This window comes from Vibrio sp. 10N.286.45.E10 (assembly GCF_002874195.2).
GTDB lineage: Bacteria > Pseudomonadota > Gammaproteobacteria > Enterobacterales > Vibrionaceae > Vibrio > Vibrio crassostreae.
This window is the reverse complement of record NZ_MCWD02000001.1, coordinates 2,764,440-2,822,110: the sequence shown is the minus strand read 5'-3', so window position 1 is coordinate 2,822,110 and position 57,671 is coordinate 2,764,440. Positions and strand designations below refer to the sequence as shown.

57 protein-coding genes (2 of these 57 cut by a window edge) are annotated in these 57,671 nt (G+C 45.6%); 42 read left to right on the top strand and 15 right to left on the bottom strand.

Translation table 11 applies throughout. The annotated features are described in order from the left end of the window. On the bottom strand, positions 1–758 hold the beginning of the coding sequence (ppc, locus tag BCU34_RS12710) for a phosphoenolpyruvate carboxylase (RefSeq protein WP_170960799.1). 1,879 nt of this gene lie to the left of the window's left edge; 758 of the gene's 2,637 nt are visible here — the first part of the coding sequence; its start codon is at positions 756–758; the stop codon falls past the left edge of the window. Positions 759–1,009: 251 nt separating this feature from the next. Beyond that, the gene (gene argE / locus BCU34_RS12705; RefSeq protein ID WP_048659177.1) at positions 1,010–2,146 is read right to left on the bottom strand and encodes an acetylornithine deacetylase; all 1,137 of its coding nucleotides are present in this window, start codon (positions 2,144–2,146) and stop codon (positions 1,010–1,012) included. A gap of 154 nt (positions 2,147–2,300) precedes the next feature. On the opposite strand from argE, the gene argC reads away from it, so the two are divergent. The 4 genes from argC (at position 2,301) to argH (ending at position 7,621) form a co-directional block, all read left to right on the top strand. Next, the gene (gene argC / locus BCU34_RS12700) at positions 2,301–3,305 is read left to right on the top strand and encodes an N-acetyl-gamma-glutamyl-phosphate reductase (RefSeq protein WP_102479214.1); all 1,005 of its coding nucleotides are present in this window, start codon (positions 2,301–2,303) and stop codon (positions 3,303–3,305) included. Between the two features lie 12 nt (positions 3,306–3,317). Further along, positions 3,318–4,106 carry an acetylglutamate kinase gene (argB, locus tag BCU34_RS12695; RefSeq protein ID WP_102479215.1) on the top strand — a complete coding sequence of 263 codons (789 nt, stop codon included), beginning with the start codon at positions 3,318–3,320 and terminating at the stop codon, positions 4,104–4,106. A 124-nt stretch (positions 4,107–4,230) separates the two neighbouring features. After that, on the top strand, positions 4,231–5,442 hold the full coding sequence (locus BCU34_RS12690; RefSeq protein WP_032549988.1) for an argininosuccinate synthase: 1,212 nt from the start codon (positions 4,231–4,233) through the stop codon (positions 5,440–5,442). 304 nt (positions 5,443–5,746) lie between these two features. Then, on the top strand, positions 5,747–7,621 hold the full coding sequence (gene argH, locus BCU34_RS12685) for an argininosuccinate lyase (protein ID WP_102479216.1): 1,875 nt from the start codon (positions 5,747–5,749) through the stop codon (positions 7,619–7,621). Between the two features lie 254 nt (positions 7,622–7,875). Here the strand turns inward: argH and BCU34_RS12680 are convergent, their stop codons facing one another. Then, entirely contained in the window at positions 7,876–8,124 is a 249-nt protein-coding gene (locus tag BCU34_RS12680; protein ID WP_080967687.1) for a DUF3624 domain-containing protein, read from the bottom strand. 87 nt (positions 8,125–8,211) lie between these two features. On the opposite strand from BCU34_RS12680, the gene BCU34_RS12675 reads away from it, so the two are divergent. Beyond that, positions 8,212–8,559 carry a RidA family protein gene (locus BCU34_RS12675; protein WP_004729674.1) on the top strand — a complete coding sequence of 116 codons (348 nt, stop codon included), beginning with the start codon at positions 8,212–8,214 and terminating at the stop codon, positions 8,557–8,559. Between the two features lie 240 nt (positions 8,560–8,799). Here the strand turns inward: BCU34_RS12675 and BCU34_RS12670 are convergent, their stop codons facing one another. The 3 genes from BCU34_RS12670 to BCU34_RS12660 form a co-directional block, all read right to left on the bottom strand. After that, the gene (locus BCU34_RS12670) at positions 8,800–10,266 is read right to left on the bottom strand and encodes a dihydrolipoyl dehydrogenase (protein ID WP_102479217.1); all 1,467 of its coding nucleotides are present in this window, start codon (positions 10,264–10,266) and stop codon (positions 8,800–8,802) included. A gap of 287 nt (positions 10,267–10,553) precedes the next feature. Further along, positions 10,554–11,282, bottom strand: a complete 729-nt coding sequence (locus BCU34_RS12665; RefSeq protein ID WP_048659171.1) for a glutathione peroxidase — start codon at positions 11,280–11,282, stop codon at positions 10,554–10,556. A gap of 44 nt (positions 11,283–11,326) precedes the next feature. Next, positions 11,327–11,506, bottom strand: a complete 180-nt coding sequence (locus BCU34_RS12660; protein WP_102433306.1) for a hypothetical protein — start codon at positions 11,504–11,506, stop codon at positions 11,327–11,329. Between BCU34_RS12660 and oxyR the strand changes: the two genes are divergently transcribed. Beyond that, complete coding sequence (gene oxyR / locus BCU34_RS12655; protein WP_102433305.1) at positions 11,505–12,398, top strand: DNA-binding transcriptional regulator OxyR; 894 nt, start codon at positions 11,505–11,507, stop codon at positions 12,396–12,398. The two genes, BCU34_RS12660 and oxyR, sit on opposite strands and share 2 nt — an antisense overlap. A 111-nt stretch (positions 12,399–12,509) precedes the next feature. On the opposite strand, the gene BCU34_RS12650 is transcribed toward oxyR, so the two are convergent. After that, entirely contained in the window at positions 12,510–15,071 is a 2,562-nt protein-coding gene (locus tag BCU34_RS12650) for a penicillin-binding protein 1A (RefSeq protein WP_170960850.1), read from the bottom strand. Between the two features lie 151 nt (positions 15,072–15,222). Here BCU34_RS12650 and pilM point away from each other — a divergent pair, with 151 nt between their 5' ends. The 18 genes from pilM to BCU34_RS12560 all read left to right on the top strand — a co-directional run bounded on the left by pilM (position 15,223) and on the right by BCU34_RS12560 (position 35,915). Then, complete coding sequence (gene pilM, locus BCU34_RS12645; protein ID WP_102479219.1) at positions 15,223–16,248, top strand: type IV pilus assembly protein PilM; 1,026 nt, start codon at positions 15,223–15,225, stop codon at positions 16,246–16,248. Next, on the top strand, positions 16,232–16,831 hold the full coding sequence (locus tag BCU34_RS12640) for a PilN domain-containing protein (RefSeq protein ID WP_102433302.1): 600 nt from the start codon (positions 16,232–16,234) through the stop codon (positions 16,829–16,831). Before pilM ends, BCU34_RS12640 begins: the two co-directional genes overlap by 17 nt. Then, positions 16,824–17,435: a type 4a pilus biogenesis protein PilO gene (locus BCU34_RS12635; protein ID WP_102479220.1), complete on the top strand. Its 612-nt coding sequence runs from the start codon at positions 16,824–16,826 to the stop codon at positions 17,433–17,435. The genes BCU34_RS12640 and BCU34_RS12635 overlap by 8 nt, the downstream gene beginning before the upstream one ends. Next, positions 17,422–17,940 (top strand): pilus assembly protein PilP, encoded by a 519-nt coding sequence (locus tag BCU34_RS12630; RefSeq protein ID WP_102479221.1) that lies wholly within the window; start codon positions 17,422–17,424, stop codon positions 17,938–17,940. Before BCU34_RS12635 ends, BCU34_RS12630 begins: the two co-directional genes overlap by 14 nt. A gap of 59 nt (positions 17,941–17,999) precedes the next feature. Then, positions 18,000–19,694 carry a type IV pilus secretin PilQ gene (locus tag BCU34_RS12625; RefSeq protein ID WP_102479222.1) on the top strand — a complete coding sequence of 565 codons (1,695 nt, stop codon included), beginning with the start codon at positions 18,000–18,002 and terminating at the stop codon, positions 19,692–19,694. Positions 19,695–19,870: 176 nt separating this feature from the next. Then, a complete protein-coding gene (gene aroK / locus BCU34_RS12620; RefSeq protein WP_017061125.1) occupies positions 19,871–20,389 on the top strand; it encodes a shikimate kinase AroK in 519 nt (172 codons plus the stop codon). A gap of 25 nt (positions 20,390–20,414) precedes the next feature. Next, positions 20,415–21,503, top strand: a complete 1,089-nt coding sequence (gene aroB, locus BCU34_RS12615; RefSeq protein WP_017061124.1) for a 3-dehydroquinate synthase — start codon at positions 20,415–20,417, stop codon at positions 21,501–21,503. A gap of 79 nt (positions 21,504–21,582) precedes the next feature. Next, the gene (locus tag BCU34_RS12610) at positions 21,583–23,100 is read left to right on the top strand and encodes an SPOR domain-containing protein (protein WP_102478447.1); all 1,518 of its coding nucleotides are present in this window, start codon (positions 21,583–21,585) and stop codon (positions 23,098–23,100) included. A 69-nt stretch (positions 23,101–23,169) separates the two neighbouring features. Further along, positions 23,170–24,015 (top strand): Dam family site-specific DNA-(adenine-N6)-methyltransferase, encoded by an 846-nt coding sequence (locus BCU34_RS12605; RefSeq protein WP_048659159.1) that lies wholly within the window; start codon positions 23,170–23,172, stop codon positions 24,013–24,015. 204 nt (positions 24,016–24,219) lie between these two features. Beyond that, on the top strand, positions 24,220–24,894 hold the full coding sequence (gene rpe / locus BCU34_RS12600) for a ribulose-phosphate 3-epimerase (RefSeq protein ID WP_102478448.1): 675 nt from the start codon (positions 24,220–24,222) through the stop codon (positions 24,892–24,894). Positions 24,895–24,996: 102 nt separating this feature from the next. Then, positions 24,997–25,683, top strand: coding sequence for a phosphoglycolate phosphatase (locus tag BCU34_RS12595; RefSeq protein ID WP_048659158.1), 687 nt, complete (start codon positions 24,997–24,999; stop codon positions 25,681–25,683). A 151-nt stretch (positions 25,684–25,834) separates the two neighbouring features. Further along, positions 25,835–26,851, top strand: coding sequence for a tryptophan--tRNA ligase (gene trpS / locus BCU34_RS12590; protein WP_016796005.1), 1,017 nt, complete (start codon positions 25,835–25,837; stop codon positions 26,849–26,851). 385 nt (positions 26,852–27,236) lie between these two features. Continuing rightward, positions 27,237–29,831: an ExeM/NucH family extracellular endonuclease gene (locus BCU34_RS12585; protein WP_102478449.1), complete on the top strand. Its 2,595-nt coding sequence runs from the start codon at positions 27,237–27,239 to the stop codon at positions 29,829–29,831. Positions 29,832–30,031: 200 nt separating this feature from the next. Continuing rightward, the gene (locus BCU34_RS12580) at positions 30,032–30,610 is read left to right on the top strand and encodes an aminodeoxychorismate/anthranilate synthase component II (protein ID WP_048605375.1); all 579 of its coding nucleotides are present in this window, start codon (positions 30,032–30,034) and stop codon (positions 30,608–30,610) included. Between the two features lie 464 nt (positions 30,611–31,074). Further along, positions 31,075–32,286 carry an aspartate aminotransferase family protein gene (locus BCU34_RS12575; protein ID WP_048662993.1) on the top strand — a complete coding sequence of 404 codons (1,212 nt, stop codon included), beginning with the start codon at positions 31,075–31,077 and terminating at the stop codon, positions 32,284–32,286. 107 nt (positions 32,287–32,393) lie between these two features. Next, complete coding sequence (astA, locus tag BCU34_RS12570) at positions 32,394–33,413, top strand: arginine N-succinyltransferase (RefSeq protein WP_102433297.1); 1,020 nt, start codon at positions 32,394–32,396, stop codon at positions 33,411–33,413. Between the two features lie 39 nt (positions 33,414–33,452). Beyond that, a complete protein-coding gene (gene astD, locus BCU34_RS12565; RefSeq protein ID WP_048662992.1) occupies positions 33,453–34,910 on the top strand; it encodes a succinylglutamate-semialdehyde dehydrogenase in 1,458 nt (485 codons plus the stop codon). A 213-nt stretch (positions 34,911–35,123) separates the two neighbouring features. Beyond that, positions 35,124–35,915, top strand: a complete 792-nt coding sequence (locus BCU34_RS12560; RefSeq protein ID WP_048659154.1) for a DUF1338 domain-containing protein — start codon at positions 35,124–35,126, stop codon at positions 35,913–35,915. A gap of 174 nt (positions 35,916–36,089) precedes the next feature. Here BCU34_RS12560 and crp read toward each other — a convergent pair whose 3' ends face one another. From crp to BCU34_RS12530, 6 genes are all read right to left on the bottom strand, one after another. Beyond that, positions 36,090–36,722 carry a cAMP-activated global transcriptional regulator CRP gene (gene crp, locus BCU34_RS12555; protein WP_004729651.1) on the bottom strand — a complete coding sequence of 211 codons (633 nt, stop codon included), beginning with the start codon at positions 36,720–36,722 and terminating at the stop codon, positions 36,090–36,092. A 239-nt stretch (positions 36,723–36,961) separates the two neighbouring features. Next, entirely contained in the window at positions 36,962–37,831 is an 870-nt protein-coding gene (locus tag BCU34_RS12550) for a phosphoribulokinase (protein ID WP_010435210.1), read from the bottom strand. Positions 37,832–37,908: 77 nt separating this feature from the next. Next, the gene (locus BCU34_RS12545; protein ID WP_010435208.1) at positions 37,909–38,121 is read right to left on the bottom strand and encodes a YheU family protein; all 213 of its coding nucleotides are present in this window, start codon (positions 38,119–38,121) and stop codon (positions 37,909–37,911) included. A gap of 95 nt (positions 38,122–38,216) precedes the next feature. Next, on the bottom strand, positions 38,217–39,209 hold the full coding sequence (locus BCU34_RS12540) for a hydrolase (RefSeq protein WP_102478453.1): 993 nt from the start codon (positions 39,207–39,209) through the stop codon (positions 38,217–38,219). 275 nt (positions 39,210–39,484) lie between these two features. After that, positions 39,485–39,955 (bottom strand): TIGR02444 family protein, encoded by a 471-nt coding sequence (locus BCU34_RS12535; RefSeq protein WP_102478450.1) that lies wholly within the window; start codon positions 39,953–39,955, stop codon positions 39,485–39,487. Continuing rightward, positions 39,952–41,874: an ABC transporter ATP-binding protein gene (locus BCU34_RS12530; protein WP_048659152.1), complete on the bottom strand. Its 1,923-nt coding sequence runs from the start codon at positions 41,872–41,874 to the stop codon at positions 39,952–39,954. Before BCU34_RS12530 ends, BCU34_RS12535 begins: the two co-directional genes overlap by 4 nt. A gap of 174 nt (positions 41,875–42,048) precedes the next feature. Here BCU34_RS12530 and kefG point away from each other — a divergent pair, with 174 nt between their 5' ends. The 5 genes from kefG to BCU34_RS12505 all read left to right on the top strand — a co-directional run bounded on the left by kefG (position 42,049) and on the right by BCU34_RS12505 (position 46,643). Further along, positions 42,049–42,633, top strand: a complete 585-nt coding sequence (gene kefG, locus BCU34_RS12525) for a glutathione-regulated potassium-efflux system ancillary protein KefG (RefSeq protein ID WP_048659151.1) — start codon at positions 42,049–42,051, stop codon at positions 42,631–42,633. Continuing rightward, positions 42,620–44,416, top strand: coding sequence for a glutathione-regulated potassium-efflux system protein KefB (gene kefB / locus BCU34_RS12520; RefSeq protein WP_102478451.1), 1,797 nt, complete (start codon positions 42,620–42,622; stop codon positions 44,414–44,416). Before kefG ends, kefB begins: the two co-directional genes overlap by 14 nt. 157 nt (positions 44,417–44,573) lie before the next feature. After that, positions 44,574–44,774 carry a YheV family putative zinc ribbon protein gene (locus tag BCU34_RS12515; protein ID WP_029235422.1) on the top strand — a complete coding sequence of 67 codons (201 nt, stop codon included), beginning with the start codon at positions 44,574–44,576 and terminating at the stop codon, positions 44,772–44,774. Positions 44,775–44,868: 94 nt separating this feature from the next. Continuing rightward, the gene (gene slyD, locus BCU34_RS12510; RefSeq protein WP_017061108.1) at positions 44,869–45,459 is read left to right on the top strand and encodes a peptidylprolyl isomerase; all 591 of its coding nucleotides are present in this window, start codon (positions 44,869–44,871) and stop codon (positions 45,457–45,459) included. A gap of 218 nt (positions 45,460–45,677) precedes the next feature. Further along, positions 45,678–46,643: an isoaspartyl peptidase/L-asparaginase family protein gene (locus tag BCU34_RS12505; RefSeq protein ID WP_102478452.1), complete on the top strand. Its 966-nt coding sequence runs from the start codon at positions 45,678–45,680 to the stop codon at positions 46,641–46,643. A gap of 115 nt (positions 46,644–46,758) precedes the next feature. Here BCU34_RS12505 and BCU34_RS12500 read toward each other — a convergent pair whose 3' ends face one another. Further along, positions 46,759–46,986 carry a SlyX family protein gene (locus BCU34_RS12500; protein WP_009848930.1) on the bottom strand — a complete coding sequence of 76 codons (228 nt, stop codon included), beginning with the start codon at positions 46,984–46,986 and terminating at the stop codon, positions 46,759–46,761. A gap of 5 nt (positions 46,987–46,991) precedes the next feature. After that, a complete protein-coding gene (locus BCU34_RS12495) occupies positions 46,992–47,969 on the bottom strand; it encodes a WD40 repeat domain-containing protein (RefSeq protein ID WP_102433291.1) in 978 nt (325 codons plus the stop codon). Between the two features lie 131 nt (positions 47,970–48,100). Between BCU34_RS12495 and fkpA the strand changes: the two genes are divergently transcribed. The 13 genes from fkpA to rplW form a co-directional block, all read left to right on the top strand. After that, positions 48,101–48,877, top strand: coding sequence for an FKBP-type peptidyl-prolyl cis-trans isomerase (fkpA, locus tag BCU34_RS12490; protein WP_048659147.1), 777 nt, complete (start codon positions 48,101–48,103; stop codon positions 48,875–48,877). A gap of 205 nt (positions 48,878–49,082) precedes the next feature. Further along, positions 49,083–49,808, top strand: a complete 726-nt coding sequence (locus BCU34_RS12485) for a transcriptional regulator (protein WP_004729851.1) — start codon at positions 49,083–49,085, stop codon at positions 49,806–49,808. Further along, positions 49,802–50,191, top strand: a complete 390-nt coding sequence (gene tusD, locus BCU34_RS12480; protein ID WP_017063709.1) for a sulfurtransferase complex subunit TusD — start codon at positions 49,802–49,804, stop codon at positions 50,189–50,191. Before BCU34_RS12485 ends, tusD begins: the two co-directional genes overlap by 7 nt. Next, positions 50,188–50,544 (top strand): sulfurtransferase complex subunit TusC, encoded by a 357-nt coding sequence (gene tusC / locus BCU34_RS12475; RefSeq protein ID WP_102433290.1) that lies wholly within the window; start codon positions 50,188–50,190, stop codon positions 50,542–50,544. The genes tusD and tusC overlap by 4 nt, the downstream gene beginning before the upstream one ends. 8 nt (positions 50,545–50,552) lie before the next feature. After that, the gene (gene tusB, locus BCU34_RS12470; RefSeq protein ID WP_048659145.1) at positions 50,553–50,828 is read left to right on the top strand and encodes a sulfurtransferase complex subunit TusB; all 276 of its coding nucleotides are present in this window, start codon (positions 50,553–50,555) and stop codon (positions 50,826–50,828) included. Between the two features lie 182 nt (positions 50,829–51,010). After that, a complete protein-coding gene (gene rpsL, locus BCU34_RS12465; protein ID WP_004737194.1) occupies positions 51,011–51,385 on the top strand; it encodes a 30S ribosomal protein S12 in 375 nt (124 codons plus the stop codon). Between the two features lie 106 nt (positions 51,386–51,491). Then, the gene (rpsG, locus tag BCU34_RS12460; RefSeq protein ID WP_010435163.1) at positions 51,492–51,962 is read left to right on the top strand and encodes a 30S ribosomal protein S7; all 471 of its coding nucleotides are present in this window, start codon (positions 51,492–51,494) and stop codon (positions 51,960–51,962) included. Between the two features lie 166 nt (positions 51,963–52,128). Beyond that, complete coding sequence (gene fusA / locus BCU34_RS12455; RefSeq protein WP_017061101.1) at positions 52,129–54,225, top strand: elongation factor G; 2,097 nt, start codon at positions 52,129–52,131, stop codon at positions 54,223–54,225. Between the two features lie 147 nt (positions 54,226–54,372). After that, the gene (gene tuf / locus BCU34_RS12450; RefSeq protein ID WP_010435158.1) at positions 54,373–55,557 is read left to right on the top strand and encodes an elongation factor Tu; all 1,185 of its coding nucleotides are present in this window, start codon (positions 54,373–54,375) and stop codon (positions 55,555–55,557) included. A 449-nt stretch (positions 55,558–56,006) separates the two neighbouring features. Beyond that, positions 56,007–56,318, top strand: a complete 312-nt coding sequence (gene rpsJ, locus BCU34_RS12445) for a 30S ribosomal protein S10 (RefSeq protein WP_004736761.1) — start codon at positions 56,007–56,009, stop codon at positions 56,316–56,318. A 14-nt stretch (positions 56,319–56,332) separates the two neighbouring features. After that, on the top strand, positions 56,333–56,962 hold the full coding sequence (rplC, locus tag BCU34_RS12440; protein ID WP_004736763.1) for a 50S ribosomal protein L3: 630 nt from the start codon (positions 56,333–56,335) through the stop codon (positions 56,960–56,962). 16 nt (positions 56,963–56,978) lie between these two features. Further along, positions 56,979–57,581, top strand: a complete 603-nt coding sequence (gene rplD / locus BCU34_RS12435; protein WP_004738803.1) for a 50S ribosomal protein L4 — start codon at positions 56,979–56,981, stop codon at positions 57,579–57,581. Continuing rightward, positions 57,578–57,671: the 5' portion of a 50S ribosomal protein L23 gene (rplW, locus tag BCU34_RS12430; RefSeq protein ID WP_004736765.1), read on the top strand. It continues 209 nt past the right edge of the window; the window shows 94 of its 303 coding nt (coding positions 1–94); it begins with the start codon at positions 57,578–57,580; its stop codon lies off the right edge, out of view. Before rplD ends, rplW begins: the two co-directional genes overlap by 4 nt.

Below are 57,671 nucleotides of genomic sequence, written 5' to 3'. Positions count from 1 at the left end.
CCGCCCATCCAAGATGAGAAGTGTACTGGGCGTGCATCGATCGGCAGGCCTTCACCAAGGTAGCCTTTTAGTCGGCCATCCATGTCGCGTAGAAAATCTGGTACTGCTTCCCATAGAGAGTTTTCTACAACCGCAAAGCCCCACTTAGCTTCATCAAGTGGCGTTGGGCGTTGTTGACGAATCACATCTGAGTGCCAACCTTGAGCGATAAGTTGCTCTAGGCGACGTTCGGTTTTCACGCGCTCTTTGTGTGATAGGTCGCTTAATTCTAATTTAGACAGACACTCGTTGATCTTAACCAGCTTGTTGATCATGGTGCGACGAGTGATTTCTGTTGGGTGTGCAGTCAAAACGAGTTCAATGTTCAGGTCGCGAACAGCTTGAGCCGCATCTAGCTTGCTGATGTCGTTTTGGTTTAATTTGGAAAATAGAGATTGCAGCACGTCTGGTTCGCAAACATGCTCCTCACAGTGGCGAGAGATGGTGTGGTACTGCTCTGCCATGTTGGTGAGGTTGAGAAATTGGTTAAATGCACGAGCAACAGGAGTGAGTTGTTCGTTCGGCAGGTTTTTGATTTCTTCAACTAGGCTGTCACGGTCAGCTTTGTTGCCTGCGCGGGCGGATTTGGAAAGTTTACGGATAGTTTCCACTTTCTCTAAGATAACGTCACCATGTGCATCTTGGATTGTGTTACCTAGCAAGCGTCCCAGCATGCTTACGTTACTCTTGAGAGCGGCGTATTTCTCGTTCATTGTCATCCTGCCTCGTAAAAAAATTACATCCATTGTTCCTTGTTAAGTACACAATCTAGCGAAAACTGCTGTATCTAGTCAAATAAAGCATTCTAAGTTTGCAATTATTAGGTTTAGAAATGTGGGAGAAGTGAATTTTTCAATACTGTGGAATAAAGTGAAATTTAATTACAAGAACAGGCTATGTCAGAGATAACAGAATAAAAGCCACCTTTTGGGGTAGCTTTTGTATAAAAATATCGAACGGGTAGCAATAACTAGAAACAATATTTACGGATCGATTTACTCAGAACATCAATTGTTGGGTCAATAAAATCGAAGCTTAAGAACTCATCCGGTTGGTGAGCCTGGTCGATTGACCCCGGACCTAGTACTAAGGTTGGACACAGCTCTTGAAGGAAAGGTGCCTCTGTACAGTAGTTCACGGTTTGCGATTCAATCTCGCACACTGATTCCATACCACCAATAAATGGATGATCGTGTTGGCACTCGTAACCCGGAATCGGCTCATGCAGCGGAGTAATCTCAATTCTGCCCGGCCATTTTGCTTCTACTTCCTTGAGTGCGCTGCGCAGCATGTTATCCAACCCATCTAAGCTGATGCCTGGTAAAGGACGAACGTCGTAATGTAGTTCACAACAGCCACAGATTCGGTTAGCGCTATCACCGCCGTGAATATGGCCAAGGTTTAGAGTCGGACTTGGAATAGCGAAACCCGGGTGGTGATACTCTTTGACTAACTTGTCACGCAGCTGCATCAAAGCAAACAGCACTTCATGCATGATTTCGATGGCGTTGACACCTAATGCAGGATCCGAAGAGTGACCTGATTTACCGGTTACTCGCACGGCATTGGCGACATGACCTTTATGACCACGTATAGGCACAAGGCTGGTTGGCTCACCAATGATGCAGTAATCCGGTTTAAATGGTGCATTCTCCGTGAAGTGACGTGCGCCTAGCATGGTGGTCTCTTCATCACAGGTTGCCAATACATAAAGTGGCTTCGCCTGTTTGCTCCAATCCATCTTCTTTGCCGCTTCATAAACGAAAGCGAAAAAGCCTTTCATATCGGCCGTGCCTAACCCATAGAAGCGATTGTTGTGTTCTGTTAGTGCGTGAGGATCGAAGTTCCAACGCCCTTCATCGAATGGCACTGTGTCGCTGTGTCCCGCTAATAACAAGCCACCTTCACCTGAGCCCATCTTTGCGACCATATTATGCTTGCCGGGCTCGACCTCCACGACCTCAACGCTAAAGCCTAAGTCTTTAAACCATTGAGCCATTTTTTCGATCACTTTTTCGTTGCCATGATCCCAGCTTGGATCGGTAGAACTAATAGAGTCGGTGGAAATTAGGCCTTTGTAGACCTCAAGAAAACTCGGTAATTGCATAATATCTTCACTTCTACTATTGACAGGAAAACTATAAGTCGGTAAAACACATATTAAATCATATTTAATGCATAAGAAATCAAATAAAGCCAAAAATTAAGTATGAATAGTCAAATTTTGAAATGTAACTTACCTCAGGAATGGATGTGTTGAGATGTTGAAAACCACGATCATTGGCGCAAGCGGCTACACAGGAGCAGAACTGGCTCTAATGATAAACAGACACCCTGAGCTCACGCTATCAGGTTTATATGTCTCAGCCAATAGTGTAGACGCAGGTAAACCTATTGCGGCACTGCACGGTAAGTTAGCTGGCTTGATTGATATGCCAGTACAGCCATTAACGAATCCAGAAGAACTAGCAAAGCAGTCTGATGTGATTTTCTTAGCTACCGCACACGAAGTAAGTCACGACCTAGCGCCAATTTTTCTAGAAAACGATTGCCAAGTCTTCGACCTATCGGGTGCATTCAGAGTTAAAGGCGAGAACTTCTACCAAGAGTTCTACGGTTTTGAACACCAACACGAACAGTGGTTAGACAAAGCAGCTTACGGTTTAGCTGAGTGGAATGAACAAGAAATTAAAGAAGCTCAGCTTATTGCCGTCGCGGGTTGTTACCCAACCGCGTCACAACTGGCGATTAAGCCTTTGGTTGAAGCCAAGTTACTTGATGAGAACCAATGGCCAGTGATTAACGCGACTAGCGGAGTTACTGGTGCAGGTCGCAAGGCGACTATGGTTAACAGCTTCTGCGAAGTGAGCCTGCAAGCTTATGGCGTCTTCAATCACCGTCATCAACCTGAAATGGCCGCACATTTAGGGTGTGATGTGATTTTCACTCCGCACCTCGGCAACTTTAAGCGCGGTATTTTAGCGACCATCACCATGAAACTGGCTGAAGGCGTGACAGAGCAACAGATACAAGATGCCTTTGAGCAAGCTTACCAAGGTAAACCTGCAGTGAGACTACTCGAAGAGACACTGCCAAGAATTCAAGATGTAGAACAGACGCCTTTCTGCGACTTAGGTTGGAAGGTTCAAGGTCAGCACATCATCGTTGTTTCAGCGATTGATAACTTATTAAAGGGTGCATCTAGCCAAGCGATGCAGTGTTTAAATTTACGTTATGGTTTTGCGCCATTAACTGCGTTAGTGTAAGGGAATCTAAATATGAGCCTTAATAATCAACCATTAATCATAAAGTTAGGTGGCGCTGCGCTATCTTGTGGTGAAACACTTAGCAAGTTATTTGGTGCGATCTCTGCTTACCAACAACAGGCACAGCGACCAATCGTGATTGTTCACGGCGGCGGTTACCTTGTTGATGATTTGATGAATAAGTTGAACCTCGAAACCGTTAAGAAAGAAGGGCTACGTGTTACTCCTTATGATCAGATTCCTTTGATCGCTGGTGCGCTAGCGGGCACGGCCAACAAATTGCTTCAAGGTCAGGCGATTAAAGACGGCATCAACGCCGTTGGTTTGAGCCTAGCTGATGGTGGTCTATGTAAAGTCAGCGAGCTGAACCCTGAATTAGGCGCAGTAGGTAAAGCCGCGCCGGGTAATCCTCAGGTACTGCAAGCCATCCTTGATATGGGCGCACTGCCAATCATCAGCTCGATCGGTCTGACAGACCAAGGGCAACTAATGAACGTCAATGCAGACCAAGCTGCTGTTGCTGTCGCAGGGGCATTGGATGCAGAGCTGGTACTGTTATCAGATGTGAGCGGCGTTCTTGATGGAAAAGGTCACCTTATTCCGAGCCTAAGCCAACAACAAGCGGATGAGCTGATTGAAGGCAAAGTCATCACCGACGGCATGATCGTTAAAGTACAAGCGGCACTTGAAGCAGCCAATGACCTTGGCCGTCCGATTGAAGTCGCGACCTGGCGCTACCCAGACAAGCTAGCACAACTATTTTCAGGTGAAAGCATCGGTACTCAGTTTTTACCTCAGTAACATGTTTTTATCTCAGTAGCTTCTGAACTCAGAAAGTGAAGTTAAAGAATTAATTAAGTCGAATGGATAAACCCCGAGGAGCTGACCGCCAAAGTGCAGGCCCGGGAATTTAGGAGAAACTCAAATGAGCAAGGTTAAAGTTAATAAAGTTGTTGTAGCCTATTCTGGCGGTCTAGATACTTCGGTAATCATTCCGTGGTTAAAAGAGAACTACGACTGTGAGGTTGTGGCGTTCGTGGCCGATGTTGGTCAAGGCGCAGAAGAGCTAGAAGGCATTGAAGAGAAAGCGAAAGCGTCTGGTGCGTCTGAGTGTTACATCGCAGACCTAAAAGAAGAGATGGTTGCAGACTACATCTTCCCAACGCTAAAAACCGGTGCTTACTACGAAGGTAAATACCTTCTAGGTACGTCTATGGCTCGTCCAATTATTGCTAAAGCGCAGGTTGAAGTTGCACGTAAAGTGGGTGCGGACGCACTATGTCACGGCTGTACGGGTAAAGGTAACGACCAAGTTCGTTTCGAAGGTGCATTTGCTGCACTAGCACCAGATCTACACGTAATTGCACCATGGCGTGAGTGGGATCTTGTGAGCCGTGAAGAGTGTCTAGACTACCTAGCAGAGCGCAACATCCCTTGTACTGCTTCTCTAACTAAGATCTACTCACGTGACGCGAACGCTTGGCACATCTCTACAGAGGGTGGTGTACTAGAAGATACATGGAATGCACCAAACGAAGATTGCTGGGCGTGGACAGTAGATCCAGAGCAAGCACCAAACGAATCTGAAACAGTAACGTTGAAAGTTGAAAAGGGTGAAGTGGTTGCAGTAGACGGTGAAGCAATGACGCCATACAACGCACTGGTTTACCTAAATGAAAAAGGCGCGAAGCACGGTGTTGGTCGTATCGATATCGTAGAGAACCGTCTTGTAGGTATGAAGTCTCGTGGTTGTTACGAAACTCCAGGTGGCACGATCATCATGGAAGCACTGCGTGCGGTTGAGCAGCTAGTGCTAGACAAAGCAGCATTCGAATTCCGCGAAGAGCTAGGTGTTAAGGCTTCTCACCTTGTATACGATGGTCGTTGGTTCACTCCGCTATGTAAGTCAATCCTAGCGGCAACAGAAGAGCTAGCACAAGATGTGAATGGTGAAGTGGTTGTTAAGCTATACAAAGGCCACGCAACTGTGACTCAGAAGCGTTCTGACAACAGCCTATACTCAGAAGAGTTTGCAACCTTTGGTGAAGATGAAGTTTACGACCAAAGCCATGCAGAAGGCTTCATCCGCCTTTACTCTCTATCAAGCCGTATCCGTGCTCTAAACAGCCAAAAGTAACGAATACAGTTACTTAAGATAATAGAGATTGTTCAAAGCCCACTCGCTATTGGTTTAGCGAGTGGGCTTTTTGTTGGGTGATTGAGCATCGGTTTTTACGTTTGGATGGCATATAATCGCATCAGTATACTGATGAAAAATCGTTTTCATCAGTTATTGGTGAATAAATATGTAAAAATAATGAATTTATACTTTATTTTTAATCTAATTTGCCGTAAGTTTAAACCATTAGAAAAAGACTGAATTTCTATCAGACTTATTATTTGCAAAACACAGTGAGCACTGGGCAATTAGGAGATACGCAATGGCATTATGGGGCGGGAGATTTACCCAAGCAGCAGATACACGGTTTAAAGATTTTAACGATTCACTTCGTTTTGACTACCGCTTGGCTGAGCAAGACATTGTGGGCTCTATTGCCTGGTCAAAAGCTCTACTGTCAGTCAACGTTCTAACTGCAGAAGAGCAGCAAAAGCTTGAGCTTGCGCTGAATGAGCTGAAGTTAGAGGTGATGGAAGATCCCGAGCAAATCCTACGTTCAGACGCAGAAGATATTCACAGCTGGGTTGAACAACAGCTGATCGGTAAGGTTGGTGACCTTGGTAAGAAGCTACACACTGGCCGTTCTCGTAACGACCAAGTGGCGACTGACCTGAAACTTTGGTGTCGTCAGCAAGGTAACCAACTGCTATTGGCATTGGATCGCCTACAGAGCCAAATGGTCAACGTTGCTTCTCAGCATCAAGAAACTGTGCTTCCTGGCTACACTCACTTACAACGTGCTCAGCCGGTAACTTTTGCTCACTGGTGCTTGGCTTACGTTGAAATGCTTGAGCGTGATTATTCTCGTTTGAATGATGCGATTAAGCGTCTAGATACATGTCCGCTGGGTTCTGGTGCCCTTGCCGGAACTGCTTACCCGATGGACCGTGAAGAGTTAGCTCACAACTTAGGTTTCCGTCGTGCAACGCGCAACTCTCTAGATTCAGTCTCTGACCGTGACCATGTGATGGAGCTGATGTCGATCGCTTCTATCTCTATGCTTCACCTTTCGCGTCTTGCAGAAGATATGATTTTCTACAACTCAGGTGAATCAAACTTCATCGAGTTAGCAGATACCGTGACTTCAGGTTCATCTCTGATGCCACAAAAGAAAAACCCGGATGCGTTAGAACTTATCCGTGGCAAAACTGGCCGTGTTTACGGTTCACTAGCGGCAATGATGATGACAGTAAAAGCTCTGCCTTTGGCGTACAACAAAGACATGCAAGAAGATAAAGAAGGTCTGTTCGACGCTTTAGATACTTGGAATGATTGTATGGAAATGGCAGCGCTCTGTTTTGACGGCATTAAAGTGAACGGCGAACGTACACTTGAAGCGGCGAAACAAGGCTACGCGAACTCAACTGAACTGGCTGATTACCTAGTAGCGAAAGGGATTCCTTTCCGTGAAGCTCACCATATTGTCGGTGTAACAGTAGTAGCGGCGATTGCTAAAGGCTGTGCATTAGAAGAATTAACCATCGCAGAGATGAAAGAGTTCTCTGAGGTGATTGAAGAGGATGTATATGACATCCTGACCATTGAATCGTGTCTTGAAAAACGTAGCGCGCTAGGTGGTGTATCTCCACAGCAAGTGGCTTACGCGGTTGACCAAGCTGAGAAACGTTTATCACAGCGTGACACTTCCATCGTTAAGGTTCGTCCTGCTCGTCTGACTGATATTGAAGCGTTAGAAGGCATGGTCGCTTACTGGGCGAACATGGGTGAAAATCTACCTCGTTCTCGTAATGAACTGGTGCGTGATATTGGCTCGTTTGCGGTCGCGGAACATCATGGAGAGGTGACAGGTTGTGCATCACTCTATGTGTATGACTCTGGCTTAGCAGAAATTCGCTCACTCGGTGTTGAGGCTGGCTGGCAAGGTCAAGGGCAGGGTACTGCGATTGTGCAGCACTTGGTTGAGAAAGCGAGACAAATGGCCATCAAGAAGGTATTTGTGCTGACTCGTACACCAGAGTTCTTCATGAAGCATGATTTCTTACCGACATCGAAATCTCTACTGCCTGAGAAGGTACTGAAAGATTGTGACCAGTGTCCTCGTCAACATGCGTGTGATGAAGTGGCGTTGGAAGTGAACTTGGTAGAGCAGATTATCGCTAAGGTTAATGTTGCATAAGACATTGATCTTATAGCTCCTAAAAAAAAGATCAAAAATCTGATCTTTTTTGGGAACAAACTAAGAAAAGCCCGGTCTATTAAAGTACCACTGCTTTTTCTTAGAATTTTCTAAGAAAGCCCTAGAATCGATTGGTTCTGGGGCTTTTTTCTATCCGCTGTTTGGTAAATGATAATAGCTCGATAATTACGGTGCACGATTGATGTATTGAACCTATCATCTAACCATTATTGCCTATCCAGCAAACTCCTCAGCTAACGCTTTTTGTTCCTTAAAGGCAGCACCACTAACTTCATTATCCAATGCAGCGATAACAAGCCACTGAACGCGAAAGCGGCCATCATCAAGGCGATGGCATTGATGGTTTTCGGGTCTTCCCTGAAAAGTAACCACCATGTTCCCCAACTCAAGAGCGACAGCACCATCAGCTGGTTCATACAACGTTGGCAGCGACCGAGTTTGTTGAAGATTTTTTCATTTTTATTGCAATGAATACATGTCATCTTGGGCTTGATTCGCGTTATGCTTGTTGCCCTGATAATACCACGTCACAAGATATTGGATCACGGTGACATAGAGAGAGAAGATCGATGATTGAGCGCCAAGAAACCAAGCAACGTATGAGCCGTATTGTTAAACACAACGGTACTATCTACCTATGTGGCCAAGTTTGTGCTGATGCAACTAAAGACATCACTGAACAAACACAGACCATGCTAGATAAAGTAGAAGCGCTACTTGAGCAAGCAGGCAGCGACAAAGAGCACATGCTGTCAGCAACGATTTACTTGAAGGATATGAAAGACTTCCAAGAAATGAACGCAGTTTGGGATGCATGGGTACCAGAAGGTCACGCTCCAGCTCGCGCATGTGTGACTGGCGACATGGCTCGCGAAGCGCTGCTAGTTGAGATCTCTGTGATTGCAGCTGAGAAGTAATTCTCTCGCATTTAGCGATAAGTAACGGTTTTAAGAGATTCCAGATACCTCGTCCCTCGGTTCTGGAATGACGGTTTAAGTTTTGGTTTAGTGGCTTAAATAAATCAACGTCATTCCCGAAAGCGACGAAGGAGCGTAGTCGGGAATCTGTTATTTGTTCGTTGCCGACAAACAAAAAGGAAAGCCAATGGCTTTCCTTTTTAGTATCTAATTTATGTGTTCTGTCTCAATCAACCGAGATTAACAACCAGGTCCACAATCTAGACAGTGTTTCACCATCTCTGGGCCTAAGTGCAGTTTCGCGTTGAGGTCACGCAGCGCTGTTCGTACACCCTCTTCGATTACTGGGTGATAGAACGGCATGTCTAGCATTTCAGAAACCGTCATCTTGTTCTGGTGTGCCCATGCTAACAAGTGAGCTAAGTGTTCTGCGTTTGGTCCCATCATCTCAGCACCAAGGAAGCGGCCTGTACCTTGCTCGCCGTAAACGTGCAGAATACCTTTGTTGCGTAGCATCACTCGTGAACGACCTTGGTTCTCGAACGACACTTCACCCGTTGCGAAACAACCACATGTGCCTAAGCGGGTGGTGATCTCTTTGTAGGATTCACCAACCATCGCGATTTGCGGGTCAGAGAATACCGCTGAGATTTTAGAGCGGCGTAGACCTGCACGAATCTCAGGGAAGCGACCAGCGTTGTCACCTGCAATGCGGGCTTGGTCTGCTGCTTCATGTAGCAGAGGTAGTTGGTTGCTTGCATCACCTGCAATGAATACTGATGGCAATGATGTTTGTAGCGTGTAGTGGTCAGCGATTGGAACACCACGCTCATCAAGTTCTAGAGAGGTATTCTCTAGGCCAAGTTTGTCTGTGTTGGGACGACGCCCCGTTGCTGCCAGTACGTACTCAACGACTTTAGTTTCTAGTTCACCTTGCTTATTGATGAACTGGATTTCGACGCGAGCCTCACCCGATTCAGTGGTAATACGCTTCATGCTTTCGATTTTCACGTCGGCATCTAGGTAGAACTCTTCATTGAAGGCTTTATCTGCGTAAGCCATGATCTCTGGGTCGGTTACTGGGCCAACTTGACCACCTAAACCGAACAGTTTGGTCTTCACACCTAAGCGGTGTAGTGACTGGCCAAGCTCAAGACCAATAACACCAGGGCCAAATACTGCAACCGATTCTGGTAAATCATCCCAGCTGAACACGTCATCGTTAATGATCAGACGGTCACCAAGCTCATTCCAAACGGCAGGGTATGCAGGGCGAGAGCCAGTTGCGATAACAATACGTTTAGCGGTGACAACCGTGTGGTCATCAATTTGTAGTGTGCTGTCGTCTAAAAACTTTGCGTAGCCAGAGATCTTGTCTTGCTCTGGGATTTCATCAACACCTTCTAAAACAAAACCAACAAAACGGTCACGTTCAAACTTCACTCGGTCCATCACTTCACGGCCGTTAATCACGATATCACCTTGTGGGTGAATGCCAAAAGCTGGTGCTTTCTCGATTTGGTGTACGCTTTCCGCTGCTGCAATAAGCAGTTTAGATGGCATACAACCCACACGAGCACAGGTTGTACCGTAAGGGCCGCCTTCAATCATCACGACACTGTCAGTGTGTGCTTTTGCAGCGCGGTAAGAACCTAAACCTGCCGTACCGCCCCCGATAACTGCTACATCTACATTGACTTGTTTCATAATAATTTTCTCGCAATGGCTAAATTTGGTTTGAACGAACCCCTCCAACTCTGGTGATTTTTTGAGAGTCAGGATAGCGGGTCAGTTTTATGATTCTGTTTTATTAGTTTTAGCTTGTGATTCAGCTTCTTGTTACTAACGATAGGCTAGTTAAAAGCTAGCGCGTCACAAGCTATATTCTTTTCCAAAACTCAGATAAGAGTGTTTGGAATAGCTAACCCACAAGAGGGTGGGTTAGCTGGTATTACTGCTATTTATTTACTAAGCGTTTACTAGCGACTAAGTGATTAACCTAGGAAAGCTTCTAGTTCTTCGCTGCCACCGATGTGTTTACCACCGATGAATACTTGAGGAACAGTAGTGCGACCAGAGATTGCACGTAGGCTTACTGTTGTTGCATCTTTACCTAGAACCACTTCTTCGTAGTTTAGACCTTTGTCGATTAGGTTCTGTTTTGCTTTCATACAGAAAGGACAGCCTGGCTTAGTGAATACTGTGATTGACTCTTGCTCTTTGTGCTCAGGAGCAAGGTAGTTAAGCATAGTATCTGCATCAGAAACCTTGAACGGGTCGCCTGGTACGTCTTCTTCGATGAACATTTTTTCTACCACGCCGTTTTTAACCAGCATGCTGTAGCGCCATGAACGTTTGCCGAAACCGATGTCGTTTTTCTCAACTAGCATACCCATGCCGTCTGTGAAATCACCGTTACCATCTGGGATGAATGTGATGTTTTCTGCTTCTTGGTCTGCTTTCCAAGCGTTCATTACGAATGTGTCGTTTACTGAAACACACAGAATGTCATCAACACCGTTTTCTTTGAATACAGAGTGTAGCTCGTTGTAACGAGGTAGGTGGCTTGAAGAACATGTTGGCGTAAACGCACCTGGTAGGCTGAATACGATAACTGTTTTGTCTTTGAATAGCTCTTCAGTCGTTACGTTAACCCATGCATCACCTTGGCGAGTTGGGAATGTTACTTGAGGGATTGATTGACCTTCTTTAGATGCAAACATATTGATTTCCTTAAATAGTATTTTTAATTTTGTTCTATCAGAGCTTAACGTTTTTCTTCGCTCTGTTTCGTTTCGTTGAGCCCATTATTAGATAAATCCTTTGATAGCTCTAATCGTTTGATGTTATGGTTTTGATAGGTAAATTCTATCAATGGCATTTTTCTTTTAAATGTTTTTGTTAGAACCCTTGTTCTTATTAAAACCTGAGGTAAGAGACTGATCATGAACATTCGTGACTTTGAATACTTGGTAGCGCTCGCAGAGCATAAACACTTCCGAAAAGCGGCAGAAGCGTGCTTTGTCAGTCAGCCAACACTAAGCGGTCAAATACGCAAACTAGAAGATGAAATCGGACTTCAGTTAACCGAGCGTAGTCCAAGGAAGGTGATATTTACAGAATCAGGGTTACAACTTGTTGAACAAGCCAAGCGTATTCTCAATGAAGTGAAAACTTTTAAAGATATGGCGAGTGGCCACGGTGAAGCGATGACGGGGCCAATGCACATTGGTTTTATTCCAACCGTGGGTCCTTACATCTTGCCTAAGATTGTTCCTCATCTTAAAGAGAGCTTCCCAGATCTTGAGCTTTACTTGCATGAAGCTCAGACCCATCAGCTAGTGAGTCAACTTGAAGATGGCAAGCTTGATTGCTTGGTACTGGCTGCAGTTGATGAAACCGCGGTGTTCAAAGAGATTGATGTGTATGACGAGCCCTTAAGTGTTGCCGTTCCATGTGACCACGAGTGGGCTCAGCAAGACACTATCGATATGCTGCAGCTAAATGGACAGACCGTACTGGCGCTAGGTGACGGTCACTGTTTAAGAGACCAAGCCTTGGGCTTCTGTTTTGCGGCGGGCGCCAAAGATGATGAGCGCTTTAAGGCGACTAGCTTAGAAACGCTGCGTAACATGGTTGCGGCGGGGGCGGGTATTACCTTGCTTCCTCAGCTATCTGTGCCGAAAGAGAAGCAGAAAGACGGTGTGTGTTACGTACCTGCGGTGAATCCAACGCCTTCACGTAGAATTGTCGTGGCTTACCGTCCGGGTTCTCCATTGAAGGGACGTTTCGAGCAATTGGCTGAGACTATCCGAACTCAACTGGAGAAAACAGCTTAACACTCGATCTCAGAGCCCAAGCTGGTAAGGTATAGATATAAAAAAAGGGTTGATATGAATTCATATCAACCCTTTTTGTTGGTTCAACTTACTAGGTTCAACAAACCCTAGCTAGAACAGTTCTTCTACTGCTTCACCTGATGAGGTTGAGTAGATGTCGTCATTGAAACGTTCTGTGATGTACTCGGTTGGCTCAGTGCCTTTTTCGAAGTACTCGAACATTGATGAGCTATCGAACCTATTAGTCAATAAGCCAGTTTCACGGTCGATACGAACACGAACGATGTTCTCCGGAATCTCTTTACGTTCAGCAGGAACACCCGCTAACGCAGTACCCATGAAATCAACCCATGCAGGTTCTGCTGTTTTCGCGCCAGCTTCTGCACCCGTAATTTGGTTCTTACCAAGGTTTGAGTTCGCTTTGGTTCTGCCTAGGTTGCGGTTGTGGTTATCAAAACCAACCCATACCGTTGCAACCATGCCAGGGCCGTAGCCGCTGTACCAAGTATCTTTCGAGTCGTTAGTCGTACCGGTTTTGCCGCCAATATCACGACGTTTCAGTGGTTGTGCACGCCAACCTGTACCGTTCCAACCTGTACCCGCACTCCAATCACCGCCGCCCCAGATGTTGCTGTACATCATTTCACGAACTAGGAATGCGTTCTGCTCAGAGATAACTTGAGGTGCGTATTGAACTTTCGCATCCACGTCTTGCTCTGCAAACTCATCCGCCATTGGATCGGCTGTGATGGTCTGTTTGCAATCTTCTTTACAGACGACTTTTGGTGTCGCTTCAAACTCAGTCTCGCCAAATGGAGTCTCAACGCGGCTGATGTAGAAAGGTTCAACGTAGTAACCACCGTTAGCGAATACCGAGTAACCTTGCGCTACTTTCATTGGCGTTAAGCTACCAGCACCTAGCGCAATAGTTTCAGAGCGCGGTACTTCGTCAATATCAAAACCAAATCGAGTAAGGTAGTTACGAGTATCATCCAGGCCTACTTCGCGTAGTACACGTACCGCCATTACGTTTTTAGACTGAGCTAAGCCAATACGTAGACGAGTTGGACCCACATAAGTCGGTGGCGAGTTCTTTGGTCGCCATGCTGTGCCTTGGCTCTTATCCCATTGGTTAATCGGGGCATCATTGATCAGTGAGGCTAGCGTTAAGCCTTTCTCAATCGCTGCTGAGTAGATAAATGGTTTGATACCAGAACCCACCTGACGAATAGATTGCGTTGCACGGTTGAACTTGTTGTGTACGAAGTTAAAGCCACCCACCATCGACAACACAGCGCCGTTGTTCGGATTCATTGCAACAAATGCGGTGTTCGCATTAGGTACTTGGCTAAGTCGCCATACAACTGGTGTTTCTGATTCTGCAGTCGCTGACTCTTCTGTCGGCTCTTCAGAGACTTCATCGCCTGTAACGGCTTCATGGCGAACCCAGATTTGTTCACCAACAGCTAGAATCTCTTTTGCTTGAGAAGGCGCTGGTCCTTGGCGGTTATCCGTTAGGAATTTGCGTGCCCAGTTCATACCTTGCCATTCGATAGTGCCTTTACCTTGGTTCTTAACCCAAATTTGCGCACTTTTCGAATTAACTGCGGTAACAACAGCAGGGACTAGGTCACCATAGGTTGGTTGAGACTTAAGGTGTTTAACGATTTGTTCTTGATCCCACGCTGATTGCGCAGTCTGCCACAATACTTTTTCAGCGCCACGGTAGCCATGACGCTCATCGTAGCCAAGTAGGTTCTTAATTGCGGCTTGGTTCGCTGCTTTTTGCAGTTTCGAATCAACAGTCGTGTAGACCTTCATGCCTGATGTATAAGCTTCTTCACCGTAGCGTTCCACCATCCAAGCACGTGCAACTTCTGCAACATACGGCGCGCTCAGTTCGATCTCTGCACCGTGGTATTTCGAGATAAGTTCTTCGCTACGAGCGTCATCGAACTCTGCTTGAGTGATGTATTGCTCGTCTAACATACGACGCAATACGACGTTACGACGGTTAGTCGCGCGCTCAACAGAGTAAATAGGATTCATTGTCGAAGGTGCTTTGGGCATACCCGCAAGTGTCGCAATTTCACTCAGTGTTAGATCAGGAAGATCCTTACCGAAGTAAACACGTGCTGCAGCGCCAAAACCATACGAACGGTGACCAAGGAAGATCTTGTTTACGTAAAGCTCCATGATCTCTTCTTTACTAAGCAGTTGCTCAATGTGGATCGCAATGAAGATCTCTTTGATCTTACGCATAATCTTTTTCTCATTAGATAAGAAGAAGTTACGCGCAAGCTGCTGAGTAATGGTACTCGCCCCTTGTTTTGCTGAACCCGACATTGCAACCACGAGTGCTGCACGTGTGATACCGATTGGGTCAATACCAGGGTGCTCATAGAAACGGCTATCTTCGGTGGCAATCAGAGCCTCAACTAAGTGGCGAGGAATCTCGTCATAAGTCACCGGATTACGACGCTTTTCGCCAAATTGAGAGATCAACTTACCGTCTTGACTGAAGACTTGCATCGGCGTTTGGAGTTCTACGTCGCGCAAAGTGGCAACATCAGGCAACTCTGGTTTTACGTAATAATAAAACCCGAAAATTGTACTGACTCCAAGAATCATGCAAATCAATGTAAATATGAATAATCGCTTTATGAACTTCACCGGATAATCCCTGATTAGTTAAGGCTGATAAGCAGCAAACCCTTGTACTCTAGGCTAAAAACTTAGCTTTCGTTTATTAACGCTTATTTAACTAATAATCACAACCCCTAGATAATCAACGAAATGCTTGGCACTTCAGGAGCTAGGTCACATGGGTTCATCATTAATTACAGGTATAGATATAAATCATCACAGCATCAAAGCCGTGGTACTAAAACCCGTGGGGGAGTTGTATGCCCTAGTGGGATACAAAGAGCTGCCGATTTCGGACGACATTTTTACAGCTAACCATACTTTGGAGTATCAGAAAACTGTTAAGAAACTTAAAGAACTTAGGAAAGGACTGCCTTTTGGTTGTCGCAACGTCGCCATTTCGGTACCTGATAACACTGTGATCAGCAAAGTACTACAAATAGAGAGTGAGTTAGAAGACAGAGAAAAAGAGTTTTCTATCTATCAAACCTTCGCCCATCAATCTCCCTTTCCTATCGAGGAGCTGAGTTTAGATTTTGTAAAGCTGGAAGACAAACGATTTGGTAAAGGTTCGACAAGCAGTTATCAGGTGTACGCCACTCGTAAGGAAGTCGTCGATAGCCGAGCGGATGCATTAACTAAGGCTGGTTTTAAACCTGTGGTGGTAGATACACAGGCTCATGGGCTGCTAAACATCTGGCAATTGGCTTCGCGCTTGTATCCCGATAAGAATAACTGGTTGCTGGTGGATGTTGGAATCGACCAAACGTCGTTAGGAGTTATCCCGCAGAATTCAGCGCCTTTCTATAAAGACATCGCTTTTGGTACTCAAGATCTTCGCAGCTCGGATAACCCAAGTGATATAGAAGGTGTGTTCGGCACGGCTGAAGATACCCATCAATTCATTGTTCATTTGATTGAGAAGCTCAAGCGCCAATTACAGCTCTATTCATCTGGAAATGCGCAGCAACCTATCTCTGGGATCTGGCTGATGGGTGAGGGTGCGAGTATTCCTATGGTAACCGAAGAGTTAGAGCGCCATTTTCAGCTGAGCTGTGAGTCATTGAATCCTTTGTCTCTGTTTGAGAACAAGGTCGCCAAGAGACGTCGACTGCCAATGGACTGGCAACACTTTGGTATTGCCGCGGGTATGGCGATGAGCGGACTCAAGTGGCAGGGAGAAAAGCATGTTGCATCAAATTAACCTGCTGCCGTGGCGTGATGAGATTCGTGCTCAGCATAAGAAGCGTTTTGTTCATTTGGTTATTCTTGGCGTCATCATTGCGCTTGGTGGGCAATGGGCGGTCGGTAACTACTTTTATGACCAACAAGCCAGGCAGCAAGCGCGCCTCAATTATCTTAATCAATACATCGCTGAGCTCGACCGACAAATTCAGTCATTAAAAGTCGCCGAACAAGAGCACAAAGCCATTCTCACTCGACTTGATGTGGTGGAGTCTTTGCAGCTTGGCCGCAATAAAACCACCGACTTCATGAACCTGATGCCAGAGCTGATTCCTGAGGGCGTGTATGTCGACAAGATAAAGATGAATGGTCAGGAGATTGAGATGTCGGGCATCAGTGACAGTACCGCTCGTCTTGCGACTATGTTGGACAACTTAGAGCGCTCAGATTCCCTGGAAGGGGTCGAGATGCACTCTATCGTTCATAACCGGAAACGCTTCAATAAAGAATTTCAGACCTTCAAGGTCTCTTTTGTGTTTAGCCCTGTCTCTTTAGAAAACACAACCGCGAGCAGAAAAGAGAAGGAGACGCATCATGGCTAACCTTCAAAATAGAATGAGCTTGCAAGATCTCGATGTTGATGAGATCACCGAGTGGCCATTGCTGCCTCAGCTTCTCGTGATTCTGGTGTTGATAGTGTTAATCCAAGGTGTAGGCACTTGGCTTTATGTGTTGCCACTCGACGATGAACTGCAACAGATGAAGCAACAAGAACAAACCTTAAAGACGACCTTGCGAATTAAGGCCAATAAGGTTGCAGCCTTGCCTAAATTGCAGAGTCAGCTGGATGAACTAACCAGTCGCTATGATTACCTGTTAGAACAGCTGCCTGTGCAAAAGGAGTTGGCGAGCATGTTGGCATCAGTCAATGAGCTTGGCTTAGACAACTCACTAACCTTTACCCGAATCGACTGGGGCGAAAAACAGAACAAAGCTTTCCTATACCGCTTACCTCTTAACATCGAACTGACAGGTGATTACCACGAGATTGGTGATTTCTCTGCAGCTATCGCTAAGCTCCCGCGAATCATCAGCTTTGATGATGTGAGTTGGCAGAGAGTGAGCCAAGAAAGCAGCACACTTCACTTTAGGGTTCGAGCTTATACCTACCAGTTTAAATCGGAGGTCAACGATGAGGCCCAATAGCGCGCTCTATTCAACGTTGTTACTGCTGATGTTGTCGGGCTGCAAAGCCAATCAAGATTCACTAGAAGACTTCGTGGTGCAGGTTGAGCTCAAAGCGAGAAAAGAAGTTGAGCAGCTTGTTCCTGCGACTGAGTTCTCAGCCGCTACCTATCAACGACGTGCTTTTCGCCCTCCCTTTGAACTACCCAAAGAAGCGATCGTGCAAAACCAGCCTTTGGTGAAGAAAGATTGCTGGCAACCTAGCGCTCGTGCTCGCAGTGGCAAGTTAGAGAAATACCCACTGAGTAAATTGCGCTTGAAAGGTGTGATGGGCAGTGGAACGAGTGTGTTTGGGCTTGTACAAACCCCCAAGGGAAATGTCGTCAATGTGAAAAGAGGCCAGTTTATTGGCCTAAACAATGGCCGAGTTACTAAGGTGACCAGCCAGTACGTTCAGATTAATGAAACTCTTCCAGATGGCTTAGGTTGTTGGCATAAGCGCAACGTTAGGCTGGCTCTGAAGTAAACCAATGTCACATGATGTGGATATGAGATGTAAATATGATTAAAGGAATAAGTGAGTCAATGAACAAAGGGCTGAAAGGCTTGATGGTGTCTGTGATGTTGGTTTTTAGCGTATTCAGTTACGCAGAGAGCTTACCAAATAAATTAGAGAATATTGATTTTAGGGTTAATAAGGATAAAGACGCCGTCATTATCATTGAGCTGGCGACCAGCACCGCTGTGGTGGATGTTCAACGTGCTCAGGAAGGGTTAAGTATCGAGTTGATCAATACTCAGGTTGATGATGACAAGCTTTACCTACTAGATGTAAAAGACTTCGCTACCTTGGTTGAAGGTATTGAAGTCTATAAAGAGACACCAAGCACTCGGCTTCTAGCGACGATTAGCAATGACTATCAGTATGAATACAATCTAAAGGGACGTTTTATTGAGGTGGTGATCAGCAAACCAGTTATCGATCAAGTGACCAAAGAAAAAAGCGTTCTAGAGAAAGAGGGCAAGCTGATATCGATTAACTTCCAAGACATCCCAGTACGAAATGTCCTGCAGCTGATTGCCGACTATAACGATTTTAACTTAGTCGTATCTGATTCGGTCGCCGGAAACCTCACTTTACGTTTAGATGGCGTACCTTGGCAGCAAGTTCTCGACATTATCTTGCAAGTTAAAGGCTTGGATAAGCGAGTTGATGGTAATGTTATCTTGGTGGCACCTAAAGCGGAGCTCGATCTTCGAGAGCAACAAGCGTTAGAAAAATCGCGTTTAGAAGAGGAGCTTGGGGAGCTTAAGTCGGAAATCATCAAGATTAACTTTGCTAAGGCCACCGATATTGCCGACATGATTGGCGGTGAAGGTGCGGTCAGCATGTTGTCTGATCGCGGTTCGATTACCATTGATGAGCGCACTAACTCTTTATTGATTCGTGAGTTGGAGGAGAACATTGCCGTGATACGAGGCATCATTGAATCCTTAGATATTCCTGTGAAACAGGTGCAGATAGAGGCGCGTATCGTGACCGTCACTGAGGGTAATCTTGATGAGCTTGGCGTGCGCTGGGGTGTTTCCTCGACCAACGGAAGCTTCACCGTTGGTGGTTCAATAGAAGGTAATCATCCATCACAAATCACACCGTATGACGATGATGGTGGCAACAGTGCGATTGATGACTACCTCAACGTTAACTTGGGGGCGACATCGCCGAATGCATCGAGCATTGCTTTTCAAGTCGCCAAGCTTGGGTCGGATACTTTGCTCGACCTTGAACTGTCGGCACTTCAACAAGAGTCGAAAGCTGAGATTATTTCTAGCCCACGCTTAATCACCACCAATAAAAAGCCCGCTTATATTGAGCAAGGTACTGAAATCCCTTACTTAGAGTCTTCTTCAAGTGGTGCAACGTCGGTCGCATTTAAGAAAGCGGTATTGAGCCTCAAGGTGACGCCGCAGATCACACCCGACAATCGTTTGGTATTGGATTTGAGCGTGACTCAAGATAGACCTGGGCAAGTGGTCAAGACCGGAACAGGGGAAGCGGTAGCAATTGACACGCAAAGAATAGGTACGCAAGTGCTTGTTAATAATGGTGAAACTGTCGTTCTTGGCGGGATATTTCAACACAGCGTAAGCAGCACGGTGGATAAAGTTCCTCTGTTGGGAGACCTGCCAGTTTTGGGTGCATTGTTCCGTCGCAGCTATGAAAATGTGGGTAAAAGTGAACTACTTATTTTTGTCACACCCAAAGTTGTGATTCAGTAATGAACAATTAGATTAAAAATAAAGTTGCATTAGTGGCACCTAACCTTGATAATTTCGGGTCTTATCACGAATTATCTGTGAGGAATCGGTGCCACGGGCCTTTTAATTTCAGTACTTGTACTGACCTACCTTGTGGCGATGTCATTGAATTAACGTTGTAAATTACTGCTAAAAACATGGCTGAGAAACGCAATATTTTTCTTGTTGGCCCAATGGGCGCCGGCAAAAGTACAATTGGTAGACACCTAGCTTCCCAACTTCATATGGAGTTTCTAGACTCTGACACTGTGATTGAAGAGCGCACTGGCGCAGACATCGCATGGGTTTTTGATGTTGAGGGCGAAGAAGGTTTCCGTAAGCGCGAAGAATCTGTAATCAATGATCTGACAGAAGAACAAGGTATTGTTCTTGCGACAGGTGGTGGTTCAGTGTTGAGCAAAGAAAACCGTAACCGTCTATCTGCACGAGGCATTGTTGTATACCTAGAGACAACAATTGAAAAGCAACTTGCTCGCACTAACCGCGACAAGAAACGCCCTCTACTTCAAACAGACAACCCGCGTGATGTGCTAGAAGATCTAGCTGTATCTCGCAACGCACTATACGAAGAAGTGGCGGACTACACAGTTCGTACTGACGACCAAAGTGCAAAAGTGGTAGCCAACCAGATCGTAAAAATGCTAGAAGAACGTTAAGTTCATTTTTTCGGAGAGCAAACCCATGGAACGGATTACGGTCAATCTAGCTGAGCGTAGCTACCCTATCTCTATTGGCGCCGGGTTATTTGAAGACCCGGCGTACCTTTCTTTTTTATCAGGCAAACAGAAAGTTGTTGTTATCAGTAATGTGACAGTAGCGCCTCTTTATGCAGATAAAATTTTATCGCTATTGGATCAAGTAGGCTGTCAGACATCTCTTCTCGAGCTGCCAGACGGTGAACAGTACAAAACCCTTGAAACGTTCAATTCAGTGATGAGCTACATGCTTGAAGGAAATTACAGCCGCGATGTGGTGGTGATTGCTTTAGGTGGTGGTGTAATCGGTGACTTGGTCGGTTTTGCTGCCTCTTGTTACCAGCGCGGTATAGATTTCATTCAAATCCCGACGACCCTTCTTTCTCAAGTGGACTCTTCTGTTGGTGGTAAAACCGCAGTAAACCATCCTCTTGGTAAGAATATGATCGGCGCTTTTTACCAACCGAAATCTGTGATCATCGATACTAACTGTTTATCAACGCTTCCAGAGCGTGAGTTTGCAGCTGGCATTGCTGAGGTGATCAAATACGGCATCATTTACGATGAAGCCTTCTTTGATTGGTTGGAGCAGAATCTAGAGAAACTTTATCAACTTGATGAAGAGGCACTGATCACCGCGATTGCTCGTTGTTGTGCAATTAAGGCTGAAGTGGTGGCTTTAGATGAAAAAGAGTCAGGAATCAGAGCGTTATTGAACCTAGGTCATACATTTGGTCATGCGATTGAAGCAGAACTAGGCTATGGTAATTGGCTACATGGTGAAGCTGTGTCGTCAGGCACTGTAATGGCAGCGAAAACTGCTCAATTGCAGGGGCTGATCTCTCAGCAGCAACTTGAGCGAATTATTTCTATACTCAAGAATGCGAAACTACCAATCCATACGCCAGAAAGCATGTCTTTTGAAGACTTTATGAAGCACATGATGCGCGATAAAAAAGTGCTGTCTGGTCAGTTGCGTTTGGTATTACCAACAAGTATTGGTACTGCTGAAGTGGTTGCTGATGTGCCTCAAGACATCATTAAACAAGCGATCGATTTCTGCCGTACTCTTTAAATTTGGTTGTGAGGTTGCCTAGCTAAACTCTAGGCAACTGAAGCGTTTTACTGATCGATCTTATCAGTAGGGATCCCCAATGAGTTTGGCTCATGAATTAAGAGTATTAGAGTTAGAATCTCAAGTTGAGCTGCTAGAGCGCTTACAGCTTTTGACTAACTTTGGTTCAAACCTAGTCACGGTTGCTGGTAAAACTGGCTCGGGCCGTTCTTGGTTAGCTCAGCGTTATCTGGAAGCGTGGTCGACTGAAAAAAATCAGTGTTTACTGCTTTGTCATCCAAGCCAAGACGATCAACAACGCCGCGCGCTTATTCTTAGCCAAATTGTTTCTGAACCCCTGTTTAATCAACATGATTCTTTATCAGATAGCCTGACTAGGTTACTGGATGGAGAGCCGTGTAATGTGGTTATCGTCGTTGATGATGCCCAACGACTTTCTGAGCTATTGGTATCCGAATTATGGATGTTGGTACTAGAAGCTCAATCAAACCCTCAATGGACGATCAATATCGTTCTCTTCTCGGAACCTGGCCACTTAGATACGTTATTAACGCGTTTGAGTTACGGTCAACAACACAAGCCTATCGATCTCGAGATCGATGACCTTTCGCAACCAGAAGCTGAACATTTCTTTGAATCACTGGTGATTCGATATGTTGATGATGAGTCTGAAACTCGCGTGCGACGTGCGTTTAGTAAAGCGCAACCTCTGCCCGGTGAGTTAATGGCTTTAGGAGAATTGAAAGTGGAAAAAAGGATTATTATTCGCTCAATTATTGGCTCACCGATCAATATCGCGATTGTGGTGGCCTTGTTGTTGGTTTTAATTGGTGGCGGCTATTGGTGGATGTTCAGTCAGCCAACACCAGACGATAAAGCGCAGTCGCTTATCGCACCGATTGAAAAGACAGCTATCCCAACTTTTGAAGTGGAAAGTGGTACCGAGCAAGCTGGTATCGACGGAATGGTAGATTCTGAAACCGAAGCTGACATGAGTTACCAAGGCGCTGACGACGATAGCTCATCTTTGCCGCCAACTGTCGTTGAAGATACCGCGAGTGTTGGGGAAGTGGAACAAGATCAGCAACGCGTTGTGATCACCTCTGACGTGGTTGATGCTCTGCTTGATGATAAGCCTGAAAGTGCCGATACCAGCGCGATTGATGCGGCTGTTGAGGAAAATACAGAGGCAGCGGCTAGCGCGCAACCTGATGCAGCACAAGCCGAACCACAACCAACAGTTGATGAAGAATCAGATCTAACTGATTCAACACCGCCGACTAAAAAGATTACCTTCTCATTTGCTCGTGAAGAGTTACAAGCTATCTCGCCGCGCGCGTATACCTTGCAGTTGAGTGCGATGACCTCATTGGAGGATGTGCAATCCTTCATTGAAGAATATGACCTTGAGAACAAGGTTCGTATTTACCCAACACTTCGTAACGACACCAAGTGGTTTATCATCACTTATCAAGATTACCCAACGATTCAAGTGGCGCGAGACGCGGTAAGTGCGTTATCAAAACCCCTTCAACAGTTGGAACCTTGGGCAAAATCGATGAATCAAGTGCATCGAGAGATAGAACGTGCGAAATAACCCTGAGCTTAGCCTCAAAATATGTTACATTCCGCAGCCTTATTTTTGAGTTGATAGATAGAGCAGTAAATGAAAAAGCAGCGTGCCTTTCTAAAATGGGCTGGTGGTAAATATGGCCTAGTTGAAGACATCCAACGTCACCTGCCACCTGCTCGTAAATTGGTAGAACCGTTTGTCGGTGCCGGCTCAGTATTTCTGAATACTGACTTTGAACAGTACCTGCTTGCAGATATCAACCCCGATCTTATCAACCTGTACAACCTACTTAAAACCGATCCTGAAACTTATATCACGGAAGCGAAGCGCTGGTTCTGTCCTGAGAACAACCGCAAAGAAGCCTTCTTAGATATTCGCGCTGAGTTCAATGGTACAGATAACGTCATGTATCGTTCGTTGGCTTTCTTGTATATGAATCGATTTGGCTTTAATGGCCTATGTCGTTACAACAAGAAGGGCGGTTTTAACGTCCCATTTGGTTCTTACAAAAAACCTTACTTCCCAGAAGCCGAGCTGGAGTTTTTTGCCGAGAAAGCGAAAAAGGCCACCTTCGTCTGTGAGGGATACCATGAAACCTTTAGCCGCGCGCGCAAAGGCTGTGTGGTTTACTGCGATCCTCCATACGCACCGTTGTCGAACACGGCTAACTTTACCTCATACGCAGGTAATGGCTTTAGCTTAGATGACCAAGCTGCATTGGCGGATGTTGCTGAAAAAGCAGCAATGGAGCGTGGTATTCCTGTTTTGATTTCAAACCACGATACGACACTAACGCGTCGCTTATATCATGGTGCTGAGTTAAACGTGGTCAAGGTGAAACGCACCATCAGCCGTAATGGCGCTGGGCGTAATAAAGTTGATGAGCTGCTGGCGCTTTTCCATAAAGAGAAAAACCAGCAACACACATCAGCGGAATAGTTCTGGTCAGAACAGCCGCCAAACTCATAAAATTGAGTGACCAACGGATACTTTCTTAAACTAATCTTTCGAACTGCTAGGATCTGCTTAGGTGCTTAGGTAGAATTGCACACCAAATAGTCTTGGACTTGAGTCTTGTATTTGTGTATGAGATATCACTAAGACGGTGACATTTGTAATTTACTCACTCTTAAGAGGTTTGGTATGAAAGATTTTCTAATCGCTCCATCGATTTTGTCTGCAGATTTTGCTCGTCTTGGTGAAGACGTAGAAAAAGTACTCGCAGCTGGTGCTGATGTTGTGCACTTCGATGTGATGGACAACCACTACGTACCTAACCTGACTTTTGGCGCGCCTATTTGTAAAGCGCTGCGCGACTACGGTATTACTGCTCCTATCGATGTTCACCTTATGGTTAAGCCTGTGGACAGTATTGTTCCTGAGTTTGCAAAAGCGGGCGCATCAATGATTACCTTCCACGTTGAAGCTTCAGAGCACATCGATCGCACTCTACAGCTCATCAAAGAGCACGGTTGTAAAGCGGGTGTGGTTCTTAACCCTTCAACACCGCTTTCTTGCCTAGATTACATCATGGACAAAGTAGACATGATTCTACTAATGTCTGTGAACCCTGGCTTCGGCGGTCAATCTTTCATTCCTCACACGCTAGATAAACTACGTGCTGTTCGTAAGCTGATTGATGAGTCAGGCCGCGACATTCGCCTTGAGATTGATGGCGGTGTGAAGGTGGATAACATCCGTGAAATCGCAGAAGCGGGTGCAGATATGTTCGTTGCGGGTTCTGCTATCTTCAACCAACCGGATTACAAAGAAGTGATTGATGAGATGCGTGCAGAGCTTGCAAAAGTAAACGCATAATCGTAAAACTACAGATAGATTGAATATTAAGGGGCTCATTGGCCCCTTTTTTACGTCTTATCGCTCAACACATAAGACGAATATAATTAATAGGAAAGTAAGATGTCATTAAGCTCAATAAAACTGATCGCCTTTGATTTGGATGGAACCTTGTTAGACAGCGTGCCTGATTTAGCTGTCGCCGCTGACCAAGCTTGTCAGGAGCTGGGTTTCCCTTCAGTGAGTGAAGAACAAGTTCGCGACTATGTTGGCAATGGTGCTGACGTGCTTATCGGGCGTTCACTCAGCCGTAACCTAACTGTTGATCCAAGCCTAGATCCTGAGCTGCTGAAGAAAGCACGCATCTTGTTTGATGATTTCTACGAGCAGGGCGGCCACAAGCTGAGCCACCTTTACCCATCAGTAAAAGAGACGCTGGCAGAGCTGCATAATGCGGGTTTCACTATGGCGCTTGTGACCAACAAACCATCGAAGTTTGTACCCGACGTTCTGGCGCAACACGGTATCGATAAGTACTTTGTTGATGTTTTAGGCGGCGACTCTTTCCCAGAGAAAAAACCGAATCCAGTAGCGCTGAACTGGTTGCTAGAAAAGCACAACGTTAAAGCGGAAGAGATGTTGATGGTTGGTGATTCAAGCAACGACATCAAAGCGGCTAAGAATGCGGGTTGCCACTCGTTTGGTCTGACTTATGGCTACAATCACGGTGAGCCAATTTCAGCATCAAACCCTGACTATGTGGCGGATAACGTTGCTCAATTACTAGATGTCGTTCTAGTTTCAGCATAAAGCGGACAAAAGTTAGCTAACCCACTAGCAAAATACTTATCAATGAGTACACTGGATGAGCCGCGCAGAAAGAGCTGTGCGGCTTTTCTATATTTAAGTTAAGAAGCTAAGCGTTCAATAAACTTAGCGAATAAGCAAAGGAATTAAAACCATGAGCAAGCCCATCGTATTGAGTGGTGTTCAACCATCTGGTGAACTAAGTATCGGTAACTACTTGGGTGCTCTACGTCAATGGCAACAGATGCAAGATGATTACGATTGCCAATACTGTGTTGTAGACCTTCACGCAATTACGGTTCGCCAAGACCCGAAAGCACTGCATGAAGCGACTCTAGACGCACTCGCAATCTGTCTTGCTGTCGGTGTTGATCCAAAGAAGAGCACGCTATTTGTTCAGTCACACGTACCAGAGCATGCTCAACTTGGTTGGCTTCTTAACTGTTACACGCAAATGGGTGAACTGAGCCGTATGACTCAGTTTAAAGATAAGTCTGCACGTCACTCAAACGACGTAAACGTAGGCCTATACGACTACCCAGTGTTGATGGCTGCAGACATCCTGCTTTACGGTGCTCACCAAGTGCCAGTAGGTAGTGACCAGAAACAACACCTAGAGCTAGCGCGTGATATCGCAACTCGTTTCAACAACATCTACGGTCCTGAAACGCCAATCTTCCAAGTGCCAGAACCTTACATTCCAACAGTGAATGCACGTGTAATGAGCCTGCAAGATGCGACTAAGAAGATGTCTAAGTCGGATGATAACCGTAAGAACGTGATTACTCTGTTAGAAGAGCCTAAGTCGATCATCAAGAAGATCAACAAAGCGCAAACTGATGCAGAAACACCGCCACGTATTGCTCACGATTGGGAAAACAAAGCGGGTATCTCTAACCTAATGGGTCTTTACTCAGCAGCGACAGGTAAAACGTTTGAAGAGATCGAAGCGCAATACCAAGGTGTTGAGATGTACGGTCCATTCAAGAAAGATGTAGGCGCAGCATTAGTTGAGATGCTTGAGCCGATTCAAGCTGAATACCACCGTATCCGTGCTGATCGTGCTTACATGGACGCAGTAATGAAAGCGGGTGCTGAAAAAGCGTCTGAGCGTGCTGCAGTAACACTGAAAAAAGCATACGAAGCAGTAGGTTTTGTTACTCGCCCATAGGGTGAACTAACACGACTCGCTTGAAAATTTGAGCCCAAAGTAGCTTTTGTTTACTTTGGGCTTTTTAATGCCCATTCCATTTACCTTCCTCGAAAACCCCTTGTTTGAATTGATAATTTACGCAGTATCTGACTAGCATATCCATCATATTAATGCTGTGCAGATGATCTTATTCAGCACTTCTGAACTTTATAAATTCATACTCATTTCTATATATGTTGGAAATATATAACGTGCCAAACAATTGATGATTCCAAAGTGATAAGTTCCTCATTTTCTTGCCAACTGACTTATTCCTTTCATAAATAAACCTGATAGTTACCACAAAATACATGACTGCCCATAGATGGCAGTGACTATAAATCAATGAACTCAGGTGAAACGGATGGCTCTTTTACACAAACCTTCATTGCTAGCAGTGGCAATTGGTAGCTTGTTAACCACAAGCGCACACGCTGATTTGTTTATTTCACAATATGTGGAAGGCGGCAGCTACAACAAAGCGGTTGAGATCGCCAATAACGGCGATAGCAGCATTAACTTAGATGGTTACTCACTGGCGAAGTCTGCCAATGGCAACGGATCATGGGGCGCCACTTTACCTTTAGATGGCCACGTTTTAGCGCCCGGTGAGGTGCTTGTTGTTGCTCATACCAGTGCTAGTGATGAGATTAAGGCGGTCGCTGACATTCTAAATGCTTCATTGGCTAATCATAATGGTGACGACCCGCTAGCTATCTTGAATGCAGATGGTTCGGTGCATGATGTTGTTGGTTTGATGGGCGATGTGGACTGGGGCAAAGATGTTACTTTGGTTCGTGCGACACAAACACCTTCTGCGACGTTTGATGCTTCACAATGGGTATCGCTACCAAAAGACAGTATTGAAGGGCTAGGTTCACTAGACAGTGTTGAGCTGCCAGAAGCCTTTACTTGTACAGAAGATGGCTCAGACCCGGTATTTACCACCATTCAAGAGATCCAAGGCGAGGGTGCAACATCACCGTTCATCGATGGCTACCCGTACATCACCGACGATGAATACTTCGTAAAAGGTGTAGTTAGCGCAGTGACTACTGGCCTAACCAAAGGCTTCTATCTGCAAGCGATTGAGGATGACTTCAATTCAAGTACCTCTGAAGGTCTATTTATTCACACTAACCAGTCAAGCTCAGATTTAGTTGCGGGTGATGTGGTGTGTGTGAAAGGTAAGGTTCAAGAATACTACAGCCACACTCAGCTTAAAGTTGAAAACAACCAATGGCTAAAGCAGGGCGAACAGCAATCCCCTGAAGCGACGGTGATTGAAGCGCTAGACAGTGATGAGAACTTCGCTGCAACGCTTGAACGCTACGAAGGCATGTTGCTGAAAACAACCGAAGCGCTTGATATGCGAGTGACGCGTACCTTCGGTTATGACTACGCAGGTCGTCGTAACAACATGGTATTAGCCCATGAGCGTATCAACATGCAGCCGAACCAGCTTTTTGCTGCCGGTTCTGATGAAGCGAAACAACAAACAGAAGACAACGCTGATCGTCGCCTTTTCGTTGAAACGGATCAAAAAGCGGGTGACGGACAAGTTCCTTTCTACCCAGATTTTGGCCGTACCGACATCGACCAAGATGGTTCGACCGAAGACTACATCCGTATCGATGACACCATTGTCGGCCTAGAAGGTGTGTTGACTTACAGCTACGGTGAATACCGTTTAATTGCGACTAACCAGATCTCGGCTGAAAACTTCGTTCGTAACGACCCACGTACTGACAAACCAGACATGGATGAAGGTGACCTGCGTATTGCGACCTTCAATGTATTGAACTACTTCAACTCTCCATTTGGCGGTGACGCGAACCAGCACGGCAACAACCGTGGCGCGAACACCATCACTGAGTTTGAAATGCAGCAAGAGAAGATTGTGAACGCGATTCTTCGTCTAGACGCTGACATCATTGGTTTGATGGAAATTGAGAACAACGGCTTTGGTGAAGGTTCAGCGATTCAACAGCTTGTTAACCAGCTGAATGATCGCATTGAGCGTAAGAAAGACCGTTATACGTTTGTCGCTGTTGATTCAAATGAAGATGGCGTAACCGACGAGATGGACTCGATTGGTACTGACGTAATCACAACGGGTGTTATTTACCGTAAGAAGGTAGTTAAGCTAAAAGACAGCCGCGTTATCGCGATGCCAAGCCAACAAGCACCAGAGGTGTTAGACGATTCAGGTAAGGTGATTGAGGACGGTAAGAACTACCAGCGTGACTCATTAGCGCCAACCTTCAAGGTCAAAGGTACCAAAGAGAAACTGACCGTAGCGATTAACCACTTTAAATCTAAAGGCTCTAAGTGTTGGGAAGATGCAGCACCGGTTGAACAGGGTGGTCAAGGTGGTGTTGATGCCGACAAGCAAGGCTCATGTGAGAACTTCCGCGTAGCTGCGGCGGTGGCACTGGGTGAAGCGCTCGATGGTATCAAAGGTCACAAAGTGATCCTGGGTGATATGAACTCGTACGGCATGGAAGATCCAATGCTGGTGCTAACGGATTACTCTGAAGAGAAATACGGTAAGCAAATCAAAGCGGCTCGTAACACTTACATTGATGGTGTTGAACAGTTTGGTGATAACGGCGCGGTGATTACTAAGAACTACGGTTACATTAATGCTGTGGCTCAAAAGCACCCAGACAGCTGGAGCTACTCATACAATGACGAAGTGGGCGCACTGGATCACCTGTTGATCAGCGACAGCCTGAAAGACATGGTTGTGGATGCAACTGACTGGCACATTAACGGTGGCGAATCGACGTTGTTTGACTACAACGAAGAGTATAAAGGCGATCTGCCTAAGTACCAAGATCACTTCCGTTCATCGGATCATGATCCTGCGGTTCTTGAGCTCAGAGTCGGCGGTTCATTCGGCTTGGGTGCATTGATGTCATTGTTTGGTCTAGCAATGTGGCGTCGTCGCAAGTAGCTAAATCGTAAGTAGATTGGCAAGCCATACAAGCAAGCCAATTCAGGTAACTTAAGGCTATCTGTAAACAATTAAGGTCAACTTACGTTGGCCTTAATTATTGGCGAAATGCAGTTTCCACTTGCCTTTCGCTATGGGTATTGCACAATACCGCCCCTATATCTCCCAATCCTTTAGTATTTAGCAAACGATTTCGACCCATGTTACTTATCATCGATAACTACGACTCCTTTACCTATAACTTGTATCAGTATTTCTGTGAGTTAGGGGTAACTGTAAAAGTTGTTCGCAACGATGAGATTGATATTGCGGGCATCGAAGCGCTAAATCCTAGTCATCTTGTTATCTCGCCGGGTCCTTGTACACCGGATGATGCGGGCATTTCTCTACAAGTCATCGAACACTTCGTTGGTAAACTGCCGCTCTTAGGAGTGTGTCTTGGTCATCAAGCCATTGCCCAAGTGTTTGGTGGTGAAGTGGTGAGAGCCAGACAAGTGATGCACGGTAAAACCTCTCCGATACGCCACAATGGCAAGAGTGTTTTTCAGGGATTGAACAACCCATTGACCGTGACACGTTACCACTCACTAGTGGTGAAAAATGGCACGCTACCAGATTGCTTTGAACTGACGTCTTGGACGGAGTTTGAAGATGGCAGCATGGATGAGATCATGGGTTATCAACACAAAACCTTGCCGATTGATGCGGTGCAATTTCACCCTGAATCGATTAAAACAGAGCAAGGACACCAACTTCTCGCTAACTTCCTAGCACGCTAAGTGTTTAAATTTGACCCTTTCTCCGCCTAAATAAGCCAGTTAAACCTGTCAGCCCATTCGTTAAGCGTTTAAATTCGGGCTTTACGCGTCTCTCTCCCTCTGACGCCGATCACTTTTTATAACATTTCTCTCTCGCTTCGCTAAGTTTTTAGCCTATGCAAAATTATTCGCGTTATTTCCTCTCGAACCCTATATACCGCTGTGCCAGTAAGGCTTTGCTATTACTAGTCATACGTTTAGGTAAAAAAAGCTTCATAAAACAGATTAATTGATGCATAAATAGTCATAGGTAGTGACGTTTAGCTGGTTGTGAGGGATGGCTAAAGAATAATCTACTATTGAAAAGGTTAATTAAATGTAAATATAATGCTGCAGCGGGATTATGGCGAGACAAAATATCTTTGTCTCACTTATGAACCATTACGCTTATTTGCGAAGCTTGCGGTATCGAGAAGGAATGTACGATGACAGTGGAAAATAAAGTAGAACGTAGTCTGTTTAATGAGGTGATGGTGCCTTGTTATAACCCAATGGAAATGATCCCAGTAAAAGGGGAAGGCGCACGCGTTTGGGACCAACAAGGCCGAGAGTATATCGACTTTGCTGGTGGTATCGCTGTGAGCTGTTTGGGTCACTGTCACCCGGCAATGGTTAACGCAGTTACTGAGCAAGCAAACAAGATTTGGCACCTAAGTAACGTGATGACCAACGAACCTGCACTGCGTCTAGCGAAAAAGCTAACCGACGTATGTTTTGCAGAAAAAGTATTCTTTGCCAACTCTGGCGCAGAAGCGAATGAAGCAGCATTGAAGCTAGCTCGTCGTTGGGCGGCGGATGTTCACGGTCCTGAGAAATCTGAAATCATTGCATTCAAACAAGGTTTCCACGGTCGTACTTTCTTTACCGTAACGGTTGGTGGTCAAGAAGCTTACTCTGATGGTTTCGGTCCTAAACCGGGCGATGTGACTCACCTGCCTTACAACGATATTGCAGCGCTAGAAGCGCACATCTCTGATCGTACTTGTGCAATCATGATGGAACCTCTGCAAGGCGAGGGCGGTATCATCTCTCCAACGTCTGAATTCGTGAACACGGTTCGTGAACTGTGTGATAAACACAATGCACTGCTTATCTTTGATGAAGTGCAAACGGGTAATGGTCGTACCGGTAACTTTTACGCTTACCAAGGCCTAGGTGTGACACCAGATATTCTAAGCACGGCTAAATCTCTAGGTGGTGGTTTCCCTATCGGTGCAATGCTTACGACCACTGAACTCGCGACACATCTAAAAGTTGGTACGCACGGTTCTACTTACGGTGGTAACCCACTGGCGTGTGCTGTTGCTGAGGCGGTTGTTGATGTGGTTAGCCAACCTGAAACATTAGCTGGCGTGAAAGAGCGTGAAGCTCTGTTCCGCGATGGTCTAGCTAAGATTAACGACAAGTACCAAATCTTCAGTGAAGTTCGTGGTAAAGGCCTACTACTAGGTGCTGCACTTAACGAAGAGTGGCAAGGCCGTGCACGTGACGTATTGGTAGCAGCAGGCGAACAAGGCTTGATGGTACTGGTTGCGGGTGCAAACGTGGTTCGTTTCACGCCATCACTGGTTATTACTACACAAGAAATTGAAGAAGGCTTATCAAAACTAGACAAAGCAATCGCTACGCTAGTTTAGCCTGAGCGGCGTCATAGGAATGATCGCCAATAGAGCGCTCCCATGACGTTCTGCTAAAGGCCCAAGCTTCTGGTTTTGGGCCTATTTTGCATCTGGAGGGAATATTGATGCTAGTTGTTCGCCCAATAAAATTATCTGATTACGATGCGCTGCATACCTGCGCGGTTGAATCTGGTCACGGATTCACATCTCTTCCGGTTAACGAAGAACTGTTAACTAACCGTATTACTCACTCTGAATACAGCTTTGCCAAGCAAAACGTGACTGAGCCCGGTGACGAAGGCTACCTGATGGTTGGCTTCGACACAGAAACCGGTGAAGTTGCGGGTACGACTGGCATTGAAGCCTCAATTGGCTGGGATGTCCCGTTTTATTCGTACCACATCAGCAAAGTGGTTCACTCATCGCAAAAGCTTGGCGTGAATAACGTCGTGAAGCTACTGACTTTCGGTAATAACTACACAGGATGCAGTGAGATCTGCACATTGTTCTTGCGCCCAGCTTTCCGTGGTGGATTGAATGGTCGTTTGATGTCGAAGTGTCGCTTCCTGATCATGTCTGAGCACCCAGAGCGTTTTTCGAAAACGATTTTTGCTGAGATGCGTGGTGTATCGGATGCAGAAGGTAATTCTCCTTTCTGGCAATGGCTGCAAGAGCATTTCTTCTCGATTGATTTCACGCTTGCGGATTATCTAACCGGTATAGGTAAGAAAGGTTTCATTGCTGACCTAATGCCAAAGCTACCTATCTACGTGAACCTATTGAGCAAAGAAGCTCAGGCGGTGATTGGAGAGGTTCATGACAATACGCGCCCTGCACTTAAGTTGTTGGAACGTGAAGGTTTCACTAACCGTGGCTATGTCGATATCTTTGATGCAGGCCCAACGGTTGAGTGTGATCTAAGAAACATCGAATCGGTGCGTCACTCAATTAGAGCACAGGTTCAAATTGCAGAGCATTCTAGCTCTAAAGACTTCCTAATTGGTAATACCTCGTTTGAGAACTTCCGCGCAGTAGCCGCGAAAGGTGCGTATGACCAAGCAAGCGACACAGTGATTTTATCATCTGAAGTAGCGAGTGCTCTTGAAGTAAAAGAAGGCGAATTTGTTCGCATGTTGGCTCAGTAAGAGCGGCGATTATCTGTCGAAGATTTTAAGGATAGAAGTATGACTCAGTGGATAGCAGGACAGTGGGTGGCAGGTCAAGGTGACGCCATGACATCAGTAAGCCCATACAACAATGAAGTAGTGTGGCAGGGTGATAGCGCAACACCAGCACAGGTTGAATCTGCAGTAGCAGCAGCTCGTGAAGCCTTCTTGGTTTGGAAAAAATTGAGCTTTGCAGAGCGTGAAGCGATCGTGTTGAACTTTGCTGAGAAGGTAAAAGAGAACAGCGAAGAGATTGCACAGATTATTGCAAAAGAGACGGGTAAACCGATTTGGGAAACTCGCACTGAAGCGGGCGCGATGGCGGGCAAGATCGCTATCTCTATTCGTGCATACCACGAGCGTACTGGTGAAGCTTCGCGTGAAGCGGCAGGTAACCAAATCGTACTGCGTCATCGTCCATTAGGTGTTATGGCTGTATTTGGCCCTTACAACTTCCCAGGTCACCTACCTAACGGTCATATTGTTCCAGCTCTGCTATCGGGCAACACCGTAGTATTCAAGCCTTCAGAGCAGACACCTTGGACGGGTGAATTCGCAATGAAGCTATGGCAAGAAGCGGGTCTTCCTGCTGGCGTAATCAACCTAGTGCAAGGCGCTAAAGAGACAGGTATCGCACTGGCTGATGCTAAAGGTCTTGATGGCGTGCTATTTACGGGTAGTGCGAATACTGGTCATATCCTGCATCGTCAATTCGCGGGCCAACCGGGCAAGATGCTGGCACTAGAAATGGGCGGCAACAACCCTATGGTGATCAGCGACCAATACGGTGATGCAGACGCAACGGTATACACTATCATCCAATCGGCGTTCATCAGTGCGGGTCAGCGTTGTACATGTGCTCGTCGCTTGTATGTGCCTGTTGGCGAGAAGGGCGATCTGCTTCTAGATAAACTGGTCGCAGCTACGCAAAAGATTCGTGTCGATCAGCCATTCGCTGAACCTGCACCTTTCATGGGCCCTCAGATCTCTGAAGCTGCAGCTAAATTTATTCTAGACGCGCAAGCTAATCTGCAATCGTTAGGTGGTGTCAGCCTAGTAGAAGCAAAAGCGGGTCAAGCGGCGTTTGTTTCTCCGGGCATTATCGATGCAACCAATATTGCTGACCTGCCAGATGAAGAGTACTTCGGTCCATTGCTGCAAGTGGTTCGTTACCAATCGCTAGAGCAAGCGGTCGAGTTAGCTAACGACACACGCTTTGGTTTGTCTGCAGGCCTTGTATCAACAGACGATTCTGAATGGGAATACTTCGTTGACCATATCCGTGCGGGTATTGTTAACCGTAACCGTCAGCTAACAGGCGCAAGTGGTGATGCACCGTTTGGTGGTCCGGGTGCTTCAGGCAACCTACGTCCAAGTGCTTACTACGCAGCTGACTACTGTGCTTACCCTATGGCTTCAATGGAAGGTGGCGAAACTCAACTACCAGCATCGTTTAGCCCAGGTATTGAGCTTTAATTTAGGCTAATGAGTCTTAGGCTCATTGGTTAAGCTTGAAACAGGGAAGTGGTGTTATCGCTTCCCTTTTCCATCACGTCCGACACCTAGATTGGGCGGTAGATAATAATAGAACAAGTATGTCACAGGCTGATGGCTGCTGACTCTGTGTCTCAGCCTCTCCCTTTCTAATCCAAATTACTAGCTTGCTAGAACCTCTGACAAGGAGTCACCATGACGCCCGATCTACTCTTTAAATCACTATGGGACGATTACATTCACAGGCTGTGTCCATCGGCTGAGAAAGTGCATCACTTGCTGAAAGAAGATGAAGCGCTGATCAACGACCATATTGCACTGCGTACTTTTAATGTTGCCCCTCTCGGTATTGAAACACTAGCTAAGCCTTTCCTGGAACTGGGTTACAAGGCGTGTGGCGACTACCTGTTTGAGAGCAAGAAGCTAGTGGCTAAACACTACGAGCACCCAGACCCGAAGCAGCCAAAAGTGTTCATTAGTGAATTGAAGGTCGAAGAGTGTTCTAGTGAATTACAACAGATCGTTGCTAAGTTAGTTGAGCAGGTTGATGCAAGCAAGCTTCAAGGTCATGAGTTCTTGTTTGGTGGTCGCCAATGGGATTTGAGCTTCGCTGATTTCCAAGTACTAGCTAAAGAGAGCGAATACGCATCTTGGCTAGCGGCTCATGGATATGGTGCAAACCACTTTACGGTAAGTGTGAACCAGCTGAATAACTTTGATGAAGTGCAGGCGGTGAATGACTACCTGAGCGAGTCTGGCTTTACTATCAACGCATCTGGCGGTGAGGTTAAAGGCTCTCCAGAGGTCTTATTAGAGCAATCATCAACAATGGCAGACAAAGTCCCAGTTTCATTTGTTGAAGGCAATGAGATGATTCCTGGTGGTTTCTATGAGTTCGCTAAGCGTTATGCGATGGTCAATGGTGAGCTTTACACAGGTTTTGTTGCCGCATCGGCGGATAAGATCTTTGAGAGCACCAACGGTTAATAAAAGGTACGAGAACGGACTTATCCTAGATATGCGAGTACGCTTCGCTTCGAGGAAGTTTACAAATAGGATTCTGTGAGTTTTCTCGTATCTGTTCTATAGATCTTTAGAAAACAAAAAAGCCACCAAATTTGCATTTGGTGGCTTTCAAATTTTTGGCTCAGTTAATCGAGATTAACGAGTGCCGTATACCACGATAGTTTTACCATGTGCAGAAATTAGGTTCTGCTCTTCTAGCATCTTCAAGATACGACCAACTGTCTCACGAGAACAACCAACGATCTGGCCAATCTCTTGACGAGTGATCTTGATTTGCATGCCGTCAGGGTGAGTCATTGCATCTGGCTGTTTCGCTAGGTTTAGTAGCGTTTGAGCGATACGACCTGTTACGTCAAGGAACGCTAAGTCACCAACCTTTTGGCTAGTTACTTGTAGACGGTTTGCCATTTGCGCTGAAAGGCGCATTAGGATATCTGGGTTCACTTGGATAAGTTGACGGAATTTCTTGAAAGAAATCTCAGCTACTTCACAAGGAGATTTAGCACGAACCCAAGCAGTACGTTCTTGGTCTTCTTCGAACAAGCCAAGCTCACCGATGAAGTCGCCTTGGTTTAGGTAAGAAAGAATCATTTCCTTACCTTCTTCGTCTTTGATAAGAACTGCCACAGAACCTTTAACGATGTAGTACAAGGTTTCTGCCTTTTCACCAGCATGAATCAAAGTACTTTTTGAAGGGTACTTATGAATATGACAGTGTGAAAGGAACCACTCTAATGTTGGATCGGTTTGAGGTTTACCTAGAACCATAATATCTCACTTCCTCTGCAGGGTATGCTTGCCGCTTTCCGTATTTTAGCTAAGCCTGGATTGACTTGTAGGATAAGAGCACTCGTTGAGCGCTGCAAGCTATCTTGTGTTTCGTTTAAGAATAGTATCCTTTTTCAGGTACTATTTCTTGATTTTAATCGTGACCAAGCTACGATTTTTTACGCAAAATTGTGCACATGATCACGGTATGAAAAGTAATCAACCAGAATGTCGTTTTGTTAACCTATTTTTCCGGTTTCGATAAGTTGTTGCAGGATTGGCCTCACAATGAGCTCCATAGCAAAACTCATCTTGCCGCCTGGCACCACTAGCGTGTTATGGCGAGACATAAAAGAGCCATCAATCATAGCCAGAAGGTAGGGGAAATCGACGTTTTTGATGCCACGCAAACGTATAACTACGAAGCTTTCGTCTAAACTTGGAATCCCTTTGGCGTTGAGTGGGTTCGATGTATCTACGGTTGGAACACGCTGAAAGTTTATGTGAGTGCGCGAAAATTGCGGGGTAATGTAGTTGAGGTAATCATCCATTGAACGAACAATGGAGTCCATTACCGCTTCGCGTGAGTGACCACGATCGCGAGTGTCACGAACGAATTTTTGAATCCACTCTAGGTTTACGATGGGCACCATGCCGATCAGCAAATCGACGTGTTGAGAAACGTTAATGTCGCCATCAACCACACCGCCGTGCAAGCCTTCGTAAAACATCACATCGGAATTTTCTGGGATCTCTTGCCATGGCGTGAAGGTGCCCGGCATTTGATTGTAAGGCACGGCTTCATCAAAGGTGTGCAGGTAGCTTCTTACTTTACCTGTACCTTCGTTACCGTATTTACGGAAGAACTCTTCTAGCGCACCAAAGTCGTTGGCTTGAGGACCAAAGTAGCTGATGTGCTTACCTTGCTCGCGCGCTTTACGGATCTCGACATCCATCTCTGGACGTGTGAAGCGATGGAAACTATCCCCTTCAACCCAAGCTGCCTTCACGTCCATCATATTGAACATTTTACGGAAGGCTTCTGAGGTAGTGGTGGTGCCGGCTCCAGATGAACCCGTCACCGCAATAATTGGATGTTTAGCGGACATGACAACCCTTGTCTTTTGAGTAACTTACTTGTTAGCAATCGTTTACCACTATAACACGGCTCCTTTGTGAGCGCAGCTTAGAAGCGTTTTGTGACTTGAATATCAACGGTTTCATGGAGTTCAGAAAACACGATGCTGACTTCTCCTGAAGCTAATTGATGTTTCACTTGGTCAATCTTGTTTTGCAGTGAAACCTCTACGTCGCCGTAGTCTGTGCCTTCACGCAGCACGAACTCTTTGATGAGGTTTTCCAGTGTCTCTGGTGCAATGTCTTGCCATGGGATGATCATAAATACTTCTCTCTTTTATGTTCATAGATATGTTTATTGATGCAGAAATGCGAGTGCTTAGTAATGTTTTGCTTCTATTTACTAAGGCTCGGTCATTATGCCGAATCTTGGATACTTTCATAGTAGGCAGGCAAGGCTTCTTCTAACCAAAATCTTGGCTTGAGTGTGCTGCCAGTAATAAACCCAACATGGCCGCCTTTTTGGAACAGTCGATAATCGATGTTATCGGGCAGAACGAATTTTGGGATCACATCATCGGTCATGAAAGGGTCGTCTTTGGCATGAATGATCTGCGTCGGCAGTTTAATCTTGTTGAGCTTAGGCAGCGCAGAACATTGCGCATAATAATCTTGGGCATTTTTGAAGCCGTGCAGCGGTGCAGTGATTCGTTCATCAAACTCATACAGTTTGGTGATGTTCTTGATGGCTTCAGCTGTGATGCCAAGTTTTTCCTGTAGCAGGTTAACTTTTTTTAACGCATTCGATTTTAGAGAGTTGAGCAGGTACTTCTTATAAAGCTTGGAGAAACCGCGCTCAATACGACTCGAGCAACACGCTAAGTCAAATGGAGCAGATACGATTGTCGCCGCCGACAGCAATGGGTCGTCTGCGTACTCAGCTAAATAGTTCGCCAGCATGTTCCCACCTAAAGATATGCCAACCGCAACCTTCGGGTTATTCGGAAACTGGGCGTGTAGGTGTCTTAGGAAAAAGCGCGCATCTTCGACCTCACCTGAATGGTAAGCGCGAGCTAGGCGATTGGGTTTTCCGCTGCAGCCTCTGAAGTGCATCATTACCGATAACCAACCATCTTTAGCAAATGCATTCATCAATCCGTTGGCGTAAGGGCTCTCAAAGCTACCTTCTAAACCATGGAATAGAACGAATATCGGCTTGTTACTTCGATCATCATTGCTTGGGTTGTCACGGTCGGGTGATTCGCTCCAAGCAAGATCAAGAAAGTCACCATCGGGAGTTTCTAAGGTTTGCCAGTGAGGATGAAACAGCGCCTGTTTTCTAATAAACCGTGGCACTAAGGTTTGTAAGTGCGGATTAGAGAGACCAGCGGCTGCGGTAAATATTGTCATAAAAACGATCCATGCTTCTTTGATGGGCTTTGATAACGTGTTGAGCTTGCAGTGAAACGCCCACGTTTTTATTTGAGCTTGGTTGATTCTCGGCATAAGCGCAAGGCTTTCACTTATACGAGACACAAAAACAGGCTATGGGTAACCAGTTGAATAATATCAATGTTAGGTGCGTTAAACACTTAATTGTGCGTATTAGTCAGTGCATGCAAATGAAGAGAGACAGGGCGCAGTTAAGCTTGGATCTTGATTGAAGAAAAAGGAAAGAGAATGAGCTAGGGCTGAGGTGCTGGTTCAGAAAAAGCGTCGTAGAGGTTTTCTGCTCCTAATAAACGACAGTACTGAAACGCGAGCGGTGATTGCTGGTTAGCGTAAAGCTGTAGGGAGTTTATACAGTCGACGAGATCGGACTGTTGTTGCTTTTCAAGCTGTAACTCAAACTGTAAGGCTTCACGGTATAGTGAGTCGACAACGTGTGTTTTGAGGTGTTTACGTAGCTCTCGATAACTATGAAGCAGGGTTTCAGAGCGGCTCAAGCATTGTTGTACTTTGTGCCACTCTTCTTCAGCAAAAGATAATTGCTGCTCATCAAGCCATTTGAGAAGCAACAGTAAATTGACGTTGCCGTGGAACTGGTTTTGCAAAGCTAGGCACGCATCCTTTACACCGCGCACACTGTAGTACTGAAGGCTAAATTGCCATAGTCGTTCCAGTGTTAGTGATATTGGGGCGTGCTCTGGGCTCATAAGCTATCCATATCCTGTTCCATCTGCTCAAGCTCTTCTTGAGTGGACATCCAATCCATTTCAACTTCTTCTAGCTGTGACTTACTGCTCGCTTGGAGAGCGAGAACTTTATTCAGTTTAGCCTTATTTTCAGCTTCATACAGTGAAGTGTCGGATAATTCTTGCTCGGCTTCTTCAAGAGCCTGAGTTAATTTATCCATCTGTTTTTCAAATTGAGTCAGCTTTTTACGCAGTGGTGCCGTCAGTTTACGGAACTCGGCTTCTTTACGTTTCTGCTCTTTTTTCGCTGCTGCACTGTTGGCACCGTCTTTTGCTGGTGCCAATGCTTGTGCTTCTTTGCGCTCAACTTTCTGCTGTTCGGTTAGCCACTTGTAGTAATCGCTTAAGTCACCATCAAACGGTGCTACTTGGCGGTCGTGTACAAGGTATAAATCATCGGTAGTTGCACGCAATAGGTAACGGTCGTGCGATACGATAACCATTGCGCCTTCAAACGTCTGCAGGGCAAAAGTCAGCGCTTGACGCATGTCGAGATCCAAGTGGTTGGTTGGTTCATCGAGTAGCAACAGGTTTGGTTTTTGCCATACCAATAGCGCTAAAACTAAACGCGCTTTTTCACCACCGGAGAAAGGTGCTACTTTATCGAGCGCTTTTTCACCTTGGAAACCGAAGCTACCTAGGTAATCACGCAGTTGTTGCTCGGTGTGCTTAGGGGCAATCTGCATCATGTGTTGCAGCGGTGTTTCTTCAGGGTGCAGAGTTTCTAATTGGTGTTGTGCAAAGTAACCAATCTTAACGCCTTGCGAATAGCTCAGTTCACCGCCTTGTTGTTTCAGTTCGCCAGAAAGCAGTTTAATCAATGTTGATTTACCAGCACCATTTCGACCAAGTAGACCAATACGACTGCCCGGAACCAGGTTTAGGCGAATCTTTTCTAGAATTAGGTTGTCGTCGTAGCCCGCAGATACCTCATCCATCATCATGATTGGGTTTGGTAGTGCGTCTGGCTCTCTAAACTCAAAGCTGAATGGGTTATCAAACTGAGCAGGTAATACTTGTTCCATTTTCTCTAGCGCTTTAATACGGCTTTGCGCTTGGCGAGCCTTTGAAGCTTTGTAACGGAAACGGTCAATGTAGCTCTGCATGTGAGACATCTGTTTCTGCTGCTTTTGGTACATCGCTTGTTGCAGAATCAGTTTTTGCGCTCGTTGGGTTTCGAACGATGAGTAGTTACCCGTGTACTCATTGAGCTGTTGATTTTCAACATGCACGATGCGGTTGACGATAGGGTCTAAGAAGTCTCTATCGTGCGAGATAAGCACTAGCGTACCAGGGTAGCTTTGTAACCAACGCTCTAGCCACATTACTGCGTCTAAATCCAAGTGGTTGGTAGGTTCATCGAGTAGCAGTAGGTCACTGCGACACAGTAGGGCTTGCGCTAGGTTTAAACGCATACGCCAACCACCTGAGAATTGAGTCAGGTTCCACGCCATTTGTTCTTGGCTAAAGCCTAGGCCGTCTAACAGCTCGGCAGCGCGAGCCTTGATGCTGTAGCCACCAATGGTTTCAATCTTGCCGTGGATCTCTGCGACCAAGGTGCCGTTGTCGGCTTGTTCAGCTTTCTCTAGTTGATCTTCAAGGCCGCGGTATTCACGGTCACCATCAATCACGTATTCAATTGCTGTTCTTTCTAATGCTGGTGTTTCTTGAGCAACCCAAGCCATTTCCCAATGGGCAGGTTTGCTGAATGAGCCTGCATCAATAGACAGTTCGTCCTTAATTAAGGCGAATAGCGTAGATTTACCACAGCCGTTTTTACCAACCAAACCGATCTTGTCGCCAGGGTGAAAAGTCGCAGATGCTTGGTCGAGGAGTGGCTTACCGCCGCGTAGCAATTGAATATCAGAGAAAGTAATCATAATTGAAATAGCATAGAAATTAGAGGTGAACAGACGCCTGCATAGTAGGCTGAAACCAGATAAAAGTCGATCACAATGCAATTTGCGTTATGATGCCAATAACATATTAATAACTTTTGCTTAAATTCTTGTGGCCTTGCCACCGTTTAGCCTTCAAAGGAATGTTTCAAAGGAATGAGTAATACTCCCTCGACAGACAAACCCGTGCCAAAGGTGCTGGTCATCTATGCGCACCCTGAGCCGCAAACCTCTATCGCTAACCAGATCATGGTTAAAAAGATAGAGTCACTTGGGAATGTCAAAATCCACGATCTCTACGCCATCTATCCGGACTTCTTTATTGATGTGCCTTCCGAGCATGAGTTGCTGCTTGAATATGATGTGATTGTGTTCCAACACCCTTTGTTTATGTATTCATGTCCTTCGTTGTTGAAAGAGTGGTTTGATCGCGTGTTAGGTAAGGGTTTTGCCTTTGGTGAGCAAAGCGCACTTAAGGGTAAACACTGGCGTAGCGTTATCACAACCGGTGGTAAAGAAGAGGCGTTTGGTGCCGCAGGCTATAATAAATATCCATTACAAGAGATTTTGCAACCATTCGAGCTAACCGCTGCTTTGTGTCAGATGAATTGGATATCCCCTTTGGTTTTACACTGGGCACGAAATGTTACCGATATGACGCGTTACCAACACGCAGAAGCGTATCGAAATTGGTTGCGAGACCCGCTACAAGATATAGGAGCAGATGATGGCTCTGACTAATGATTTTCTACAAAGTAGCGTTATATTCTTAGCGGCTGCTGTGGTTGCGGTTCCTATCGCGCAGCGAGCTGGCTTGGGTTCAGTACTCGGTTATTTATTGGCTGGTGTCGCGATTGGGCCTTGGGGACTTGGCTTAATCAGTGACGTAGAGGCGATTCTGCACTTCTCCGAATTCGGGGTCGTACTGCTGCTCTTCCTGATTGGCCTAGAGCTTAACCCGAAAAAGTTGTGGCAGATGCGAGCCCCCATTCTCGGGCTGGGTGGCGCGCAAGTGCTTATCACCACCCTGATTATTACCGCCATCGCCTGTATGTTCGGTTTAACGTGGCAAACTAGCTTGGTCATAGGTATGGGTTTAGCTTTGTCTTCGACCGCAATCGCGTTGCGGGTTATTGAAGAGCGTGAACTCGGTGGTAAAGAAGCGGGGCAGTCTGGCTTTGCAGTGTTACTTTTCCAAGATATTGCAGTAATCCCTATGCTAGCAATGCTACCTTTGCTAGCAGGTAATACAGGCGGCAGCTGGGCGGACATGCTTTGGATGCTGGGTGGTGTGATTGGTCTGCTGGTCGGTGGCCACTTCTTATTGAGGCCTTTGTTCCGCTACGTCGTTATGAGTGGTGTGCGTGAGCTATTTACTGTTGCAGCGCTGTTACTTGTGATTGGTATTGCCGTGATCATGCAACAGATTGGCTTGTCGATGGCATTGGGTACTTTCCTAGCGGGCGTGCTTCTAGCTGAAAGTGAATATCGACATGAGCTTGAAATTGCGATTGACCCATTCAAAGGGTTGTTGCTTGGTCTGTTCTTCATCTCTGTGGGTATGGCGGTGAATTTAGGCTTACTTGCTGAAAGCCCATTCGCGATACTGTTTGCTGTATTAGCTCTCGTGGTTTTGAAAGGCTTAGTGCTGTATGGGCTAGCTCGTGTTTTCGGTACTCAAGCCAAAGCCCGTAGTCGCATGGCGATGATTCTCAGCCAAGGTGGTGAGTTCGCTTTCGTTATTTTTACCGCGGCGAGTGCTCAAGGTATCTTAAGTGGTGAACAAGTGTCGTTCTTACTGGTGGTTGTGAGTTTGTCGATGGTGACCACGCCATTGATGCTCAAGCTGCAAGACCGATTCTTTGCTCGTCAACTTAACCAAATCAGCGAAAACGCAATGTCTTCGGATGTTGTCGATCGCAGTCCTCGAGTGATCATTGCAGGCTTTGGTCGTTTTGGTCAGATCATTGGTCGTTTGATGTATGCCAATAAGATTCGTATTACCGTTCTTGAGAGTGATGCCAGCCAAATCCATATCCTTAGAAAGTTTGGCTACAAAGTATTTTACGGAGACTCGACTCACCTCGAGCTGTTACGCGCAGCTGGTGCTGACAAAGCAGAGGCGATTGTGCTGTGTACTGACTCTCCCGATGAAATCATGAAAACCGTCGATTTATGTAAGCAGCACTTCCCGCGCTTAAAGATCTTAGCTCGTGCACGAAGCCGTGTTGAAGCATATCAATTACTTAACCACGGTGTGAGTAACTACTCTCGTGAAACCTTCCTTGGTGCACTGGATTTAGGTCGTCAAACATTGACTGAACTTGGTATGCATCCATATAAAGCGAAGCGAGCAGAAGCACACTTTAGAAAGTTGGATAATGGTATGCTCAAAGAGTTACTGCCTCAGCATAACGAAGATGCCGAGTTGGCCCAAAGAGCGAAAGAGGCTCGTAAAGAGCTTGAAGAGATTTTTGGACACGAGATGGAAAACGATCACCAGTCTCGAAACTATTGGCAGTAGACTGAATTGATAACTAATAGCTTGAGTTTAGAGATATAGCTTGAGCTAAGAAATAACAGTCTAGATAACTAATCTAATAATAAACGTGGTCTCTGCTTTTTCTTAAATAGATCTAGAGTGGAAGAACTACGAATCCAGAGTAGTAAAGGATAAGAACGTGAAACAGAAAAAACGCTTTATCGCAGGAGCAAGCTGCCCAAGTTGTAATACTCAAGACACACTCCGTTGGTGGATTGAAAATAATATCGAGCTGGTGGAATGTGTCGATTGTGACTTCACAGAACAGCGTAAACCGAAAACTGTAGAGAAATCTGAACACGCGAATCAAGAAATGATCGGTATTTTTAAGCCTGAATGATTGAGTTTCGTTAATTGATCCCCATAATATCCGGGTACAGAATTTTTCCTAAGCTCAACTGTTCGAGCTTAGTCCAAACCTCCTTGGAGCTCTCATGAAAATTGAAAAGAACGTAGTAGTTAGTGTTGCATATCAAGTGAAACTTGAAGATGGCGTAGTAGTTGACCAATCAACTGCAGAAGCTCCACTAGATTACCTTCACGGTCACAACAACCTAATTACAGGTCTTGAAAAAGAGCTTGAAGGCAAAGTAGCTGGCGACAAGTTCTCTGCAACGGTTACTCCAGAAGACGCATACGGCGAGCACAACGACGCACTAGTTCAACGTGTTCCTGCTGACGTATTCCAAGGTGTTGAGCAAATCGAAGTTGGCATGCGTTTCCTAGCGGATACTGACCAAGGTCCAATCCCAGTAGAAGTTACTGAAGTAGATGGCGACGAAGTTGTTGTTGATGGTAACCACATGCTAGCTGGCCAAACTCTAACGTTTGACGTTGAAGTTGTAGCGGTTCGTGAAGCGACTGAAGAAGAAGTTCAACACGGTCACGTACACCAAGAAGGCGGCTGTGGCGGTCACGACCACGATCATGACCACGAAGGCGGTTGCTGTGGTGGCGAAGGCCATGACCACGGTGAAGAGAAAAAAGACGGCTGCTGCGGCGGCGGTAGCTGTGGTTCTCACTAATACCGAATTAACGGTTTAGTTTAAGAATCTTGAAAGCCTCCCTTGTGGAGGCTTTTTGTGTTTAGGATTCTAGCTTTTTGATCTCGCTTTTATCCACCAAACCAAGTGTCCGAAAGTCTAAGCATTCGCAAAAAGTTTGGTTTTCGCTATCAGACATCGAACCATGGATGTGGTATTGATAGCACAATATTATAAGACGACGTCAGTGGAGAGTTTGTATGTCACAGCCTTTTTCAATTGCCATTCATGGTGGTGCAGGAACCATCTTGCGAGAGCAAATGAGCGATGAATTAAAAGCGGGTATTACCGAGGCTTTGGAAAAATCGGTTTTGGCTGGTTATAAAATATTGCAATCGGGTGGTGATGCTCTGGATGCGGTAGTCGCATCGGTTAAGGTGATGGAAGACAGTCCCCACTTTAATGCCGGCAAAGGCTCGGTTCTAACGCATGATGAATTTGTTGAAATGGACGCTTCTGTGATGCGTGGCCGCGAAATGGATGCGGGGGCAATTGCAGGCGTTCGTCATATCAAAAACCCGATTGAACTTGCGCGTGATGTGATGCTGAAAAGCGACCATGTACTATTGATTGGTGAAGGCGCCGAGAAGTTTGCGTTTGAGCATGAATATACGTTTACTGAGCAAGACTACTTCTTTACTGAACGCCGTTATGACCAGCTTCAGTCGATGAAAGAGAAAGGCATTTTTGCTTTGTCTGAAGCGAAATATGATGAACAGCAAGCTGAGAAATACCCTGACGACAAAAAGTACGGCACGGTCGGTGCAGTCGCATTAGACCAAGCGGGCAACTTAGCGGCAGCCACCAGTACCGGTGGCGTGACCAATAAGAAATACGGTCGTGTCGGGGATTCTCCGATTATTGGTGCAGGAACCATGGCTGAAAATGGCAACGTTGCTGTCTCAACAACCGGGATGGGCGAGTTCTTCTTAAGAAAGATGGTTGCGAGTGATGTGGCGGCACGAATGCGTTATCTCAAAGAAGATGTGCATACCGCTTGTGAACACATTATCCAAGGTGAACTGAAAACCATGGGCGGGGAAGGTGGCTTGATCGCTATCGATGACCAAGGCGATATTCATTTTGGTATGAACAGCTCTGGGATGTATCGTGCAAGCGTTGATACTCAAGGCCGTGTAGAAGTGAAGATTTATGCTGATGAGTAATCTCATACAGGCGTAAATTAAATTACCAAGTACATAAACAAAGGGCGACAGATATTTTCTGCCGCCCTTTGTTTTTCAATTATGGCAAATGAGCAGTAGCCCATTTGAATTGAACTTAATAGTGTGGAGGTGGCGTCTCTTCTGATGCGTCTGCTAGGTTAGAGCCATCCATATTTTTCACTTTGCCAACCACGAACTTCATCTGATCTTGCATTCTCGTGATCAACATTTGCTGTTGGCTAAGCGCTTCATTGAGTTCTTCAATGGTCTGTTCTTGGAAAGCTAGCTGACACTCTAGGTCATTAACGCGGCTTTCTAGTTGTTCAACTCGCTTTTCTGTCATCGTTCTTAATCCACATTCCAAGCTTGGGCAATGCCCGCAGAGGTGCCCGATATCACACGGTTCTTATCATCAAAGGCTGCATCATACACTACCGCACGAGGAGGGCGAGCATCTTTTAGTGGCTCAGCATCGTGGCGAGAAATTCGTTTGCCATCCTGAGTATTCCACACACTCACTTGGCTAGATGGTGTGCCTGTCACCAACATACTGCCGTCATCAGAAAAACGAGCACTCGAGAAAATCAACTGTCGAGACCAGCTTTGCAGTTGTGCTTGAGGTTCGCCCGTTTCAAGATCCCAAATCATTGCTTGGTTGCCGCCATCAGAGGTAAAAGCCAGCTCACCATCGCGTTGTAGCGCGACTCGTACTACTCTTTGTTCATGCTCAAAGGAGCGCAATACCAAGCCCGACTCAGTATCCCAAAGGTAGGCTTTGTAGTCGTTGCCACCGGATAAGGCGTAGCGACCATTAGATGAAAGGGACACGGAATTCACTTTTTCTCGGTGAGCGAGGAACTCCAGACGGCGTCCGGTGACTAAGTCCACATAGATGGCTTTGCCATTAGAAAGGCCAAGCAGTACTTTTTCACCATTGCTAGAGATATCGACATCGCGAATCAAGCCGTCTGAGATAGACCATAGCCCTTGTGCTTGAGTCCAAGATAAGTCCCAAACGGCGAAGTTCATTTGGCTCGCGGTAATGGCAAAACGGCCATTGTCCGAGATACGGATACGTGATACTTGGTTTTCTAACTGATCTTGTGGGCCAAGCTGAGCCAACTCTTGGTTTTGGGCGAGATCCCAAAGCAGTAGTTGTTTTTGCTGAGAGTAGAGCAGGGCGAAGCGTCCATCTCTGCTGAGTGCAAAGCTGGTGGCACCGTTGGGTTCAATTTCCCAACGTTGCTCATCACCTTGGAAGAAAAAACATCCATTTAACAAGGTGATGACAATTGCACATAGCAATGAATGGAAAAATATTTGCATCACGTCTAATAATCCGGTTTTTGTCTAAAGACATATGACTAGTATATTGTTATAACTAACGTATTCACACCAATCTAATCATTAGATTTGTGCACAATAACCAATGGCTTGGCCATTAATTGGAGAATTCAATGAAATCAGTTTTAAAAGTATCACTGCTTGCCGCAACGGTTATGCTAGCAGTTGGTTGTCAGAAAGAAGAACCAAAGGCAGAAGCTCCACAGGTAGAAGAAGTTAAAGTTGAAGCAGTAAACTTTAAAACAGAAGATGACAAAGCGGCTTACGCAATCGGTGTATCTTTCGCTAACTACCTAAGCACAAGCATTGATAAGCCAAGCGAGCTAGGTATCAACCTAGACAAAGATATGGTTCTTCAAGGTATCGAAGACGTATTTGCAGAGAAAACAGCACTTAACGAAGAAGAAACTCGCGCAGCTCTTGAAGCTCTAGACAAGCGTGTTGCTGAAACGATGCAAGCACAAGCGGCAGAAAAATCTGCAGAAGTGAAGAAAGCTGGTGATGACTTCCGTGCTGAGTTCGCTAAAACTGAAGGCGTTAAGCAAACTGAATCTGGCCTACTTTACCAAGTAATGACACAAGGTGAAGGCGCTTCTCCAAAAGACACCGATACCGTTCAAGTACACTACAAAGGTACACTAACTGATGGTACTCAGTTCGATAGCTCTTACGATCGTGGCGAACCAGCAACATTCCCACTAAACCGCGTAATCCCAGGCTGGACTGAAGGCGTACAGCTGATGCAAGTCGGTTCTAAGTACAAGTTCGTTATCCCGCCAGAGCTAGCATACGGTGAGCAAGACACACCGACTATCCCAGCTAACTCAACGCTAGTATTCGAAGTAGAACTACTAAACATCGATAACGCTGAAGCAGCTCCTGCACAGTAATATCGGTCAAAAGCCTCGTACTAAAATACGTTGATTGAATAAAAAGCCTAACTTTGAGTTAGGCTTTTTTTATGATTTGAAGATGAGTATTTGATTTTTAAACTTGTTCTAAATCACTAGTTGCAATGTTAGCTAGGTGTGCAATTAAAATTTTCTGATAAACTTACATAAATTTGTTGATTTTTCACACGAAGGTAAGGAATAAGTGACTACTACAGAAACAGTCAATGCAGATGTGTTACTTGAAATGGAATCAGTCCACGTTATGCCATTCAGTGAACACGATAAAATCATTCTAAGATCTTATGAGGCCGTTGTTGACGGTATTGCGAGCCTTATTGGTCCGTTTTGTGAAATCGTTTTGCACTCTTTAGAAGACCTCAATACTTCTGCGATTAAAATTGCCAACGGCGAAAATACAGGTCGTCAGGTTGGCTCGCCGATCACCGATCTTGCATTGAAGATGCTAAAAGATATTGAAGGTTCTAAGCGTAACTTCTCACGTTCATATTTCACTCGCGCTAAAGGTGGAGTGTTGATGAAGTCGATCACGGTTGCTATCCGCAACGGTGAAGACCGAGTGATTGGCCTACTGTGTATTAACGTGAACCTAGACGCGCCATTCTCACAAGTACTGCAATCGTTCATGCCTACGCAAGACGCAGACGAAGCCGCATCATCGGTTAACTTCGCTAGTGACGTTGAAGAACTTGTCGACCAAACGGTTGAACGCACCATAGAAGAAATTAACGCTGACAAATCGGTATCGAATAATACTAAGAACCGTCAGATCGTGATGGAGTTGTACGATAAAGGTATTTTCGACATCAAAGACGCGATTAACCGCGTTGCTGAGCGACTGAACATCTCTAAGCACACCGTGTACCTATACATCCGCCAACGTAAAACAGAGGATGAAGAGGGTTGCTAAGCTATACACTCCTAGTTAATGGGCCGGTGTATGGCTCACAGTCAGCAAGAAGTGCCTACCAGTTTGCCGTGGCTCTGATTAAACAGGGCCACAAACTTCACAGTGTGTTCTTCTATCAAGATGGCGTCAGTAACGGCTCAGACCTTACCGTACCGGCTAACGATGAATTTGACTTAGCTTCAGCTTGGCAAAAGCTGGCTGATGAGCACGATGTTAGCCTTGAAACCTGTGTGGCTGCTGCGCTAAGACGCGGAGTGATTAGCTCTGAAGAAGCAGAGCAACATCAACTAAGTGCCTCTAACCTAGCAACTGGATTTACTCAGGCCGGATTAGGGAGCTTATCGGAAGCACTACTAACGCAAGATAGGGTGGTGCAGTTTTGAGAAAGTTAGCCTTTATATTTAACAGTTACCCTCATACGACCGCTGCGGGTAGAGAAGGGTTAGACGCCCTGCTTGCTGCGTCCGCATACAGTGAAGACATTGCCGTGTTCTTTGTTGGTGATGGGGTGACTCAGCTTCTTAAAGCGCAGCAGCCCGACGAAACACTATCGCGTGACTACATCTCTGCATTCAAACTTATGGACCTTTACGACATCGAACAGGTGTATGTGTGTCAGCATAGTCTGAGTCAGTTTGGTCTTTCAGCAGACAACCTGTTGATCGATGTGACCACCGTTGAAGCCGACGAGTTAACGCAGAAGTTATCTCAGTGCCAACAGATACTGACTTTCTAAGGGACGCTATGCTTCATATCGTAAAATCAGTCGACAAACTTAAACTCGCATTGACCTACTCTCAGCCACAGGATCAGTTCCTTTTGGTGGAAGATGCGGTGTATGTTTGCCTTCCAAATCATGAGTTATTCACTCAAATCTGCGCAGTAGAGCAGGTGTCGGTGTTAAAACCAGATCTCGATAGCCGAGGTTTACAACTACTTGTCTCAAGTACCATTGATCAAGTTGACTTCGATGGCTTCGTTAAACTGACGGTTTTGAAAGACAAATCAGTGACTTGGTAAGCGTGTTTTATCAGTTTGGTTAAAATTAGACAATCCTGAGCTCTAGACGGCTAAAAAAGATCTGTATATTTCTTGACACACCTCCCACTGCTGAATAGAATTTTGCGTCCCTAATTACGACTTGTGATTAGGGATAGATTTTTCACAAAGCTTACTTTCAAGTAAATTTCAGGAGCTAGTTAATGGCAACTATTAACCAGTTGGTTCGCAAGCCTCGTGTAAAGCAAGTTGTTAAAAGCAACGTGCCTGCACTAGAAGCGTGCCCACAAAAACGTGGTGTATGTACTCGTGTTTACACTACTACACCTAAAAAACCTAACTCGGCACTACGTAAAGTATGTCGTGTACGTCTAACCAACGGTTTCGAAGTAACTTCGTACATCGGTGGTGAAGGTCACAACCTTCAAGAGCACAGTGTTGTACTAATCCGTGGCGGTCGTGTAAAAGACCTTCCGGGTGTTCGTTACCACACTGTTCGCGGCGCGCTAGACTGTGCTGGCGTTAACGACCGTAAACAAGGTCGTTCTAAGTACGGTGTGAAACGTCCTAAGTCTTAATGCATTTTCTTTTTTAAAAGAAAGCGTTAAGTAAGGCCAAACACTATTTTATTTATTATTCTGAAAAGTTTTGGAAAAAACCTGAAGAAGACAACGGAGAATATCCATGCCACGTCGTCGCGTAATAGGTCAGCGTAAGATCCTTCCAGATCCTAAGTTCAAATCTGAATTGCTGGCAAAATTCGTTAACATCCTTATGGTTGACGGAAAGAAATCTACTGCAGAGAAAATCGTTTACACTGCACTAGATTCAATGGCTGAGAAGTCTGGTAAAGACCACTTAGCTGTATTTGAAGAAGCTCTTGAAAATGTTCGCCCAGCGGTAGAAGTTAAATCTCGCCGTGTAGGTGGTTCAACTTACCAAGTACCTGTAGAAGTTCGTCCGGTTCGCCGTAACGCTCTTGCTATGCGTTGGGTAGTTGAAGCTGCGCGTAAGCGTGGTGAAAAATCTATGGCTCAACGCCTAGCTGCTGAAATGCTAGACGCGTCTGAGAACAAAGGTACTGCGGTTAAGAAACGTGAAGACGTTCACCGCATGGCTGACGCAAACAAAGCGTTCGCACATTACCGTTGGTAATACCTTTTTAGTGCTGCAAGGTTCCTTGCAGCACTTCTTTAGTTCCTATGCTTATGCTAGGAACTATTGCTATTTCTAGGGCAAGCAATTTTTAGCGAAGCATCGCTTTTAACGCATAATCTAGGCATAGCAATAGTCCCTAAGTCTCTAATAAGAGGATTCAACCGTGGCTCGTAAAACTCCTATAGAGCAATACCGTAATATCGGTATCGTTGCTCACGTAGATGCAGGTAAAACAACCACAAGTGAACGTATTCTGTTCTATACCGGTCTTTCTCATAAAATCGGCGAAGTTCACGATGGTGCAGCAACCATGGACTGGATGGAGCAAGAGCAAGAGCGCGGTATTACGATCACTTCAGCAGCAACCACTACGTTTTGGCGTGGTATGGAAGCTCAGTTCTCGGACCACCGTATCAACATCATCGACACTCCTGGACACGTTGACTTCACAATCGAAGTAGAACGTTCTTTGCGTGTACTTGATGGTGCAGTTGTTGTGTTCTGTGGCTCATCTGGTGTTGAACCTCAGTCAGAGACAGTATGGCGTCAAGCTGATAAGTACCAAGTTCCACGTATGGTTTTCGTTAATAAAATGGACCGTACCGGCGCAGACTTCTTGCGCGTAGTTGAACAGATCAAGGACCGCCTAGGCGCAACTCCTGTTCCAATTCAACTGAACATTGGTGCTGAAGAAAACTTCCAAGGCGTTGTCGATCTTATCAAGATGAAGGCAATTAACTGGAACGAAGCTGACCAAGGCATGACTTTTACGTACGAAGATATCCCTGCAGACATGCAAGAAATGGCTGAAGAATATCGTACAGAACTTGTTGAAGCTGCTGCAGAAGCAAATGAAGAGCTGATGGATAAGTACCTTGAAGAAGGTGAACTAACAGAAGCTGAAATCAAACAAGGTCTTCGTACTCGTACCCTTAATAATGAAATCGTACTTGCTACTTGTGGTAGTGCATTCAAAAACAAAGGTGTACAAGCTGTTCTAGATGCAGTTGTTGATTTCCTTCCTTCTCCAGTCGATGTACCTGCAATTAAGGGTATCGATGAAGACGAGAACGAAGCAGAGCGTCACGCAGACGACAAAGAACCGTTCTCAGCGCTAGCATTCAAGATTGCAACAGACCCATTCGTTGGTACTTTAACTTTCATCCGTGTTTACTCTGGTGTTGTTGAAAGCGGTAAAACAGCTTACAACTCTGTGAAGAAACAACGTGAACGCTTAGGTCGCATTGTTCAAATGCACTCAAACAAGCGTGAAGAAGTAAAAGAAGTACGAGCAGGTGACATCGCAGCCATCATTGGCCTGAAAGATGTGACTACTGGTGAAACCCTTTGTGACCAGAACCATAAGATTGTTCTTGAGCGCATGGAGTTCCCAGACCCAGTTATTCAGATCGTTGTAGAGCCAAGCTCTCAAGCTGATCAAGATAAAATGACTATCGCTCTAGGTAAACTAGCAGCGGAAGACCCATCGTTCCGCGTTGATATGGATGCGGAAACTGGCCAGACTCTAATTTCTGGTATGGGTGAACTACACTTAGATATCATCGTTGACCGTATGAAGCGTGAATTTAGCGTGAACTGCAACGTTGGTAACCCGCAAGTGGCTTACCGTGAGACTATTCGTGGTACAGCGAAAGCGGAAGGTAAATTTATCCGTGAACATGGTGGTAAAGGTCAGTACGGTCACGTATGGCTGAAACTGGAACCATCAGAAGCTGGCGAAGGCTTTGTCTTTGTGGATGAAATTGCCAATGGTATCGTACCGAAAGAGTTTATTGCTTCAGTCGCTAAAGGCGTTGAAGAGCAGATGAACAATGGTGTGCTTGCTGGCTATCCAGTTTTGGATATCAAAGCTACACTATATGATGGTTCTTACCATGAAACAGATTCAAGTGAGATGGCGTTTACAATCGCTGCCTCTATGGCTTTCAGAACGGGTGCACTTGAAGCGCAACCAGTTTTGCTTGAGCCTATGATGAAAGTTGAAGTAACTACTCCAGAAGACTGGATGGGTGACGTTGTTGGCGATATTAACCGTCGTCGCGGCATCATCGAAGGTATGGACGAGGGGACAGCTGGCCTGAAGATAATTCGTGCACAAGTTCCGTTGTCTGTCATGTTCGGTTACGCAACTGATTTACGTTCTGCGACACAAGGTCGTGCTTCTTACTCTATGGAGTTTAGTGAGTACGCTGAAGTGCCTAACAATGTTGCAAAAGCAATCATTGCAGAGCGTGGTTAAACAAAAGGAAGGCATTTTTTTTCATTTTTTGAAAGAACAATGCGTCCAAATATTGCGCTAACGAGAGTTGGCGCATAAAATAGCAATTTCTGGCGCGTCTCGCTCAATAATGAACGTGGCGAATCATAACTAGGAAGGAACACGATTGTGTCTAAAGAAAAATTTGAACGTACGAAACCGCACGTAAACGTTGGTACTATCGGCCACGTTGACCACGGTAAAACAACTCTAACTGCTGCTATCTGTACTACTCTTGCAAAAGTATACGGCGGTGTTGCTAAAGATTTCGCATCTATCGATAACGCTCCAGAAGAGCGTGAGCGCGGTATCACAATCGCAACTTCTCACGTTGAGTACGACACTCCAGCACGTCACTACGCACACGTAGACTGTCCAGGACACGCGGATTATGTTAAAAACATGATCACTGGTGCTGCACAAATGGACGGCGGTATCCTAGTTGTTGCTGCGACTGACGGCCCTATGCCTCAAACTCGTGAGCACATCCTACTTGGTCGTCAAGTTGGTATCCCTTACATCATCGTATTCATGAACAAATGTGACATGGTTGATGACGAAGAGCTACTTGAGCTAGTTGAGATGGAAGTTCGTGAACTTCTTTCTGAATACGACTTCCCAGGTGATGACCTACCAGTTATCCAAGGTTCTGCACTTGGCGCACTAAACGGCGAGAAGCAGTGGGAAGACAAGATCGTTGAGCTTGCAGAAGCACTAGATTCTTACATTCCTGAGCCAGAGCGTGCAGTTGACCAACCGTTCCTACTACCAATTGAAGATGTATTCTCAATCCAAGGTCGTGGTACTGTTGTAACTGGTCGTATCGAGCGCGGTATCCTACGTGTAGGTGACGAAGTAGAAATCGTTGGTATCAAAGAGACTACTCTTACTACTTGTACTGGTGTTGAAATGTTCCGTAAACTGCTTGACGAAGGTCGTGCAGGTGAGAACGTTGGTGCACTTCTACGTGGTACTAAGCGTGATGACGTTGAACGTGGTCAAGTACTTTCTGCGAAAGGTTCTATCAACCCACACACTAAGTTTGAGTCTGAAGTATACGTACTTTCTAAAGACGAAGGCGGCCGTCACACTCCTTTCTTCAAAGGTTACCGTCCACAGTTCTACTTCCGTACAACTGACGTAACAGGCGACATCACTCTACCAGAAGGCGTAGAAATGGTAATGCCAGGTGACAACGTTCAAATGACTGTTGAGCTAATCGCTCCAATCGCAATGGACGAAGGTCTACGTTTCGCAATCCGCGAAGGTGGCCGTACAGTTGGTGCTGGTGTTGTAGCTAAAATCTTCGCTTAATAGCATTTAGATTTTTGGACACTCTTCATTAGAAGAGCACGCATCTGAAAAAAAGGGAAGCTTCGGCTTCCCTTTTGTTTTCTCTAAAGAAATATCACCTTCCATCTATCTTCTTCTCTCTCGATACAAAACCAACTTCCAATAAATTCCGATTATTTTTCCAACACTACTTGCATACTAAAGTGTGATCTGTATAATGCATCGCACTGGCTAACGCTGGTTGTGAACCAATGAGCACTGAGGAGTAGGTCTTACCTAGTAATGTATACTCAGCTTATGTTCGCGGTTAATAAAAATAGTAAACTTTTTGTTTGCTTCAAAAGTTAACTGACAATGCGTCCTAATTTTGGATGCTACGGTTTCACATAAATCAATCGGCATTCTCTCGTTTTATCGGGTTTGAGTGGCGATATTGTTTGTGTAATTTTTAATAATTGGAGCTCTGTCTCATGCAGAACCAACGTATTCGTATCCGCCTTAAAGCGTTTGATTACAAGCTAATCGATGCTTCAACTGCGGAAATCGTTGAAACAGCAAAACGTACTGGCGCACAGGTTCGTGGTCCTATTCCACTTCCTACTCGTAAAGAGCGTTTCACTGTTCTTACCTCTCCACACGTCAACAAAGATGCACGTGATCAGTACGAAATCCGTACTCACAAGCGTTTGATCGACATCGTTGAGCCAACAGATAAAACTGTTGATGCTCTAATGCGTCTTGATCTTGCAGCTGGCGTTGATGTTCAAATCAGCCTAGGTTAAGGGAGATAAGAATAATGATTGGTCTAGTCGGACGTAAAGTGGGTATGACCCGCGTATTTACTGAAGAAGGCGTTTCTATCCCAGTAACTGTTGTTGAGGTTGAAGCGAACCGTATTTCTCAAGTTAAAACTCTTGAGACAGACGGCTACGCAGCAATCCAAGTAACTACTGGTGCTAAGAAAGCTAACCGTGTAACTAAACCTGAAGCTGGTCACTTCGCGAAAGCGGGTGTAGAAGCAGGTCGCGGTCTTTGGGAATTCCGTTTAGAAAACGGCGAAGAGTTTGAAGTTGGCGCTGAGCTAAACGTAGAACTTTTCAACGAAATTAAAAAAGTAGACGTTACTGGTACATCTAAAGGTAAAGGCTTCCAAGGCGCTATCAAGCGTTGGAACTTCTCTACTCAAGATATGACTCACGGTAACTCTTTGTCTCACCGCGCACCGGGTTCAATTGGCCAATGTCAAACTCCAGGCCGCGTGTTTAAAGGCAAGAAAATGGCAGGTCACATGGGTGCTGAGCGTGTAACGACTCAAAACCTAGAGATCGTACGTGTTGACGCTGAGCGCAATCTACTCCTTATTAAAGGTGCAGTACCGGGCTCAACAGGCGGAAACGTGATCGTAAAACCTGCTGTTAAAGCATAACGTCTAGGAGTAAGTAATGGAATTGATGGTTAAAGGTGCTGATGCACTAACTGTTTCCGAGACTACTTTCGGACGTGACTTCAACGAAGCTCTTGTACACCAAGTAGTTGTTGCATATGCAGCAGGTGCTCGTCAAGGTACTCGTGCTCAAAAGACTCGTTCTGAAGTATCTGGCGGTGGCGCTAAGCCATGGCGTCAAAAAGGTACTGGCCGCGCACGTGCTGGTACAATTCGTAGCCCAATCTGGCGTACAGGTGGTGTTACTTTTGCTGCGAAACCACAAGATCACAGCCAAAAAGTAAACAAAAAAATGTACCGCGGTGCTATGAAGAGCATTCTTTCTGAGCTAGTTCGTCAAGAGCGTTTAATCGTTGTTGATAACTTCTCTGTAGAAGCACCAAAAACAAAAGAACTTGTAGCTAAGCTTAAAGAGCTTGAGCTAAGCGACGTTCTGATTGTGACTGGCGAAGTAGATGAAAATCTATTCTTAGCTGCTCGTAACCTATACAAAGTAGATGCACGTGATGTTGCTGGTGTTGATCCAGTATCACTAATCGCTTTCGACAAGGTTCTAATGACTGCTGACGCAGTTAAGCAAGTTGAGGAGATGCTAGCATGATCACTGAAGAGCGTATCTTAAAAGTTCTACGTGCTCCGCACATCTCTGAAAAAGCAACTATGGCAGCTGAGAAAGCGAACACTATCGTTT

What these genes read in the sequence shown, in the direction of transcription:
- argE (WP_048659177.1), bottom strand. Translation starts at nt 2,146, where the DNA reads ATGCAATTACCGAGTTTTCTTGAGGTCTACAAAGGCCTAATTTCCACC.
- argC (WP_102479214.1), top strand. Translation starts at nt 2,301, where the DNA reads ATGTTGAAAACCACGATCATTGGCGCAAGCGGCTACACAGGAGCAGAA.
- argB (WP_102479215.1), top strand. Translation starts at nt 3,318, where the DNA reads ATGAGCCTTAATAATCAACCATTAATCATAAAGTTAGGTGGCGCTGCG.
- BCU34_RS12690 (WP_032549988.1), top strand. Translation starts at nt 4,231, where the DNA reads ATGAGCAAGGTTAAAGTTAATAAAGTTGTTGTAGCCTATTCTGGCGGT.
- argH (WP_102479216.1), top strand. Translation starts at nt 5,747, where the DNA reads ATGGCATTATGGGGCGGGAGATTTACCCAAGCAGCAGATACACGGTTT.
- BCU34_RS12680 (WP_080967687.1), bottom strand. Translation starts at nt 8,124, where the DNA reads ATGACATGTATTCATTGCAATAAAAATGAAAAAATCTTCAACAAACTC.
- BCU34_RS12675 (WP_004729674.1), top strand. Translation starts at nt 8,212, where the DNA reads ATGATTGAGCGCCAAGAAACCAAGCAACGTATGAGCCGTATTGTTAAA.
- BCU34_RS12670 (WP_102479217.1), bottom strand. Translation starts at nt 10,266, where the DNA reads ATGAAACAAGTCAATGTAGATGTAGCAGTTATCGGGGGCGGTACGGCA.
- BCU34_RS12665 (WP_048659171.1), bottom strand. Translation starts at nt 11,282, where the DNA reads ATGTTTGCATCTAAAGAAGGTCAATCAATCCCTCAAGTAACATTCCCA.
- oxyR (WP_102433305.1), top strand. Translation starts at nt 11,505, where the DNA reads ATGAACATTCGTGACTTTGAATACTTGGTAGCGCTCGCAGAGCATAAA.
- BCU34_RS12660 (WP_102433306.1), bottom strand. Translation starts at nt 11,506, where the DNA reads ATGATCAGTCTCTTACCTCAGGTTTTAATAAGAACAAGGGTTCTAACA.
- pilM (WP_102479219.1), top strand. Translation starts at nt 15,223, where the DNA reads ATGGGTTCATCATTAATTACAGGTATAGATATAAATCATCACAGCATC.
- BCU34_RS12640 (WP_102433302.1), top strand. Translation starts at nt 16,232, where the DNA reads ATGTTGCATCAAATTAACCTGCTGCCGTGGCGTGATGAGATTCGTGCT.
- BCU34_RS12635 (WP_102479220.1), top strand. Translation starts at nt 16,824, where the DNA reads ATGGCTAACCTTCAAAATAGAATGAGCTTGCAAGATCTCGATGTTGAT.
- BCU34_RS12630 (WP_102479221.1), top strand. Translation starts at nt 17,422, where the DNA reads ATGAGGCCCAATAGCGCGCTCTATTCAACGTTGTTACTGCTGATGTTG.
- BCU34_RS12625 (WP_102479222.1), top strand. Translation starts at nt 18,000, where the DNA reads ATGAACAAAGGGCTGAAAGGCTTGATGGTGTCTGTGATGTTGGTTTTT.
- aroK (WP_017061125.1), top strand. Translation starts at nt 19,871, where the DNA reads ATGGCTGAGAAACGCAATATTTTTCTTGTTGGCCCAATGGGCGCCGGC.
- aroB (WP_017061124.1), top strand. Translation starts at nt 20,415, where the DNA reads ATGGAACGGATTACGGTCAATCTAGCTGAGCGTAGCTACCCTATCTCT.
- BCU34_RS12610 (WP_102478447.1), top strand. Translation starts at nt 21,583, where the DNA reads ATGAGTTTGGCTCATGAATTAAGAGTATTAGAGTTAGAATCTCAAGTT.
- BCU34_RS12605 (WP_048659159.1), top strand. Translation starts at nt 23,170, where the DNA reads ATGAAAAAGCAGCGTGCCTTTCTAAAATGGGCTGGTGGTAAATATGGC.
- rpe (WP_102478448.1), top strand. Translation starts at nt 24,220, where the DNA reads ATGAAAGATTTTCTAATCGCTCCATCGATTTTGTCTGCAGATTTTGCT.
- BCU34_RS12595 (WP_048659158.1), top strand. Translation starts at nt 24,997, where the DNA reads ATGTCATTAAGCTCAATAAAACTGATCGCCTTTGATTTGGATGGAACC.
- trpS (WP_016796005.1), top strand. Translation starts at nt 25,835, where the DNA reads ATGAGCAAGCCCATCGTATTGAGTGGTGTTCAACCATCTGGTGAACTA.
- BCU34_RS12585 (WP_102478449.1), top strand. Translation starts at nt 27,237, where the DNA reads ATGGCTCTTTTACACAAACCTTCATTGCTAGCAGTGGCAATTGGTAGC.
- BCU34_RS12580 (WP_048605375.1), top strand. Translation starts at nt 30,032, where the DNA reads ATGTTACTTATCATCGATAACTACGACTCCTTTACCTATAACTTGTAT.
- BCU34_RS12575 (WP_048662993.1), top strand. Translation starts at nt 31,075, where the DNA reads ATGACAGTGGAAAATAAAGTAGAACGTAGTCTGTTTAATGAGGTGATG.
- astA (WP_102433297.1), top strand. Translation starts at nt 32,394, where the DNA reads ATGCTAGTTGTTCGCCCAATAAAATTATCTGATTACGATGCGCTGCAT.
- astD (WP_048662992.1), top strand. Translation starts at nt 33,453, where the DNA reads ATGACTCAGTGGATAGCAGGACAGTGGGTGGCAGGTCAAGGTGACGCC.
- BCU34_RS12560 (WP_048659154.1), top strand. Translation starts at nt 35,124, where the DNA reads ATGACGCCCGATCTACTCTTTAAATCACTATGGGACGATTACATTCAC.
- crp (WP_004729651.1), bottom strand. Translation starts at nt 36,722, where the DNA reads ATGGTTCTAGGTAAACCTCAAACCGATCCAACATTAGAGTGGTTCCTT.
- BCU34_RS12550 (WP_010435210.1), bottom strand. Translation starts at nt 37,831, where the DNA reads ATGTCCGCTAAACATCCAATTATTGCGGTGACGGGTTCATCTGGAGCC.
- BCU34_RS12545 (WP_010435208.1), bottom strand. Translation starts at nt 38,121, where the DNA reads ATGATCATCCCATGGCAAGACATTGCACCAGAGACACTGGAAAACCTC.
- BCU34_RS12540 (WP_102478453.1), bottom strand. Translation starts at nt 39,209, where the DNA reads ATGACAATATTTACCGCAGCCGCTGGTCTCTCTAATCCGCACTTACAA.
- BCU34_RS12535 (WP_102478450.1), bottom strand. Translation starts at nt 39,955, where the DNA reads ATGAGCCCAGAGCACGCCCCAATATCACTAACACTGGAACGACTATGG.
- BCU34_RS12530 (WP_048659152.1), bottom strand. Translation starts at nt 41,874, where the DNA reads ATGATTACTTTCTCTGATATTCAATTGCTACGCGGCGGTAAGCCACTC.
- kefG (WP_048659151.1), top strand. Translation starts at nt 42,049, where the DNA reads ATGAGTAATACTCCCTCGACAGACAAACCCGTGCCAAAGGTGCTGGTC.
- kefB (WP_102478451.1), top strand. Translation starts at nt 42,620, where the DNA reads ATGGCTCTGACTAATGATTTTCTACAAAGTAGCGTTATATTCTTAGCG.
- slyD (WP_017061108.1), top strand. Translation starts at nt 44,869, where the DNA reads ATGAAAATTGAAAAGAACGTAGTAGTTAGTGTTGCATATCAAGTGAAA.
- BCU34_RS12505 (WP_102478452.1), top strand. Translation starts at nt 45,678, where the DNA reads ATGTCACAGCCTTTTTCAATTGCCATTCATGGTGGTGCAGGAACCATC.
- BCU34_RS12500 (WP_009848930.1), bottom strand. Translation starts at nt 46,986, where the DNA reads ATGACAGAAAAGCGAGTTGAACAACTAGAAAGCCGCGTTAATGACCTA.
- BCU34_RS12495 (WP_102433291.1), bottom strand. Translation starts at nt 47,969, where the DNA reads ATGCAAATATTTTTCCATTCATTGCTATGTGCAATTGTCATCACCTTG.
- fkpA (WP_048659147.1), top strand. Translation starts at nt 48,101, where the DNA reads ATGAAATCAGTTTTAAAAGTATCACTGCTTGCCGCAACGGTTATGCTA.
- tusB (WP_048659145.1), top strand. Translation starts at nt 50,553, where the DNA reads ATGCTTCATATCGTAAAATCAGTCGACAAACTTAAACTCGCATTGACC.
- rpsL (WP_004737194.1), top strand. Translation starts at nt 51,011, where the DNA reads ATGGCAACTATTAACCAGTTGGTTCGCAAGCCTCGTGTAAAGCAAGTT.
- rpsG (WP_010435163.1), top strand. Translation starts at nt 51,492, where the DNA reads ATGCCACGTCGTCGCGTAATAGGTCAGCGTAAGATCCTTCCAGATCCT.
- rpsJ (WP_004736761.1), top strand. Translation starts at nt 56,007, where the DNA reads ATGCAGAACCAACGTATTCGTATCCGCCTTAAAGCGTTTGATTACAAG.
- rplC (WP_004736763.1), top strand. Translation starts at nt 56,333, where the DNA reads ATGATTGGTCTAGTCGGACGTAAAGTGGGTATGACCCGCGTATTTACT.
- rplD (WP_004738803.1), top strand. Translation starts at nt 56,979, where the DNA reads ATGGAATTGATGGTTAAAGGTGCTGATGCACTAACTGTTTCCGAGACT.